Genomic DNA, 41,694 nt, shown 5'->3' with positions numbered 1-41,694 from the left:
ATCCGAACTGATCGAAATCCTTGCGCGCCGCCAGGCGCACCTGAAGGCCGATGATGTCGATCTGGCGGTGAAGTCGTTGCTGGAAATGATGGGCGGATCGCTGTCCGCCGGGGATCGCATCGAAATCCGTGGTTTCGGCAGCTTTTCGCTGCACTATCGTCCGCCGCGCCTGGGTCGCAACCCGAAGACCGGCGAATCGGTTGCCCTGCCGGGCAAGCATGTCCCCCATTTCAAGCCGGGCAAGGAACTGCGCGAGCGGGTCAGCAGTGTGCTGCCGCTGGACGCCGATCCGGCCTGAGCCCCGTCGCGCCACCGCGTGCGAATCCAGCCGCGAGTCGGATAAGCTACGGACTCCTGCCACTGGAGCTGTCGCATGAAGGTTTTTCGTCTGCTGGTCCTGCTGGCGGTCCTGATCCTTGGGCTGATCATTGGTGCGGTCAACATGACCGCAATGTCGATCAACCTGCTGTTTACCCAATTGAACACCTCCGTCGGTGTGGCGCTGATTGCCGCCCTGCTGATCGGTGTCGTGGTCGGTGCCGGTCTGGTGCTGGTGAGCGTGGTCATTCCGCTCTACAGCCAGTTGCGCCGCGCCAACAAGTCCGTGGCGGCCACGCCGGCCGCAGGCGTTTCCCCCCAATCTTTTGATGGACGTTGATCGAAGATGGATTTCGTCACCGAGTGGTTCTGGTTCTTTCTGTTCGTTCCGTTGGCTGCACTGGCCGGGTGGGTGATCGGACGGCGTGGCGGTCAACGTCACGGTGACAACCAGGTGAGCCGACTGTCCAGCACCTACTTCCGCGGTCTGAACTACCTGCTCAACGAACAGCCGGACAAGGCCATCGAGCTGTTCCTGCACATCGCCGAGCTGGACAAGGAAACCTTCGAGACCCAGGTCGCGCTGGGCCACCTGTTCCGCCGTCGCGGTGAGGTGGATCGCGCGATCCGCCTGCACCAGGGCCTGGTCAACCGCCATGACCTGAGCGATGCACAGCGCGTGCAGGCCCTGCTGGCGCTGGGCGAGGACTACATGAAGTCCGGTCTGCTGGACCGCGCCGAGACCGTGTTCACCGAGCTGGCGCAGCTGGACCAGCGTGCACCGCAGGCGCTGAAGCACCTGATCGGCATCTACCAGGCCGAGCGCGACTGGGAAAAGGCGATCGACAATGCCACCCGCTTCGAAGACGTGACCGGCGAGCCGATGGGCAAGCTGATCGGGCAGTTCGAATGCGAGCTGGCCGAGCGTTTCCGCGGCGCCGGCAAGCTGGAAGAGGCGAGGGCGGCGATCGCTCGTGCCTACCAGGCCGATGCCATGTCGGTACGCGCGGGCATCATCGAAGGGCGCCTGGAGACGGATGCGGGCAACGCCGAAGCCGCCGTGCGTGCGTTCGAGCGCGCCGCGCGCAACGACCCCGAGTATCTGCCGGAGTTGCTGCCCGCATTGATGCAGAACTATCGCAAGGTCGGTGATCTCGGTGGCGCGCGTGCCTTCCTTTCGGAGATGACCGAGCACTACCGTGGCATTGCGCCGGTGCTGGCATTGACCCGTCTGATGGAAGAGCAGGAGGGCGTGGCCCCGGCCCGTGCCTACCTCGGTCGCCAGCTGAAAGATCGTCCGTCGGTACGTGGCGAGTCCGCGCTGATCGACCTGACGCTGGCCGAAGGCGCCGATTCCACCGCCACCCTGCACGACCTCAAGCACATCACCGATCAGCTGCTGGTGCGCAACCCTGCTTATCGCTGCACCCGCTGTGGATTCGGTGCACGCACTCACCACTGGCAGTGCCCGAGCTGCAAGGAGTGGGGCACGGTCAAGCCGCTGCTGAATTACGCGGTGCTCTGATCCATGCCGTGGCTCGTGATGGGCGCGCTGCTGGGGCTGGCCCTGCTGAGTGCGGCGCTGACGTGGGCTGCGCGGGGCTATGCCCTGCGCCAGCAGTTGATGGACCAGCCGGGCGAGCGTCGCAGCCATAGCGTGGCGACCCCGCGCGGCGGCGGCATCGCCATCGTCATCAGCCTCCTGGTCACTGCGGGCGTGGCGATGTGGATCTGGCCCGCAGCAATGCCGAGCCTGCTGCTTGTCAGTCTGGGACTGGTGCTGGTGGCGGGTATCGGCTGGTGGGACGACCACAGGCCGCTGCCGGCCATGCGCCGTCTGATGGTGCATTTCATTGCTGCCGCACTGCTGGCCGCACTGGTAAAGGTGCACGGTGGCAGCTGGCTGCTGGCCGTGCTGGTGCTGCTGTTCACTGCCTCGTTGATCAACATCTGGAACTTCATGGATGGCATCAACGGCATTGCCGCCAGCCAGGCTGTCGTGGTCGCGCTGGGCCTGGCACCAGTGCTGCCCTGGCCGTACTCGCTTGCGGCCGTGGCCCTCGGTCTGGCCTGCCTGGGTTTTCTGCCGTTCAACTTCCCACGGGCGCGGATCTTCATGGGTGATGTCGGAAGTGGCGCACTGGGATATGCGGTTGCCGTCGTTCTGGCGATCGCAAGCCTGAAGACCGATATCCACTGGATCCTGTTGCTGGTGCCGGCCTCGACGTTCCTCGTGGACGCAGGCTTCACGCTGCTGGCGCGCATCATTTCAGGGCAACGCTGGATGGAACCCCATACCCAGCACGTCTACCAGCGGGCGGTGCAGGCAGGAGCCAGCCATGCCCAGGTGACAGGGATGTACTTTGCTTTGGGCCTGTTCAGTATTACAGTGCTTAATGTCTGCTCGAATTTGCAGCCGAGGTGGGAGGCTGTCGTGGCGATCGCGTGGTTCATTGCGCTGATCGCCCTCTGGCTCTTCCTGCGCAATGGATTGCGTCACCGACAAGGAACTACCTGACTTATGGCTTCACCCTGGCGGGACAGAATTCTCGGCCTGATGCCGCGTTCGGCCATCGTCTGCCACGACCTGTTCATGGTCTGGGCATGCTGGCAGCTGCTCCACGCGGGGCGGTACTCGATCCTCCCCAACGCGCCGGCGCTGCCCCTCTGGAATGTCGATACCACGCTGGTGCTGCTGCTGCAGGGCCTGGTGTTCTGGCGCGTGGGCCTGTATCGCGGCCTGTGGCGTTTCGCCAGCGTCAGCGACCTGCTGAACATCTTCAAGGCCAGCTTCATCGGCCTGGTCGGCATCGTGCTGGTACTGATGTGGAAGCGCTTCGATGGCGTTCCGATGTCGGTGCTGGTGATCTATCCGTTCGCGCTGTCGGCGCTGCTGGGCGCGCCGCGGCTGCTGTACCGGGCCTGGAAGGACTATCAGGCGCTGCAGTCGGATTCCAGCGCACGCCGGGTATTGATCCTGGGCGCCGGGCAGGCGGCTGAAACCCTGGTCCGTGACCTGCGCCGTTCCGGCAACTTCGAGCCGGTCGGTCTGCTGGATGATGCACCGCACCTGCGTGGCGCCAAGCTGCAGGGGCTGCCCATCCTCGGCAGCCTGGATGATGCCCCGGCAGTGGTCCGCGAGACCGCCGCCAAGCTGCTGGTGATCGCCATGCCCTCGCTGGACGCCGCAGGCATGCAACGGGTGGTTGCCATCTGTGAAAGCACCGGCGTGCCGTTCCGGACCGTGCCCAAGCTCAGCGACATCCTGCAGGGCCAGTCGCTGCCGGGCCAGCTGAAGGAAGTGGCGATCGAGGACCTGCTCGGCCGCAAGCCGATCACCCCGGACTGGAGCCTCATCCGAGGCTGGCTGGGCGGGCGTACCGTGATGGTGACCGGCGCCGGCGGTTCGATTGGTTCGGAGCTGTGCCGCCAGTGTGCGCGCCATGGCGCCGGCCGCATCATCCTGCTGGAGATGAGTGAACTGCTGCTGCTGACCATCGAGGGTGAGCTGCGCCGCAGTTTCCCCGATGTCGAGATCGAAGCGGTACTGGGTGACTGCGGTGACCCGGCGGTGATCCGCCATGCGCTGTCGCTGCATCCGGTCGATACCGCCTTCCATGCCGCGGCCTACAAGCATGTGCCGGTGCTTGAGCGGCAGCTGCGCGAAGCCGTGCGCAACAACATCCTGGCGACCGAGAACGTGGCGCGCGCCTGCCTTGAGGCCCGTGTCGAACATTTCGTGTTCATCTCCACCGACAAGGCGGTCGACCCGGTCAATGCGCTGGGTGCCAGCAAGCGCTACGCCGAGATGATCTGCCAGAGCCTGGACCAGAGGTCCACGCATACCCGTTTCGTCACGGTGCGCTTCGGTAACGTGCTGGCCTCGGCCGGCAGCGTGGTCCCGCTGTTCCGCGAACAGATCCTGCGTGGCGGGCCGGTGACGGTCACCGATCCGGAAGTCAGCCGCTACTTCATGACGATTCCCGAGGCCTGCCAGCTGATCCTGCAGGCGGCCGCCTCGGCGTCGCACGGTGCGATCTACACGCTGGACATGGGCGAGCCGGTGCCGATCCGGCTGCTGGCCGAGCAGATGATCCGCCTGGCAGGCAAGCAGCCGTACAAGGACATCCCGATCATCTATACCGGCCTGCGTCCGGGCGAGAAGCTGCACGAGACGCTGTTCTATTCGGACGAAGATTACCGCGCCACCGCGCACCCGAAGATCCTCGAGGCCGGTGTACGCATGTTCTCGCGCGATCTGGTGCTGGGTAACGTGCCGCGCCTGCGCGAAGCGGTGTGCAGCTACGACACCGACACCATCAAGGAAGTCCTGTTCGCGACGATGCCGGAGTTCTCACCGATCGAACAGGATGCTTACATTTCATCCGCTAAAGTCGTGCCCTTTCCGGCACGTGAGGCCAACAGGCACCAATGAGCAAGCGAATTCGCAAGGCAGTTTTTCCAGTGGCAGGGCTAGGGACGCGCTTTTTACCGGCAACCAAGACGGTGCCGAAGGAAATGCTGCCGATCATTGATCGTCCGCTGATCCAGTACGCTGTGGATGAAGCGATCGAAGCGGGCTGCGACACCCTGGTGTTCATCACCAACCGCTACAAGCATGCAGTTGCCGACTACTTCGACAAGGCCTACGAACTGGAGCAGAAGCTCGAGCGTGCCGGCAAGCAGGAGCAGCTGGAGCTGATCCGTCACGTGCTGCCCAACGGCGTGCGTGCGGTTTTCGTAACCCAGGCCGAGGCGCTGGGCCTGGGCCATGCGGTGCTGTGTGCGAAGGCCGTGATCGGTGACGAGCCGTTCGCGGTACTGCTGCCGGACGACCTGATCTGGAACCGCGGTGCTGGTGCGCTGAAGCAGATGGCCGATCTCAACGAAGCCAGTGGCGCCAGTGTCATTGCCGTTGAAGATGTGCCGCACGACAAGACCGCCAGCTACGGCATCGTCGCGACCGAGGCCTTCGATGGCCGCAAGGGACGCATTTCGCAGATCGTGGAGAAGCCGAAGCCGGAGGACGCCCCGAGCGACCTGGCGGTGGTCGGACGCTACGTGCTGAGCCCGAAGATCTTCGAGCTGCTGGAGCAGACCGGCAGCGGTGCCGGCGGCGAGATCCAGCTGACCGATGCGATCGCGCAGCTGCTGAAGACCGAAGAGGTGGATGCCTATCGTTTCGAGGGCACCCGCTTCGACTGCGGCACGCACCTGGGGCTGGTGGAAGCGACGATCCGCTTCGCGCTGGACAACCCGAAGCTGGCCGGCCCGGCGCGGGAGAAACTGACGGCGATGTTGGCGGAATAAGGTTTATCAAGCGCTCCGTTCGCGGCGCCTTGATTGATACGTGGGGGAGGGGGCGGATGGCCCTCTCCAAAACACGCCAAAGCCCTTCCATGGTGCTCGATGGCGCCATCCATGGCGCCAACGGTTTTGGAGAGGGCCATCCGCCCCCTCTCGACAGTTTCCGTGCGGCGCGGACGGGATGGGCGGAATCAAAGGCAGAAGCACAATCAAAAAAGGCAGCCTCTGGCTGCCTTTTTTGATTGTTGGGGTCAGATCCCTTTGCGCAGCAAAGGGCTCTGACCCCGGCCTTTGACCCTGCCTTTGCTCACCCCTCCGCCGCGCGGAATGTTGGGTGGCGCGGGTGGGTGAGGCTGACCGGGACTGTCAGCGGCATGGATGCCGCTGCCAAGCCCCCAGGGACGGGTTTACGGCGTGTCCCGGGCAGCCTCACCCACCCGGGCCCCACAGCCAACCAACAATCAGCCGGCAACGCTTTGAACCTTACAGCGCCTCGAAAATACCCGCTGCGCCCATGCCGGTGCCGATGCACATCGTCACCATGCCGTACTTCTGCTGGCGACGACGCAGACCGTGCAGAAGGGTCGCGGTACGGATCGCGCCGGTCGCACCCAGCGGGTGGCCCAGGGCGATTGCGCCACCCAGCGGGTTGACCTTGCTCGGGTCCAGGCCGCAATCGCGGATCACCGCCAGCGACTGCGCGGCGAACGCTTCGTTCAGTTCAATCCAGTCCAGCTGGTCCTGGGTCAGGCCGGCCTGCTTCAGGGCCTTGGGAATCGCGGCAATCGGGCCGATGCCCATCACTTCCGGGCGCACGCCGGCCACCGAGAAGCTGACGAAGCGGGCCAGCGGGGTCAGGCCGTAATCCTTGATCGCCTGCTCCGACGCCAGCAGCACGGCGCCGGCGCCATCGCTCATCTGCGACGAGTTGCCGGCGGTGACGGTGCCGCCGAACTGACCGTTGCGGAACACCGGGCGCAGCTTGGCCAGGCCTTCAGCGGACGAATCCGGGCGCGGGCCTTCGTCGGTGTCGGCGATCTTGTTGCGGGTGATGATGCGCTGGCCATCGGCCAGGTCCGGCAGGTGCGAGACGATCTCGTACGGGCTGATCTCGTCCTTGAACTCGCCGTTCTGGATGGCGGCCATGGCCTTCTGGTGCGAGGCCAGGGCGAAGGCGTCCTGGTCTTCGCGCGAGACCTTCCACTCTTCGGCGACCTTCTCGGCGGTGATGCCCATGCCGTAGGCGATGGCCACGTGGTCGTTGTCGAACACGCTCGGCGCCATCGCGATCTTGTTGCCCATCATCGGCACCATCGACATCGACTCGGTGCCGCCGGCCAGCATCAGGTCGGCATTGCCCAGGCGGATCGCGTCGGCGGCCTGCGCCACGGCCTGCAGGCCGGAGGAGCAGAAGCGGTTCACGGTCTGCGCGGCGATGGTGTTCGGCAGGCCGGCCAGCAGCACGCCGATGCGTGCCACGTTCATGCCCTGCTCGGCTTCCGGCATGGCGCAGCCGATGATCGCGTCATCGATGCGGTTGACGTCCACGCCCGGTGCCTGCGCGACGACGCTGCGCAGCACGTGGGCCAGCATGTCATCGGGGCGGGTGTTGCGGAACATGCCCTTGGGCGCCTTGCCAACCGGGGTGCGGGTGGCGGCGACGATGTAGGCGTCCTGGATTTGCTTGGTCATTGCAGTGATCTCTCGAATAGGGTTTGTAGAGTCGAGCCATGCTCGACTGCCACATCAGGGAGTGCCGACCAACGGTCGGCACCCACCAAAAGCAGGGAGGGGCGATCAGTTACGCAGCGGCTTGCCGGTCTTCAGCATGTGCGCGATGCGGGCCTGGGTCTTTTCCTGCTGGGCCAGTTCGACGAAGTGCTTGCGCTCCAGGGTCAGCAGCCACTCTTCGTCCACCAGGGTGCCGCGGTCGACCTTGCCGCCACACAGCACGGTGGCGATGCGCTCGGCAATCTCGTAGTCGTACGGGCTGATGAAGCGGCCTTCCAGCATGTTGACCAGCATCATCTTGAAGGTGGCGATACCCACGTCACCGGCGACCTGGATGCGGCGTGCCGGCAGCGGCGGGCGGTAGCCCGCTTCGGCCAGGGCGCGTGCTTCGGCCTTGGCGATGTGCAGGGCCTCGTAGCTGTTGAACACCACCTTGTCGGTGCTGCGCAGCAGGCCCAGTTCCTTGGCGTTGACCGCCGAGTTGGACACCTTGGCCATCGCCACGGTCTCGAAGGTCTTCTTCAGTTCCGCGAACACGTCACCGCCCGGGCCCGCGGCCTGCGAGGCGCGCACGGCCAGTTCCTTCAGGCCACCACCGGCCGGCAGCAGGCCGACGCCGGCCTCGACCAGGCCGATGTAGCTTTCCAGGAAGGCTACGGTCTTGGCGCTGTGCATCTGGAACTCGCAGCCGCCACCCAGCGCCAGGCCGCGCACGGCGGCCACCACCGGCACCAGCGAGTACTTGATGCGCTGGCTGGTGCGCTGGAAGTTGTGCACCATCTCTTCGAACTGGTCGACCTTGCCGGCCTGCAGCAGGCCGAGCGCGCCGGCCAGGTCGGCACCGGCGGAGAACGGTTCCTTCTGCTGCCAGATCACCAGGCCCTGGAAATCCTTCTCGGCGCGGCTCACGCATTCCTGCAGGCCATCAAGCACCTGGTCGGACACGGTGTTCATCTTGGTCTTGAAGCTGACCACGGCGATGCCATCACCGTCGTGCCACATGCGCAGGCCGTCGTTCTCGAACACGGTCTCGCCCGGCGCGAACTTTTCGCCCAGCAGCGGATCGGGGAAACGCTGGCGCTGGTACACCGGCAGCGACGAGCGCGGCAGCTTGGCGTTGCGCGACGGGCTGTAGCTGCCTTCGGCGGCGTGCACGCCGTCGCGGCCATCGAACACCCAGTCCGGCAGCGGGGCGTTGCTCATGCTCTTGCCGGCCACGATGTCATCGGCGATCCACTGCGCGACCTGCTTCCAGCCGGCGGCCTGCCAGGTTTCGAACGGGCCCAGCGACCAGCCGTAGCCCCAGCGGATGGCCAGGTCGACGTCGCGCGCGGTCTCGGCGATGTCGGCCAGGTGGTAGGCGCTGTAGTGGAACAGATCGCGGAAGGTCGCCCACAGGAACTGCGCCTGCGGGTGCTGGCTCTCGCGTAGCTTGGCGAACTTCTCGGCCGGGTTTTTGATCTTCAGGATCTCGACCACTTCCGGTGCGGCGGTGCGGTCGGCCGGGCGGTAGTCCTGCTTCTCCAGGTCGAGCACGACGATGTCCTTGCCGACCTTGCGGAAGATGCCGGCACCGGTCTTCTGGCCCAGTGCGCCCTTGGAAATCAGCGCGTCCAGCCACTTCGGCGACTTGAAGAACTCATGCCACGGGTCGTTCGGCAGGGTGTCGCCCATGGTCTTGATGACGTGGGCCATGGTGTCCAGGCCGACCACGTCGGAGGTGCGGTAGGTGGCCGACTTCGGGCGGCCGACCAGCGGGCCGGTCAGGCCGTCCACTTCATCGAAGCCCAGGCCGAACTGCTGGGTGTGGTAAATGGTGGACAGGATCGAGAACACGCCGATGCGGTTGCCGATGAAGTTCGGGGTGTCCTTGGCGTACACCACGCCCTTGCCCAGGGTGGTGACCAGGAATGCTTCCAGGCCTTCCAGCACGGCGGCATCGGTGGTGGTGGCCGGGATCAGCTCGGCCAGGTGCATGTAGCGCGGCGGGTTGAAGAAGTGCACGCCGCAGAAGCGGTGACGCAGCTGCTCGGGCAGCACGTCGGCCAGCTTGTTGATGCCCAGGCCCGAGGTGTTGGAGGCCAGCACCGCGTGGTCGGCCACGAACGGCGCGATCTTCTTGTACAGGTCCTGCTTCCAGTCCATGCGCTCGGCAATGGCCTCGATGATCAGGTCGCAGTCCTTCAACTGTTCCAGGCCCGACTCATAGTTGGCCGGGGTGATGGCTTCGGCCAGCGACTTGCTGGCCAGCGGCGCCGGGCTCAGCTTGCCCAGGTTGGCGATCGCCTTCAGCACGATGCCGTCGGCCGGACCTTCCTTGGCAGGCAGGTCGAACAGCACGGTGTCGACGCCAGCGTTGGTGAGGTGGGCGGCGATCTGGGCACCCATGACGCCGGCACCCAGCACGGCGGCGCGGCGGACTAGCAGGGAATTGGACATGGTGTAGGGCCTTTGTTGGTCAGCAGTTACTGGGTGGAATCAAGGGAAGCGGGCAGGGCGCTGGCGCGTGCGGCGGCGCGGAACCCGGCTTCGGCGAAATGGATCAGTTCGTGGGCGGCATGGGCACGATGCGCCGCTTCGGTGACACCGGCGGGACGCTTGATCAGCCCGAAGTCGGCCATGGCATAGGTGAGCGAGCCGGCCAGGAAATCCAGGCGCCAGTACAGCTCCTCCTTGCTCAGGTCGGGCACGCATTCGCCGATGGCCTTGCCGAACGCACGCAGCACGTGGCCGTAGTGGTCGGACAGGAACTTGCGCAGGTTGTCGTTCTTTTCGGCGTATGCGCGGGCGATCACGCGCACGAAGGCGCCGCCGTTCTGGCGGTCCTGGGCCAGCGCCAGCGCCGGCTCGACGAAGGCGGCCAGCACCGGGCGCAGCTGCCCGGGGTGTTCGCTGCGGGCGCGCTCCAGCTGCGCCAGGCGCGCGCCGGTCATCTCGTCCATGCGGCGGCGGAAGACTTCGTTGACCAGGTTTTCCTTGGAGCCGAAGTGGTAGTTGACCGCTGCGATGTTGACGTCGGCCTGGCTGGTCACCTGGCGCAGCGAGGTGCCGGCGAAGCCGTGCTGTGCGAACAGCTCCTCGGCCGCGCCGAGGATGCGGTCCTTGGTCGAGAAGTGGGCGGGTTTGGCCATCGGCGGGCGGACCTTAATCAAACGATTGTTTGATACTAGGACCAGACGGTACCGTATGGCATTTTGCAGTGCAGCAAAACCGGCCGGCCCGGTCAGATTTCACTCAGGTGGGTGAATGGGGTAGTGCCGGCCGCTCCGAGGTTGAATGGCGTCCAAGGCCGGCCAGCGGCCGGCACTACCACGCCAGCGCTTTATCTTTTACAATTCGCCTACGTTTATCAGGCTAAGCCCGCGTCCCGACGCGGGTTTTTTTCATGTTACCCTTCGGGCCATCAGCGGCCCGATTCCATTGGAGACATCCCATGGCGCTGGAGCGCACCCTTTCGATCATCAAGCCGGACGCCGTTGCCAAGAACGTCATCGGCGAAATCTACGCCCGCTTCGAGAAGGCCGGCCTGAAGGTCGTGGCCGCCAAGTACAAGCAGCTGTCGCGCCGTGAAGCCGAAGGCTTCTACGCCGTGCACCGCGAGCGTCCGTTCTTCAACGCGCTGGTCGAGTTCATGATCTCCGGCCCGGTGATGATCCAGGCCCTGGAAGGCGAGAACGCCGTCCTGGCCCACCGCGACCTGCTGGGCGCCACCAACCCGAAGGAAGCCGCTGCGGGCACCATCCGCGCCGACTTCGCCGAATCCATCGATGCCAACGCCGCCCACGGCTCGGACTCGGTCGAGAATGCCGCGATTGAAATCGCCTACTTCTTCGCCGCCACCGAAGTCGTCTCGCGCTGAGAGTAATGCCGTGAACGAGGTCGTACAGTCCCCCGCCATCCAGCCGCTGCCGAAGTCGGCACCCACGGCTGGCAAGCAGAACCTGCTCGACCTCGATCGCGCGGGCCTGGAGAAGTTTTTCGTCGAGATTCTTGGCGAAAAGAAGTTCCGTGCCCATCAGGTGATGAAGTGGATCCACCATCGCTACGTCACCGACTTCGATGAAATGACCGACCTCGGCAAGGTTCTGCGCGCCAAGCTGCAGGCCCATGCCGAGGTGCTGGTTCCCAACATCGTGTTCGACAAGCCCTCCGCCGACGGCACCCACAAGTGGCTGCTGGCGATGGGCGTGGATGGCAAGAACGCCATCGAGACCGTGTACATCCCGGACAAGACCCGCGGCACGCTGTGCGTGTCCTCGCAGGTCGGTTGCGGCCTGAACTGCACGTTCTGCTCCACTGCTACCCAGGGCTTCAACCGCAACCTGACCACTGCCGAGATCATCGGCCAGGTGTGGGTTGCCGCGCGTCATCTGGGCAACGTGCCGCACCAGATGCGCCGCCTCACCAACGTGGTGATGATGGGCATGGGCGAGCCGCTGATGAATTTCGACAACGTCGTGCGCGCCATGAGCGTGATGCGCGACGACCTGGGCTACGGCCTGGCCAACAAGCGCGTGACCCTGTCGACCTCCGGCCTGGTGCCGCAGATCGACCGCCTGTCTGCCGAAAGCGACGTGTCGCTGGCGGTGTCGCTGCATGCGCCGAACGACGCGCTGCGCGAGACCCTGGTGCCGCTCAACAAGAAGTACCCGATCGCCGAGCTGATGGCCTCGTGCGCACGCTACCTGCGCGCCAACAAGCGCCGCGAATCGGTCACCTTCGAATACACCCTGATGAAGGGCATCAACGACAAGCCCGAGCATGCCCGCGAGCTGGCCCGCCTGATGCGCCAGTTCGACAACGCGGTGCAGGCCAAGGATTCGGGCAAGGTCAACCTGATTCCCTTCAACCCGTTCCCGGGTACCCGCTACGAGCGTTCGGAAGAAGCGCATATCCGCGCCTTCCAGAAGATCCTGCTCGACAGCAACGTGCTGACCATGGTCCGCCGCACCCGTGGCGACGACATCGACGCCGCCTGTGGCCAGCTCAAGGGCCAGGTGATGGACCGCACCCGCCGCCAGGCGGAGTTCAACAAGACGCTGCAGGCGGGGAAGGGGAGCGATGCCGCGGCCTGACCGCCTCTGGCTGGTTCTGTTCGCAGGCGTGCTGGCCGTTGCGGTCGGCGGCTGCAAATCCCAACCCAAGGCCAAGCTGGGCCCCAGCGAGGCGCCGGTCTACTCGGTCCGTGATCCGGACAGCGTGCGGCGTCAGGTGCGCCTGCAGGACCTGCTGGCACTGGCCGCCCGCGACATCCAGGTCGGCAACCTCGATGCGGCCGAACGCAAGGCGCGCGAGGCGCTGAAGCTGGCCCCTGAATCTCCCGATGCGCTGGTGCTGCTGGCGGGCATCGACGAGCGCCGTGGCCGTACCCAGCAGGCTGGCGAGAGCTTCCGCAGGGCTGCCGAACAGGCGCCGCAGCGCGGGGACATCCTCAACAACTACGGCGCGTGGCTGTGCCAGCAGGGCCGGCCGGCCGAGTCGCTGGTCTGGTTCGATCGTGCGCTGCAGGCGCCGGGCTACGCCACGCCGGCCGAGTCCCAGGCCAATGCCGGGGGCTGTGCGCTGGATGCCGGCCAGTTCGAACGTGCCGAGCGCGACCTGCGTGCGGCGCTGGCGACGCTGCCCGGAAACCCGGTCGCGCTGGAGGCGATGGCCCAGCTCAGCTTCCGCCAGGGCCGCTTCATGGAGGCCCGGGCCTTCGCCGAACGTAGGATTGCGGCTGCACCCGCAACGCGTTCCGTGTTACAACTTGCGTCTCAAATCGAAGCGCGGCTGGGTGATCGGGCGGCATCTGATCGCTATCTTCAGCGGATTCGAAAGGAATTTCCGCAGGACGCGGGCTCCTAAACTCCAGGGTTGATGCATTGTGATTGATGACCAGACTGTGAGCGCTCTCGAGACTGCGGCCGGCTGCGGCACCCGCCTGCGCCAGGCCCGTGAGGCGGCCGGACTGACCCTCGAAGATGTCGGCTCGCGCCTGCGCATGCCGGTCCAGGTGGTCAGGTCGCTGGAAGAAGAACAATGGCAGAAGCTCGGCGCACCGGTGTTCGTGCGCGGTCAGCTGCGCAGCTATGCGCGCCTGCTCAACGTGGACGTGGGGCAGCTGCTGGAGCAGGCCCAGGTCGGGCCGGTGGTGCCGCCCACCCTGGTCAGCCATACCCATACCCCGCGTGCGCGCCGTATTGCCGAGAACCTTGGCCGGCGCATGCTCTATGTCGGCATCACCGCGGTGCTGGCCGTGCCGGTGTGGTTCGCCACCCGCGGTCACTTCGATGGCAGTGCCACCCCGTCGCCGAACACGGCCTCGCTGGATGCGATCCCGGCCGCCGTGCCGGTGACCCCGTCTGCCGCAGGCGTTGAGCCGACGGCACCGGCTGATGTGGCGGGCGTTCCGGCCAGCAAGCCGGCCGCGACCCCGTACGTGGCCTCGCTGGCCCCGGTGCCGCGTTCGGCCCCGGCGCCGGCCGCGGTCGGCAACACGCTGGAAATGCAGTTCAGCGGTGACAGCTGGGTTGATATCGGCGGTCCGGACGGTGGCACCGTCGAGAAGGCGCTGATCAAGTCCGGCGAAAGCCGCAGCTTCACCCCGGGCCAGGTGACCCGGGTGACCCTGGGCAACGCATCGGCGGTCCAGGTTCAGCAGAACGGCGCTATCGTCGATCTGACCCCCTACCAGCGAGCCAACGTGGCACGCTTTCAGGTATCCTCTGAAGGCTCCGTAGTCCCGGTTTCGCACTGAGGCGCGGTTTCACCACCTTCGATTAATCCCAATGGTCCCTCCCGACGGGCGGGGCGAGAGTACGCATGGCGATCGACGATCTGCTCGACGAGCACGAACAAAGTGAACGCGTCCGCAGCTGGCTGCGGAAGAATGGCGCCAGCATCCTCGGTGGCGTAGCCATCGCGATCGGTGTCATTGCCGGCTGGCAGTGGTACCAGAAGGATCAGGGCGGCAAGCTGGCCTCGGCCAATGTCGAGTACCAGAAGGCGCTGGTCGGCCTGCAGCAGAACAAGCTCGACGACGCTGCCAAGGCAGTGAAGGCGCTCGAAGCCGGCCCGTCCAGCATCTATGGCGACCTCGCGGCGCTGCAGCTGGCTAAGGCCCAGGTCGACGCCGGCAAGAATGAAGAAGCGCTGGCCACCCTGCGCGCCGTGAAGGTTGAAGGTGACCTGCAGCGCGTGGTCGACCAGCGTGTGGCCCGCCTGCTGGTGGCCACCGGCAAGAGCGACGAGGCGATCAAGCTGCTGGGCAGCGCCACCGACAGCAGCAGCCTGGAAATCCATGGCGACGCGCTGCTGGCGCAGGGCAAGCGTGATGATGCCCGTGCACAGTACGAGAAGGCGTTGAAGTCGCTGGACGTGGCAGCGCCGCAGCGGCGCCTGCTGGAAACCAAGGTTATGGATGCCGGCGGCACGGTCGCCGCCCCTGCGGAGTCGGTTTGATGAGTCAGAAGGTCATGATCACCCGCGTCGCCACCGTGCTCCTGATGGGCATGGCCCTGACCGGCTGCAGCACCATGAAGGGCTGGTTCGCCGGCAAGGACGCGGCAGCGAAGAAGGCCCAGGAGCCGGCTGAGCTGGTCAAGTTCGAGCCGAGCGTGAAGGTCAACAAGGCCTGGTCGGTCAACCTCGGTAAGGGCGAGCGCCGCATCGGCGTGCGCCAGGGCCCGGCTGTCGCCAACGGCCATGTGTTCGCTGCGGCGATCACCGGCGGCGTGCACGCCATCGACCTGCAGACCGGCAAGAAGGTCTGGACCTGGGAGCCGACCAAGGAAAAGAAGAAGCCGAAGCTGCGCCTGTCCGGCGGCCCGGGTGTCGGTGAGAACCTGGTCGTGATCGGCACGCTGGATGGCCAGGTCATCGCCCTGGACATCAACGATGGCAGCGAGAAGTGGCGCGCCCGTGTTCCGGGTGAAGTGATTGCGGCGCCGGCCGTGGCCCAGGGCCTGGTGTTCGTGCGCAGCAATGATGGCCGCATCACCGCCTTCGATGCCGGCAACGGCACCCAGAAGTGGTTCAACCCGAGCGAGCTGCCGGCGCTGACGGTGCGCGGCAACGCGCCGGTGGTCACCGGCCCGGGCGTGCTGTTCATCGGCAAGGACGAAGGCGCGGTTGCCGCGCTCGCCATGCAGGATGGCCGTACCCTGTGGGAGCAGAACCTGGGCAACGGCGAAGGCCGTACCGAGCTGGAGCGCATGGCCGACGTCGACGGCGCCCCGGTGCTGGAGGGCAATACCCTCTACGTGAGCAGCTTCAAGAACCAGACCATGGCCATCGAAGGCCCGACCGGTCGCCCGCTGTGGGCGCGCGACCATGGCGGTGCAGGTGGCGTGGCGGTGTCGTCGGGCAATGTGTTCGTCACCGACAACAAGGGTGGCGTGTTCGGCCTGGACAAGGCGACCGGCGCCGCCATGTGGTCGCAGACCGAGCTGGCGCGTCGATCGCTGACCGGTCCGGCGCTGCACGGCGATTACGTGGTCGTCGGCGACTACAAGGGATACGTGCACTGGTTGAAGACCTCCGATGGTGCGATGGCGGCACGGGCAAAAAGTGGCGGCGACGCCCTGCTGGCCCAGCCGGTCGTCGTAGACGGGGTGCTGCTGGTGCAGAACGTTGATGGCAAGCTGACCGCCTTCCGGTTGGCAAATTAAAAATTGGAGTAATCGCGATGCTGCCTTTGGTCGCCCTGGTTGGACGGCCGAATGTCGGCAAGTCGACTATTTTCAATGCGCTTACGCGCACCCGTGACGCGCTGGTCCATGACCAGCCCGGCGTCACCCGCGACCGCAACTACGGCGTCTGTCGTCTGGACGAGGACAATCATTTCCTCGTCGTCGACACTGGCGGTATCGCGGAAGAGGAAGAGGGTCTGGCAGGGGCTACCACCCGCCAGGCCCGCGCTGCTGCGGCGGAAGCCGACCTGATCCTGTTCGTGGTCGATGCCCGTGAGGGTACCTCGGCGATGGATGACGAGATCCTGGCCTGGCTGCGCAAGCTGTCGCGCCCGACGCTGCTGCTGATCAACAAGATCGACGGCACCGACGAGGACACCGTGCGTTCGGAGTTCGCCCGTTACGGCTTCGGCGAGATGCTGACCGTGTCGGCTGCGCATCGCCAGGGTCTGGACGACCTGCTGGACGAAGTGATCCAGCGCCTGCCGGAAGAGGGCAGTGGCGAAGAGCTGGACAACGATCCGAACCGCATCCGCATCGCCTTCGTCGGCCGCCCGAACGTGGGCAAGTCGACCCTGGTCAACCGCATCCTCGGCGAGGAGCGCATGATCGCCTCCGACGTGCCGGGCACCACCCGCGACTCGATCGCAGTGGACCTGGAGCGCGACGGCCGCGAGTACCGCCTGATCGATACCGCCGGCCTGCGCCGTCGTTCGCGCGTGGACGAGGTCGTCGAGAAGTTCTCGGTGGTCAAGACCATGCAGTCGATCGAGCAGTGCCAGGTAGCCGTGTTGATGCTCGACGCCACCGAAGGCGTGACCGACCAGGACGCTACCGTGCTCGGTGCCGTGCTCGACGCCGGTCGCGCGCTGGTGATCGCCATCAACAAGTGGGATGGCCTGACCGAGTACCAGCGCGAGCAGGCCGAAACCATGCTGTCGCTGAAGCTGGGCTTCGTGCCGTGGGCCGAGTCCGTGCGCATCTCGGCCAAGCATGGCTCGGGCCTGCGCGAGCTGTTCCGTGCGGTGCACCGCGCGCACGAATCGGCGAACAAGACCTTCACCACCAGCGAAGTGAACAAGGCGCTGGAAGTGGCCTACGAGACCAATCCGCCGCCGACCATCCGCGGCCACGTCTCCAAGCTGCGTTACGTGCACCCGGCCGGCGCGAACCCGCCGACCTTCATCGTGCACGGCACGCGCCTGAAGGAGCTGCAGGAATCGTACAAGCGCTACCTGGAGAACTTCTTCCGCAAACGCTTCAAGCTGATCGGCACGCCAGTGAGCTTCATCTTCCGCGAGGGTACCAACCCGTACGAGGGCAAGAAGAACGTCCTCACCGAGCGGCAGGTCAAGGCCAAGCGGCGCTTGATGAAGCACGTCAAGGGCAAGTGATGTAGAAATAGGCGGCCTGAGGGCCGCCTTTTTCGTTGTGGTGCATGCGCGGCCGCCTTGCTCAGGCGTGGCCCCACGGCAACAGCACGCCACGGAACCTCATTCTTCCCGACGAAAGCCGATCATAGGCTTCGGTCGCGCGGTCCAGATCAAAGGTCTCGACCATCGGTTTCACCTTGCCGGCAGCGGCAAGCTGCAGCACTTCGCTGAGGTAGTGCTGGCCACCATGGGTGGCGCCGATCACACGCTGGCGCATCATGTGGAACGGCACGCCCTCGGACGAGATCGAGAACGGCTGGCTGAAGTCCAGGCCGCACAGCACAACGCGCCCGTCGACACGCAGGCCGGTCATCGCTTCTTCGGCCGAGCTGAATTCATTGGTGGTCACCAGCAGCACATCAGCGCCGCCGATGGCTCTCAATTCCTTGCCATTGGCCACGACCTGGTCGGCGCCTAGCTGCAGGGCAAGCGCATGCTTGTCTGCGGAATGGGTGATGGCGATGGTCTCGAAGCCACAGGCCTTGGACAGCTGCAGGGCGACATGGCCCAGTCCACCGATACCCAGTACCGCGATCTTCTCCCGTGGCTGGGGCGCCGCATCACGCAGTCCGCTCCAGGTGGTGTAGCCGGCACACATCATCGGCGCCGCGTCCACGTAGGAAAGGCCGTCAGGCAGCAGTACCGTGCCTTCGGCGGAGATGGCGATGTACTGCGCATGGCCACCTTGGGCGGCGAAGCCGGTGGTGCGAGGTGCATCGCAGTTCATCGCGGTCTGTCCGGACAAGGGGCGATTCTCGCGGCAGTAGGGGCATCGGCCGCACGCGGACTGGACCCATGAGGTGCCCACGCGATCACCCACCCGCCGCGTGTGCACGCCCGCGCCTACTTCCACGACCTCGCCGACCACTTCATGCCCCGGGGTCTGCGGGTAGATGTCGCCGCCATAGCCCTGGGTTGCCCAGACGTCCGTGTAGCACATGCCCGATGCGTGGACCTTGACCAGTACCTGGCCCGGTTCGATCACGGGCATCGGCACGGCCTGTACCTGCCACGGCGCATTCGGCCCGGTCATCACAACCGCTTTCATCGTTTTCATCGTCTTGATCCTGTCCCGGTGGGTGAGCGCCGAGGGCCTGTGCCCACGGGCAACCAGAAGCGTAGAATCGGTTGACTATCAAGACAATCGCTTCAATATTTCATAATATGGTGAAGGGAATTCAGCAGTCCAGCGGTGGTGATCTGACCCCCTTCACCGCGTTCCTGGCGGTGGCGGCGCATCGCAGCTTCCGCAGCGCGGCGGCAGAATTGAACATCACCCCGTCGGCAATCAGCCATGCGATCAAGGCGCTCGAGCAGCGGCTGGGCGCGCGCCTGTTCAACCGCACCACGCGCAGCGTCTCGCTGACCGACGCCGGGGAGCGCCTGGCGGAAAAGCTGCGGCCGGCCATGGCCTCGATCGAGGAGGCCCTGCAGTCCGTGGATTCCCAAGCGGGCACGCCGCGTGGCACGGTCCGCATCAACGCCAGTGAGGGCGCCATACGGCTCGTACTGAAGCCGGTGCTTGCGCGGTTCCTGCGCCAGTATCCGCAGGTCCACCTGGACATCGTCAGTGACGGCAGGCTGGGCGATATTGTTTCGGACGGTTTCGATGCGGGTATCCGCCTGACCGAAGCGGTGCCGCGGGACATGGTCGCGATAGCGGTGACCGCGCCCATGCGGTTCGCGGCAGTTGCCTCGCCGGCGTACCTGCAGGCGCGTGGCCGGCCACTGCGGCCGCTGGATCTGCATCAGCACGACTGCATTCGTTTCCGCTTCGAAAGTGGGGCGATCTACCGGTGGGAGTTCGAGCGTCAAGGCGCCGCCGAGCGGGTGAACGTCTCCGGGCCGATCACGCTGACGGACCAGCCGTTGATGGTCGACGCGGCCATTGAAGGTATCGGCATTGCCTTCGTTCCCGAGCATCTGGCACTGGAGCCGTTGGCCGACGGCCGCCTGCTGCGCCTGCTTGAGGACGGGTGTCCTGAATTTCCTGGCCTCTCGCTGTACTACCCGGGCCATCGGCATGTGCCGCCCGGGCTGAAAGCGCTGATCGGTCTTCTTCAGGAACAGCACGGCGGGCGCGGACAGCGCGCATAGCGCCGGGCATTGGTCAAGGCAAGGCAGAACGGCCTGCGCGATAATGCGGACATGAGCATCCAAGAGCTTTCCCCCGCGCAGGCACGTGAGCGCCTGGCCCATGGCGCCGTGCTGATTGATGTGCGCGAAGCGCACGAACGGGCGGGCGGCATGGCCGAAGGCGCGCGCGGCGTGGCCAAGGGCCAGCTGCAGGCCGACCCGGCCGCGCATCTGCCGCGGCACGACCAGGAGATCCTGCTGATCTGCCAGAGCGGCAAGCGCTCGGCCGATGCCGCGCAGTTCCTACTGGAGGCCGGGTACACCCGCGTCGCTTCCGTGACGGGCGGTACCGTGGCCTGGCGCGAGCAGTCGCTGCCGCTGGTGCAGCCGGTGGCCAGCGCCGCCGACCGCGACTTCTACGACCGCTACTCGCGCCACCTGCTGCTGCCGCAGGTGGGCGAGGCCGGCCAGCGCCGACTGCAGCAATCACGCGTGCTGGTGCTGGGCGCGGGTGGGCTGGGCGCGCCGGCCGGCTTCTACCTTGCTGCGGCTGGGGTGGGGCACCTGCGCTTCGCCGACCATGACCGCGTGGAGCGCAGCAACCTGCACCGGCAGATCGTGCATACCGAAGCCAGCGTGGGCCAGCTCAAGGTCGATTCCGCACGCGAGCGTCTGCTGGCGCTGAACCCGTCGATCGAGGTCGAGGCCGTGCCCGAGCGGGTCACCTCCGAGAACGTGGATGCGCTGCTGGACGGCGTGGACGTGGTGCTGGACGGCTCGGACAACTTCCCGCTGCGCTACCTGCTCAACGACGCCTGCATCAAGCACGCCACGCCGCTGGTGTACGCCGCCATCGAGCGCTTCGACGGCCAGGTAAGCGTGTTTGACGCCGGTCGCCAGCGCGGCGTGGCGCCGTGCTACCGCTGCCTGTTCCCCGAGCCGCCGCCGCCGGAGTTTGCGCCGAACTGTTCCGAGGCCGGCGTGCTGGGGGTGCTGCCCGGGCTGGCCGGCGTGCTGCAGGCGACCGAGGTGCTGAAGCTGCTGCTGGACATCGGCGAACCATTGGTCGGCCGCCTGCTGCGCTTCGATGCACTGGGCATGCGCTTCCGCGAGACCGGCATCCGGCCGGACCCGCATTGCCCGGTGTGCGCGCCGGGCGCGCCGTTCCCGGGGTATATCGATTACGCCGCGTTCTGCCGGGGTGGGTGAGGCTGGCCGGGGCGTCATCCGCGCATGGCGTGGATCTACTGTAGAGCCGAGCCCGTGCTCGGCTGCTTTTCGCACATAGCAGAAGCAGCCGAGCGTGGGCTCGGCTCTACAGTCACGTGCATGGTTTCGGGATGATGCGCGGGGTTTCTCCTGGCATCGTTCTACTTCCAAGACAATCCGGCGCAACATGCGTGCTATTGCCGTCATCGGCATTGCTCTATTGTTGAACCCGATTCTGGATCTTGGGGAACACACCGCATGGCGGTAGAAGCAGCGACCAGCGAGCTGGTCAAGGTCGTGGCCCTGCTGGGCGCGGCGGTGGTGATGGTGCCCTTGTTCCGCCGGGCCGGCCTGGGCTCGGTGCTGGGCTACTTCGCCGCTGGCCTGGCGATCGGACCGTTCGGGCTGGGCTGGTTCTCCGACCCGCAGGCCATCCTGCATACCGCCGAGCTCGGCGTGGTGATGTTCCTGTTCGTGATCGGCCTGGAAATGCGGCCCTCGCACCTGTGGAGCCTGCGCAAGGAAATCTTCGGGCTGGGCACGCTGCAGATCGTCACCTGTGCGCTGGTACTGACCAGCATCGCCAAGCTGTTCGGCCTGCCGTGGCAGGTGGCCTTCATCGGTGCCACCGGCTTCGTGCTCACCTCCACCGCGGTGGTGATGCAGCTGCTGGCCGAGCGCGGCGACATCGCGCTGCCGTCGGGGCAGAAGATCGTTTCGATCCTGCTGTTCGAAGACCTGCTGATCGTGCCGTTGCTGGCGCTGGTGGCCTGGATGGGCCCGAGCGCGGGCAGCGCCGATGGCGAGGGCTCGCGCTGGCTGTCGGTGGCGATCGGCGTGGGCGCCATCGTTGGCCTGGTGCTGGTCGGCCGCTTCCTGCTCAATCCGTTGTTCCGCGTGCTGGCCGAATCAAAGGCGCGCGAGGTGATGACCGCCGCCGCGCTGCTGGTGGTGCTGGGTGCCGCACTGCTGATGCAGCTGTCCGGCCTGTCGATGGCGATGGGCGCGTTCCTGGCCGGCGTGCTGCTGAGCGAATCGACCTTCCGCCACCAGATCGAAGCAGACATCGAACCGTTCCGCGGCATCCTGCTTGGCCTGTTCTTCCTCAGCGTAGGCATGGCGCTGGACCTGGGCGTGGTGGCTGGCAACTGGCAGCTGATCCTGGGCCTGGTGCTGGCGTTGATGGCGGCCAAGGCGCTGTGCATCTACGTGGTGGCGCGCATCATGGGCAGCGACCACGCACAGGCGCTGGACCGCGGCGTGCTGATGGCGCAGGGCGGCGAGTTCGCCTTCGTGCTGTTCTCGGCTGCCGCCTCGGCCGGCGTGATCAACCTGGAGATCAATGCCAACTTCACCGCCGTGGTGGTGCTGTCGATGGCGCTGACCCCGCTGGTGGTGCTGGTCTACAAGCGCATCGCACCGAAGCCGACGGTGAACATGGACGGCGTGGACGAGGCCGAGGGCCTGTCCGGCAGCGTGCTGCTGATCGGCTTCGGCCGCTTCGGTCAGGTCGCCAGCCAGTCGCTGCTGGCGCGCGACGTGGACGTGACCATCATCGACAACGATGTGGAGATGATCCAGAGCGCGGCGCGCTTCGGCTTCAAGATTTACTACGGCGATGGCACGCGGTTGGATGTATTGCATGCTTCGGGTGCGGCCACCGCACGTGCGATTGCGGTGTGCGTGGACAAGGCCGAGGCCGCCGACCGCATCGTCGAGCTGGTGGCGCACGAGTTCCCGCAGGCCAAGCTGATGGTGCGCTCGTTCGACCGCGAACATTCGCTGCGGCTGATCCATGCCGGTGTCGATTTCCAGATCCGCGAGACGTTCGAGTCGGCGGTGCTGTTCGGCCAGGCCGCGCTGGTGGAGCTGGGTGCGGACGAAGACGATGCGGTGGAGATTGCCGAGCAGATCCGTCGCCGCGATGCCGAGCGCTTCGAGCTGGAAATTGCCGGTGGTGGTCTGAATGCCGGCGCGCGGATGATCTACGGCAACAGCCCGCAGGGCGTACCGACGCCGACGCCGTTCACCGCGCCGAAGCGGGCAAGCAAGACGTTGAACCCGCAGGACGTGCCGGAAGAGGAAGAGTAGAGCCGAGCCCATGCTCGGCTTGCTCTTCGGTCAGGTTGCGATAAAGCCGCGCTACGCGCGTGAGCCGAGCGTAGGCTCGGCTCTACAAGGACGGGTCGGTCGGCTGTAGAGCCGAGCTCATGCTCGGCTTGCTCTTCGGTCAGGTTGCGAAAAAGCCGCGCTGCGCGCGTGAGCCGAGCGTAGGCTCGGCTCTACAAGGGCGGGCCGGTCGGCTGTAGAGCCGAGCCCATGCTCGGCTTGCGCTTCGGTGAGGTTGCGATAAAGCCGCGCTGCGCGCGTGAGCCGAGCGTAGCCTCGGCTCTACAGGGGCGGGTCGGTCGGTGCCGTGGCGGTGGGCGAGGGGGCCTGAATCGGGGACAATAGCGTCCCCGCCGCCGCCGTCCCCCGCTCCCGATGACCGATTCCGTCCCCCAGCATCCTGCCCGCATCCTCGATGGCCGCCGTATCGCCGAGGACCTGCTCGACAGCCTGAAGGTGCGCGTCGACGCCCGCGTGGCCGCCGGCGGCAGCCGCCCGGGCCTGGCCGTGGTGCTGGTCGGTGGCGACCCGGCCTCGACCGTGTACGTGCGCAACAAGCGCCGTGCCGCCGAGAAGGTCGGCATCGAAGCACATGACTACGACCTGCCGGCCGGTACCACCGAAGCCGAACTGCTCGACCTGATCGACCAGCTCAACGCCGATCCGAAGATCAACGGCATCCTGATCCAGCTGCCGCTGCCGGGCATCCCCGATGCGCGCCGGCTGATCCAGCGCATCGACCCGCGCAAGGACGTGGACGGCTTCCACCCGGAAAACGTCGGCCACCTGGCCCTGCGCGAGTTCGGCCTGCGCCCGTGCACCCCGCGCGGCATCACCACGCTGCTGGGCCACACCGACCAGCCGGTGCGCGGCCGCAACGCCACCATCGTGGGCGTGAGCAACCACGTCGGCCGCCCGATGGGCCTGGAGCTGCTGATTGCCGGCTGCACCGTGACCAGCTGCCACAAGTTCACCCCCAAGGACGTGCTGGAGCAGGCCGTGCGCAACGCCGACATCCTGGTGGTGGCGGTGGGCCGCCCCGGCATCGTGCCGGGTGAGTGGGTGAAGCCGGGCGCGGTGGTGATCGACGTCGGTATCAACCGCCTGGACGACGGCCGCCTGGTGGGCGACGTGGGGTTTGAAGCGGCCGCCCAGCGGGCGAGCTGGATCACCCCGGTGCCGGGCGGCGTGGGCCCGATGACCGTGGCCACGCTGATGCAGAACACCCTGGAAGCGGCAGAAGCGCTGAGCTGACCTTTGGGGCGGGTGCCGACCGTTGGCCTGCTCCTGGTAGGTGCCAACCGTGGTTGGCACACATCCATCAGGGCCATCGGCCCATCTGGAGTGCCGGTGCCGGACGGATCGTGCCAACCACGGTTGGCACCTACCAAAGGCAGTTCCAGGACTGGCCCGAGTGATCCTCTTAAGGTGGGTGCCGACCGTTGGTCGGCAAAATGCCGGGGCAGGCCAATGACCCGCTCCTGGTAGGTGCCAACCTGGGTTGGCACATCCATCGGGGTCATCGGCCCATCTGGGGTCCAGGTGCCGGACGGGCCGTGCCAACCAAGGTTGGCACCTACCAAGGGCGGTATGCCGTCGGCTCCGACGCCGCCCTGAACCAATCACCGCCCGCGCGACACTGCGTCGCATCTACCCCCTGCCACAGGGCGCAAAAACAGGGTAAAATGTCGCGCTTCCCCACATCTCGGGTATGCCGATGCTGCGCATCCAGGCTGAAGCACTCACTTACGACGACGTCTCGCTCGTCCCCGCCCATTCGACCATCCTGCCCAAGGACGTCAACCTCGAAACGCGGTTGACGCGCGACCTGAAGCTGAAGCTTCCGATCCTGTCCGCAGCCATGGATACCGTCACCGAAGCCCGCCTGGCCATCGCCATGGCCCAGCTCGGCGGCATGGGCATCATCCACAAGAATCTCAGCCTGGAACAGCAGGCCGCGGAAGTGGCCAAGGTCAAGAAGTTCGAGGCCGGTGTCATCCGCGACCCAATCACCGTCGGCCCGGAAACCACCATCCGCGACGTGCTGGCCCTGACCCAGGCGCACAATATCTCCGGCGTGCCGGTGGTGGGCAGCGACGGCCAGCTGGCCGGCATCGTGACCCATCGCGACATGCGCTTCGAGACCGAGCTGGACGATCCGGTCCGCCACATCATGACCAAGAAGGATCGCCTGATCACGGTCAAGGAAGGCGCCGCGTCCGACGAAGTGCTGCAGCTGCTGCACCGCAACCGCATCGAAAAGGTGCTGGTGGTCAATGATTCGTTCGAACTGCGTGGCCTGATCACCGTCAAGGACATCCAGAAGAACACCGACTTCCCCAACGCGGCCAAGGATCTGTCGACCCGCCTGCTGGTCGGCGCTGCCGTCGGCGTGGGTGGCGATACCGATCGCCGCGTGGAAGCACTGGTCGCCGCCGGCGTGGACGTGATCGTGGTTGATACCGCGCACGGCCACTCGCAGGGCGTGTTGGACCGCGTCAGCTGGGTCAAGAAGAACTTCCCGAACGTGCAGGTCATCGGTGGCAACATCTGCACCGGCGAAGCCGCACTGGCGCTGCTGGACAGCGGCGCGGATGCCGTGAAGGTCGGCATCGGCCCGGGCTCGATCTGCACCACCCGCGTCGTCGCCGGCGTCGGCGTGCCGCAGGTCACCGCCATTGATCTGGTGGCCGAAGCCCTGCAGGACCGCATCCCGCTGATCGCCGACGGTGGCATCCGCTACTCGGGCGACATCGGCAAGGCGCTGGCCGCCGGTGCCTCGACCATCATGGTCGGTGGCCTGCTGGCCGGTACCGAGGAATCGCCGGGCGAGACCGAGCTGTACCAGGGCCGTTCGTACAAGAGCTACCGCGGCATGGGTTCGCTGGCTGCCATGGAGAAGGGGTCGAAGGACCGCTACTTCCAGGACGCCGCCACCGCCGACAAGCTGGTGCCGGAAGGCATCGAAGGTCGCGTGCCGTACCGCGGCCCGGTGGGCGGCATCATCCACCAGCTGATGGGCGGCCTGCGCGCCACCATGGGCTACGTGGGCTGCGCCACCATCGAAGACATGCGCAGCAAGCCCAAGTTCGTGAAGATCAGCGGCGCCGGCCAGCGTGAGAGCCACGTCCACGACGTGACCATCACCAAAGAGCCGCCGAACTACCGCGCCTGATGCGCTTGCGAACTGCTCTTGCGATTACGGGCAGCCTGCTGATGGCAGGCTGTTCGTTGTCCGAACCGCCGCCGCGCTCCGGGTCTCCGGGCGCGGCGGTTTCGCAATTGCAGGACGTGCAGGCGTGCCAGAACGCGTTCTCGCTGCCGAAGGGCTGGCAGGTCCAGGGCGCCGGCGAACAGCGCTGGCTGCTGAAGGGCACCGGCGAGCGCCCGCTGCAGGTCACGCTGCAGTGCATTACCGAGCTGCTACACGGGCCGGATGATCCGGTGCTGACGCCAGTACTGGGCGCGCTGGAGCCCGCACGGATGAGCGTACGCTGGGCGTCCTGGGGCGCTGCGGATTCGGGCGCTTCGATGGCGGCGCTGCAACGGCGCATCGTGCCCGGCACCGAAGTGCAGGAAATCGCCGAGCTGCCGCGCGCCGATCGCGCCAACCCCAACGCACCGCATGGCCTGCTGATGCTGCGCTGGGACGAGGAAGACACCTCACATATTCAACAACGCGAGGCGTTCATCGCCACGCTGACGCAGAGCCTTGAAGCGCCGGGCGCTGCGAAAAACACCACTGGAACGGCACCATGACCAACATCCATAACGACAAGATCCTCATCCTCGATTTCGGCGCGCAGTACACGCAGCTGATCGCCCGCCGCATCCGCGAGCTGGGCGTCTACTGCGAAATCTGGGCGTGGGACCACAATCCGGCCGAGATCGCCGCGTTTGGCGCCAAGGGCATCATCCTGTCCGGTGGCCCGGAATCGACCACGCTGCCGGGCGCCCCGGCCGCGCCGCAGGAAGTGTTCGACAGCGGCCTGCCGATCTTCGGCATCTGCTACGGCATGCAGACCCTGGCCGCGCAGCTGGGCGGTGCTACCGAAGCGGCGGATCAGCGCGAGTTCGGCCACGCCGAAGTGAACGTCATCAACCCCGATGCACTGTTCAAGGGCCTTAGCGACCACGGCGGCGAGCCGAAGCTGAATGTCTGGATGAGCCACGGCGACCACGTCTCCGTTGCGCCGCCGGGCTTCACCATCACCGCCACCACCGACCGCATTCCGGTGGCTGCCATGGCCAACGAAGAAAAGCGCTGGTACGGCGTGCAGTTCCACCCGGAAGTGACCCACACCCTGCAGGGGCAGGCGCTGTTGCGCCGCTTCGTGGTGGACGTGTGCGGCTGCCAGACCCTGTGGACCGCCGCCAACATCATCGACGACCAGATCGCCCGCGTGCGCGAACAGGTGGGCGATGACGAAGTGATCCTGGGCCTGTCCGGCGGCGTCGATTCGTCCGTCGTGGCCGCGCTGCTGCACAAGGCCATCGGCGAAAAGCTGACCTGCGTGTTCGTGGATACCGGCCTGCTGCGTTGGCAGGAAGGCGACCAGGTGATGGCGATGTTTGCCGAGCACATGGGCGTAAAGGTGGTGCGCGTGAATGCCGCCGACCGCTACTTCGCCGCGCTGGAAGGCGTGAGCGACCCGGAAGCCAAGCGCAAGATCATCGGCAACCTGTTCGTTGAGATCTTCGACGAAGAGTCGAACAAGCTGAAGAACGCCAAGTGGCTGGCGCAGGGCACCATCTACCCGGACGTGATCGAGTCGGCCGGCAGCAAGACCGGCAAGGCGCATGTGATCAAGAGCCACCACAACGTGGGCGGCCTGCCGGAGCACATGAAGCTGGGCCTGGTGGAGCCGCTGCGCGAGCTGTTCAAGGACGAAGTGCGTCGCCTGGGTGTTGAGCTGGGCCTGCCGCGCACCATGGTCTACCGCCATCCGTTCCCGGGCCCGGGCCTGGGCGTGCGTATCCTGGGCGAAGTGAAGCGCGAATACGCCGAGCTGCTGGCCAAGGCCGATGCCATCTTCATCGATGAGCTGCGCAAGGCGGATCTGTACGACAAGACCAGCCAGGCGTTTGCCGTGTTCCTGCCGGTGAAGTCGGTGGGCGTGGTGGGCGATGCGCGCGCTTATGAGTGGGTGATTGCGCTGCGTGCGGTGGAGACGATTGACTTCATGACCGCGCATTGGGCGCATCTGCCGTATGAGTTCCTGGGGACGGTGAGCAACCGGATCATCAATGAGTTGCGGGGGGTGTCGCGGGTTGTTTATGACATCTCGGGGAAGCCGCCGGCTACTATTGAGTGGGAGTGATTGGGCGTCTGGCATCGACTGGCACCAAGTAGCACCAGAACACACCTAAACCCGCGTAAATGCGGGTTTTTTTGTGATTTCGTCCGGCACCGACTGGCAATATTTGGCATCGCCAAGCACTACTTTTTCATGGCATGATGGATGGCATTGAGTGCTTCGATGCCATGAGGTTCCATCAATACCATGCAGCCGTCTTTCTGGTTGTCATGGTATTGATCTGACGTAATTCAATGATTTAATTGAGTTTTTACGACAGGATGGACTAACTCTAGATCATGGTATTTGAGCCGAACCAGGGCGAGAACCATGCTGACCGATACCAAGCTGCGTAACCTCAAGCCGAGGGACAAGCTCTACAAGGAAAACGACCGCGACGGCCTCTATGTGGCCGTCACGCCTGCCGGGGCGATCTCGTTCCGCTACAACTACTCGATCCACGGCCGACAGGAGACCATCACCTTCGGCCGCTACGGTGTCGGCGGCATCACCCTTGCGGAAGCCCGTGAGCGGCTGGGCGAGGCCAAGAAGATGATCGCGGCCGGAAAGTCGCCGGCCAAGGAAAAGGCGCGTGACAAGGCCCGCGTCAAGGACGCGGAGACGTTCGGGGCCTGGGCGGAAAAGTGGCTGCGTGGCTACCAGATGGCCGATTCCACCCGTGACATGCGCCGCTCCGTTTACGAGCGCGAGCTGAAGCCGAAATTCGGCAATCAGAAGCTGGCGGAGATCACCCACGAGGACTTGCGCGCGCTGACCGATGCCATCGTGGAGCGCGGCGCACCGGCAACCGCAGTGCATGTCCGCGAGGTGGTGTTACAGGTTTTTCGCTGGGCCATCGAGCGCGGCCAGAAGGTCGAGAACCCGGCAGAGCTGGTGCGCCCGACGAGCATCGCCAAGTTCGAGCCGCGCGACCGTGCGCTGACGCCCGACGAGATCGGCCTGATGTATCAGTACATGGAGCGCATCGGCACGACGCCATCTATCCGGGCGGCGGCCAAGCTGTTGCTGCTGACGATGGTGCGTAAGAGCGAGCTGACCAACGCGACCTGGAGCGAGATCAATTTCAGCGACGCGCTTTGGACGATCCCGAAGGAGCGGATGAAGCGGCGCAATCCCCACCTGGTGTTTCTGTCCCGCCAGGCGTTGGACATCTTCATTGCCTTGAAAACCTTTGCCGGTGGATCGGACTATGTGTTGCCGTCACGGTATGACTCGGACTTGCCCATGAGCAGCGCCACACTCAACCAGGTGCTGACGCTGACGTATCGGTTAGCGCAGAAGGAAGGGAAGTCGCTCGCCAAGTTTGGGCCACATGACTTGCGGCGAACGGCCAGCACGTTGCTGCACGAAGCTGGCTACAACACCGATTGGATCGAGAAGTGCCTTGCCCACGAACAGAAGGGCGTCAGAGCCGTCTACAACAAGGCCGAGTACCGCGAGCAGCGGACGGCGATGTTGCAGGACTGGGCGGACATGATCGACGAATGGACACAGAAGCGGGCGAAGGCGTAAGCCAGAGGATGGCAGTTCGCTAGCGTTGCCCGAGCATCGAGGCGTCGCCTCGTGCTTCATTGACACTTGAGGGGCGCAGCGTTTTAGCCGCTAAAAAGCGGCGACAGAACCGCCTACCACTGGAGATGGAGTGAATCCGGGGCGCATGGCCTGAGTACCCGACGCCTTGCGCGCCTCAATCCACTCCTCGACTTCGGCCAAGTCCCAGGCGACGTTTCGGCTGGTGAGTGCGATCCGGCGCGGAAACTCCCCGCGCTGCTCCATGTTGAAAATCGTGCGCTCAGACAGCGGGATCATCGCCAGCAGTTTCTTGCGATTGATGAGCGTCTTACTTGTCGTTGCCTGCATCCCCTGGCCTCTTTCAGTCACTTGCGAACATGTGCCTGATGATGCTCGGTAACGCTGGTCAGATCGACCGAATGATTGTTCACTTTGGTTGACAGCGCCGGAGGTCAAGCAATGGGCGCTTCTATCGCCTCTTTAGGTGAAGCGTTGAAGGGATCGACGCCAGCGCCTTAAGAGCCTTAGAGATTGCTTGGCGCGTCAGCGGCCGTTGATCTCTACTTGAAAGGTGCTCTGCAATCTCTGACTGATTGAGCCCGGAAAAATGGAGCATCAAAATTCTTTTCTTGGCGTCCGACAGCTTCGAGTCCACCATCAACCGTGCCAGGTTGCGTAGCTCAGCCATGTCAGCAGGCTGCAAGGTCTGACCTAGCATGTAGTGAAAGAAGTAGTTATCAACCAGTTTGTCGCCAGACGCCGCCGCATGGGGTTTGGATCGCTTCGCGCATTGCTGGCTAAGTCTGGCCAATTCGAGATCGAACTGCGCGATGGATCGTTTTGCTTGCCGATAGGCAGGGTTCCCTGCACCATTCGGCAACTTGGGCTGATGAGCCACGCAGTACTGGTCGCTCAATCGAAGTGTGTCATCGGCCCCGCGCAACTGAGCCCCATCGCCTGCAAACGAAGTAAGCGCGGTAAGCGCTCCGCAGAACCGACAGAACCCTTGTCGGCGTTTTCCATTTAAGCCGCGTGCTTTGCGATCCGAGCCGCGCAATGGCGACTCCATCGGTTGCTTACAGGCGCAGGCCCATATCAGTTCAAACAGCGATTCGAGCGTTGCTGTAAATCGTTTGTCCCTTGCGCTGGTGCGGTCCTCTTGGCGGATGAACCTCCGCAGCAACTCCCGTTGCAGTGGCACCATCGCATCAAATCCGATCAATCGAATGATCCCGCTCAGGCCCACCCCTGTCCCAGCTCCGGGGATGTGGCCCAAGTAGCGTAGAGGGAGCTTCGCCGAAAACGTGGCCACAGCGGGGTCGATCAGCTCTTCTATCAACCGAACGATCGGGTGCTGCCGCGATGATGCGGAGTAAGGCTGCCACCGATCATGGAACTGCTTGATGGCTTCCGCGACGGTGGGATCGCAGCCCTCGGAAATGATGGTGGTTGGCGCTTTTTTCATGTCAACCATTTTGGACAACTAACCGGGCGTTGGCAACTCCAATAAAGCCTAACCTTCGTTGCAATTCAGTTGATAACGGAGGTTTACGCAATGACGATAGAAGACACGCTGCTGCAACGCTTCGGCCCGCTGCTGAGCATCGCACAGCTCGCCACTGTCCTGGATCGATCACCGGATGGACTGCGGATCAGCCTGCGCGCGACGAACGCTTGGACGCAGCGGATCAACAAGGCCCGCTTGAAGATCGGCCGGCGGGTCTACTTCCGAACCTCGCAGATCGCCGAGGTGTTGAGTGACGAGTCCCTGTACGGAACGGGGAACTGAGGAATGGCGATTGATGTATTGGCGGCGTTCGAGCACGAACCGCCGGTGCTGGACTTCATATGGCCCGGCTTCCTTGCGGGCACTGTCGGCGCGCTCGTCGCTCCAGGAGCCACGGGTAAGAGCTTCTGGGCGCTGGAAGCAGCCATGAGCATCGCATGTAGCGTCGCGGGTGGCGACCTCGTTGGCCTTGCTCCCGCGCACACCGGGCGTGTGGTCTATCTGGCCGGGGAAGACCCTCCGCCGGCGCTGGTGCGGCGTATTCACGCCATCGGTCAGCACCTCGGGCACGCCGTCCGCCAGGCCATCGCAGAGAACCTCGCGCTTGAGCCGATCATGGGCAGACGCCTGAACGTCATGGACGATGCCCACTTGCGCCGCGTCATCGAGTACAGCGCCGGGGCGCGGCTGATCGTGCTGGACACCCTGAGCCGCATTCATGCCCTCGATGAGAACAGTAACGGCAACATGGCCCACCTCGTGGCCGTGCTGGAGCACGTTGCGGCCACCACGGGCGCATCCGTGCTCTACCTGCACCACGTCAGCAAGGGAAGCGCCCGCGAAGGGCAGACCGACCAGCAGCAGGCCGCACGTGGCGCGTCCGCGCTGATCGACAACGCCAGGTGGTGCGGTTACGTCGCCCGCATGACCGAGGACGAAGCAAAGCGCTTCAGCGACCGCGCCCATGACCGGCAGCCCATTGGCAATGAGCGCCGCAGCTACTTCGTGCGTTTCGGCGTCAGCAAGCAGAACTACGACGCCACGCCGCTTGATCGCTGGTACATGCGACATGCGGGCGGCGTTCTGGTGCCGGTGGAGTTGCACGAGGTCAGCAGGAATGAGGAGAAGGGACGCGACGGCCGGAGGCGAGGCGATGGCTTTTAACCTTACCCATGCCAGGCACGATCCGATGCACTGCTTGGTTCCCGGCTTGTTCCGCAGCCTCAAGCGGGGTGAACGGAAGAAGCTCAAGCTCGATGTGACGTATCACTACGCCGAGAATGAGCAAGCGCGGTTCGTCGGCTTCGAGCCTCTTGGCGCTGATGACATGCGGCTTCTGCAAGGTCTTGTGGCTCTTGGCGGGCCGAAGGGCATCATCCTGACGCCAGAGCCATCAGCGGATTTGCCGAAGCAGCTCCGTCTATTTCTTGAACCAAAGTTCGATGCGGCAGGGCAGGATGCGCTTGTCGTGCGCGAGAGCATGACCAGTCTGCTAGGCGAAATCGGCTTGACCGATGGCGGCGACAACATCAGGGCGATCAAGGCGTGTTTGCTGCGCATGACAAACGTGACAGTGATGGTCACCAAGGGGATCAAGCACAGATCTTTTCACCTGATGAGCCATGCCTTCGATGAGGGGGATGGACGGCTATTCGTCGCGCTAAATCCTCAGATTACGGAGGCGATTCTTGGGAGGCGACCGTATACCCGCATCGACATGGCCGAGGTACGGGCGTTACAAACCGACCCGGCCCGCTTGATTCACCAGCGTCTATGCGGCTGGATCGACCCGGGCAAGGCCGGTCGTGTGGAACTGGATACCCTTTCTGGTTACGTCTGGCCGGACGAGGCGAACGCCGAGGCCATGAAGAAGCGCCGCCAGAAGGCCCGCAAGGCTCTGGCCGAGCTTGCCGCCGTGGGTTGGAAGGTGAGCGAGTATGCGGAAGGGAAGTGGGAAATTGGTAGGCCAAAGCCCGTAGTAACGTTCCCCAATCTCCGTAGCAACGTTCCCCTTCACCCGTAGCAACGTTCCCCGCCAAAAACTGGAAAACACAGCAACGGCGCGGGCTTGCGGCTGGTTCGAAAATTCCATCCATGATCTTCCAAGATCATCCACTAGGCGCGGCACTTGCCGCCGCCCTGTAGGCGACGCCAAGCCCTTGCCGATGGGGCAAGCCTTCGGCCTTTAAGTTTTACGCCAGAAGGTGGTCAGCTCCGACCACTCTTTTTAGCGGCTAAAGCGCTGCGCCCCTCAAGTGTCAATGACTGGCGTTGTATGTTGTATGTTGTAGCGCGCTACAACATACAACAGTGCCATTCGTTGCCCGGCCGCGACATGAGGCTGGCCCATTTCTCGTGCGCCGGCCGAGCTGCAGCATCGTCATTTTTGGCGAGGCTGGCCACCATCACCGTTTCCGACGCCGATCCTCATTTCTGACGATTGCGGCCGAGCTGTCTGTTGACACTTGAGGGGCCACGATGGGAGGCCCCCTGAGCCTACTCCCTCTTGGCGTTTAACTGCTCCGGTATTGCTGAATGGCCTGCCATCGCTGTTTCGGTCGGTCATGCCTTTGCCATCGATCATGCGTCAACCATTTTGGACAATTATTCGGCTTTTGTGCGGGTCGGAACTCCGTAACCTTCGGAGTAGTTCAGTTGATAACGGAGGTTTACGGACATGGCGACGACAGAAAGCAGCTATCCCGATGAGTTGGCCGCACGGCTCGCTCTTCAACAGCAGACCTCGCAAATAAAGCGCAGGGACTACCTGGCCGCTTTCATGGCGGCACGCGCGGACGTGAAGGAAGCGATGGAGGCCGGCTACGCGCTCAAGATCATCTGGGAGTACATGCGCGAAACCGGCCGTATCCCTTTTCGATATGAGACGTTCCTGAAATACGTTCGCCAGCACATCACCAATGCGCCGCCTGGCTCCTTTAGCCAGACCAGAGCGAAGTGAGGAAAGCCACGTGCTCAATCGCTGCAAGTGCGCGGCTGAAACACTGCTATTGGTTGTTGGATCGCTGTAACCGCACGGACATGGGCAATTTCCGTTGGTTTTCGCGCTGCTGGCGCGCTGTTGCGAATCAATGGTGCGGTTACAGCGCGAAATTCGATGAGTCATTCGATGCAAAAACAACGCCGTAAGGCGGGCAGGATAGGTGAAGTAGGCCCACCCGCAAGCGGGTTGTCCTTCTTCACTTCCCCTTATTCGCGCCGGGGGCGCTCAACGGGGCATCCTGCTCTGCGAGGCTGCCGGCTACCGCCGGTTGGAGAACGAATGGACGACGAGAAGAGGGTCACGCGGAAGAACAGTCCGCCCATCAAGGTGTACTGCCTTCCCGAAGAGCGCGAGCTGATCGAGGAGAACGCCAAGAGGGCGGGGATTAGCGTGGCGCGCTACCTGCGCGACGTAGGGCAGGGCTACCAGGTCAAGGGAGTCATGGACTACCACTACGTGCGCGAGCTGGTGCGCGTGAATGGTGATCTTGGCCGCCTGGGCGGATTGCTCAAGCTCTGGCTGACCGACGATCCACGCACTGCCCGTTTCGGCGATGCAACGATCCTCGCCCTGTTGGCTCGGATCGAAGCTACCCAGGACGAAATGAGCCGGCTTATGAGGTCGGTGGTGCAGCCGAAGGCAAAGCCTTGAGCGTTTTAGCGGCTAAAAAAAATCTGATGCGCAGTGTCATGATCGAACGATAGGGGGTATAGACGCATCGATACGCAATGACACCGTGACATAAACCAAAAAGGCCGGGCTTCGGTGTCGCCCTGGTCAAGTACCGATTAGCTACGTGGCGCAGCTACTCGATGACCCTGAATGCCACTTTCAGAAAGGGTTATCGACATGAAGAAGCATCGTTTTTTAGCGGCTAAAACCGCGCTCGCTGCCGTCCTGACCGGCAGCATCATCATCACCCCGGCGCAGGCAGGCATCCCCGTCATCGACGGCGGCAACCTGGTGCAAAACGTCATGACGGCCATCGAGTCGGTGGCGCAGACGCTCAAGCAGATTGAGCAGTACCAGACCCAGTTGCAGCAGTATGAAAACATGCTGCAAAACACGGTGGCCCCGGCCGCTTATATCTGGGATCAGGCGCAGTCCACCATCAACGGGCTGATGAACGCCGTCAACACACTGGACTACTACAGGAATCAGCTGGGCAGCGTCGATGCGTACCTGGGCAAGTTCCAGGACGTGGCCTATTACCGTGGTTCGCCGTGCTTCTCGGCCGCCGGGTGCTCGGATGCCGAGCGCGCCGCGATGGAGAAAAACCGCAGCCTGGCGAGCGAGAGTCAGAAGAAGGCGAACGACGCGCTTTTCAAGGGCCTGGAGCAACAGCAGCGCAACCTTACCGCTGACGCTCGCCAGCTCGAACGGCTCCAGTCGGCAGCGCAGGGTGCAACCGGCCAAATGCAGGCCATCGGCTTCGCCAATCAGCTCGCCGCCAACCAGGCAAACCAGCTCCTGCAAATCCGTGGCCTGCTGATCGCGCAGCAGAACGCCGCGACGGCCAGGATGCAGGCGCAGGCCGACCTAGAGGCGCAACAGCAGGCCGCCGGCGCGACTTCCCGAGAGTCCAGGATCGAGCGCACGGCCAGCCCGAAGAACTGGCTCGAACTGACCCGCTGACGGAGGCCCTGCACCATGAAGAAAACGATGATGCTTGCCGGCCTCGTGGTGGTGGTGGCTGGCTGCGACAACAAGCCGGCCATCCCGCCCATGCCCGAGGTCAATGACATCAATTGCCAGATCGAGGCGATCAAGAAGATCGAGGACAGGGCCACGCGCGAAAAATTCGCCGGGCTGTGCTCGCGCCGGTCGCCGGCCAGCGGCGGCATCGCTCCGACCGAGAAGCCCATGAACTGGCTCGAACTGGCCGACCCGAAAGACCAGAAGGGGGCGAAGTCATGAAAGCACTGCACAAGGCGGCGCTGATCGGCGTCATTCTCGCGCTTTACTCCACCGCTGCATCGGCCCAGCTCACCAACCAGGGGATGCTTGACCAGGTGGTGACGGAGTTCGCCACGCGGGCCACGTCCTGGCAGACGGTGGTGATGAATGCCGCGATGTTCCTGTTCTGGACGTTGGGCACGATCTCGCTGGTTTTCACCTTCGGCTTCATGGCGCTGCGTAAGGCCGACATTGGCGAGTTCTTCGCCGAGTTCATCCGCTTCATTCTGTTCTTCGGCTTTTTCCTCTGGCTGCTGCGCAATGGCCCCGCCTTCGCCAACTCGATCATCCAGTCACTGGCCCGGATCGGTGAGCAGGCATCCGGGGTGGCATCGGTGACACCCTCGGGCATCGTGGATATCGGCTTCATGATCTTGAAGCAGGCATTCACAAACTCGTCGATCTGGTCGCCCGTGGATAGCTTCATCGGCGTGGCCTTGAGCGTCGGCATCCTGATCCTGCTGGCAGTTGTCGCCGTGAATATGCTGCTGCTGCTCGTCTCGGGCTGGCTGTTGATGTACGCCGGCATCTTCTTCCTCGGCTTCGGCGGCTCGCGTTGGACGTCCGACATGGCGATCAACTACTACAAGACCGTGCTGGGCGTGGCCGTGCAGATCATGACGATGGTGCTCCTGGTCGGCATCGGGAACGACCTGCTTTCCAGTTTCTACGCCAGGATGAACACCGGTACGCTGAACTTTGAGGAGCTGGGCGTGATGCTGGTTTTCTGCGTGGCGCTGCTCATGCTGGTCAATCGTGTTCCCCCTCTGGTCGCCGGCATCATTACCGGCTCGGGTATTGGTGGCGCGGGTGGCATCGGCAACTTCGGCGCAGGCGCTGCCATCGGTGCAGCTATGGGTGCGGCGAGCATGGCTGCCGGTGCGGCAAGCGTGGCCGGTGCGGCCGTGATGGGGGGTGCAGCTTCGGCCGCTGGCGGCATGTCGGCGGTCAAGGCAGCGTTCGAGAAAGCGGGGTCGAGCGCCGGCGGCGAGTCAGGCGGAATGCCCATGCTCGGCGGCGGCTCCGACTCCGGCAGTGATGCCGGCTCGTTTGCGCAGGCTGCTGGCTTTGGTGGCGGTTCAAGCTCAGGTGCGGGCACCACTACACCACTTGCACAGGCCGCCGGTTTCGGCAGCAGCGCGGGCAGCGGTGCCAGCGGCTCGGGTGGTCGCAATGGGCAGCAGTCCGGTAAATCGGATGGAGGTTCCAGCTCGAAGGGTGGTAACGAGGCCGGCAACACGAAAGCCCAGCAAGGCGGCCAGCAGGCCGCACCAAGCAGCACCGGCCCCGGCTTGTTGGCATCGGCCGCTGCGGCGCTCGGTACGGCTGGCCGGGTCACGGCCGACGCTGGCGCGAACCTGGTGCAAGGCGTTGGCGAGGTTGCCAAGGCCAAGGCCGCCAGCATCCGCGATGCCGCTGTCGAACGCATCGCAGACACCACCGGCGGGAAGATCGCGGCGGCTATCAGGGCGAGCGCGGAGAGCGACCAGGCCGCCGCTGTCGAGTCGGTGCCGACATTCGGCGGAAACAACCTTGCAGGGGCCGATTCGGCCGCTGCCGATCCTGATGATGAAGTGACCGCGTTCGCCAACCGCGATCACGGTAAATCGGAGGCGTGACTATGAAACGTAGTGGCTTTTTCGACTGCCTGACGCTCGACCAGGCGCAGCAGCCCGCGGTGGAATTTGAACAGCCTGGCGATCAATCAACCGAGCTTGATGCAGCGGCGGAAGTGACGGCCTTCGTTGATCGTCCTGCCCCGTCTGCCTTCGAGATCACCAGGCCGGCCGCCAGGCCATCGAGCAACAGCTACAGCGGCAGCAACAGGAACACGCCGCTGGCCGAGGCCGCCGGCATCTACAGCAGCGGACAGCGATAAAGCGCGCCGGCCGGCGTGGGGCCGGCCGACACTTCCACAACCCACCTACCACAGAGGTGAATCATGGCAACCTTGAATCCTACCCATGCAACGCAGGCAGTGCAGCACGCAGCTATGCAGCTCGCGTCCCTTGACTGGCTCGACCAGGACGCGGCGCGGCAGCTCTCACCGATGGCTGAGGCCGTCGCCAATATGTTCATGGTGCTGTACTACCAGGCCGAGACGGGCCAGGCGACGCGGGACGATTTCCGCGAGGCCCTGGATGCCGTGCGGCAGTCTCTCGCCGCATAGACGCGCACCAAGAACAGCAAGGGCGGCCACTGGCCGCCCTTGTCGTTTCCGGGCCTGCATCGTCAGAAGCGACGATGCGCGACTGCGTGCTCGAGCATCGCCAGATCGGGCGATGACGGCCGCCCTGTACTTCTTCCTTGGCGTGGATCTCGCATCGTCATTTCCGGCGATGAGATCCACCTGCAGCACCGCCAGAAATGGCGATGCTGGCCAGCTTCGCTATTTGATGCCGTGCATGGCCCGCGCACGTGCCGCAATTTCGCGGGCGTGCTCGATGTAGGCCGGGTCGGCAGTAGCTTCGGCGTCGGCCAGGAACGCGGCCACGGCTTCGGCCGTGGTCAGCGCCTCGGCGGGGCCGTAGGGCGTCAGCAGCTCGCGGCCCACAGCCGGCGCATCCAGCCATTCCCGTTCCTGTGCGGCTAGCTCGGCCGAAGAGTCGCATTGGGCCGGCAGCTCATCGAGCGTGTGGCGCACCAGGTCAGCCGAGACGGCGCGGGCCGGGTCGGCCTTCAATGCGTCATGGGTCGGGCCGGCTTTCTCGTGCAACCAGTTTTCCAGGTTCTCCGGCGTGTCGTCGGCTTTCAGATCAGCCAGCAGCTCATCGACCGAGCCGAACCGCCCGGCAACGCGGCCGGCGCGGCTGTCTGCAATCGCTTCCTCAGTTTCTTTCTTGCCCATGTTCAACCTCGTTCGTATCAGCGAAGCAACAGGGTTGGGATGCGCGAGGAACGCAGCAGATCGGTGGTCTTGCTGCCGAACAACAGGCTGCGCAGCGGAGAGTGGCCGAATGCGCCCATGATGAGCATGTCGATGGACTGTTCTTTCACCGTCTTGGCAATGATGCTTTCTGCGTCACCGGGAATCAGCGATGCAGTCACATCGAAGCCAGCCGTTTCCAAAGTGGTCTTGGCCCAGTCAAGCTGCTTGGGGGCATCTTGGCTTTCCTTGCCAGACATCAGCAGGGTGATCGGCAGACCCCGGAACAAGGGACTGCCAGCCACCATTTCCACGCCTCTGCGGGTCACGTTGCCGCCATCGAAGGCGATCATCACGCGCTGCGGCTCTTTGAAGCCTTCGGTCACGGTCAGGATGGGCTTGTGCAGGGCGCGCACTACACGCTCAACATTGCGGCCCAGGTCACGCTGCGTCGTTTCGGCAGCTTCGCCATGGCGACCCAAGACCAAGAGGCGCACGCCTTCTTCCTGCTCTGCCAAGGTCTCTTCCAGTTCGCCGTGGCGTTGCCGCACATCGACCTGTTCGGCCTCGGCAGCAATGGCCCGCTCCCGCAGGTGGTTCAGGAAGAGGCGACCTTGCTCCCGTGCGTTCTTGGTGCGGATCTCGTCTTCAGCGGAGAGCTTGGACAATAAATTCTCTTGGGCGTCGATGCCGATAGCGCCGCTATGGTCTTCGCCCGATGCCTGTTCGGGATGACGGTCGATGACGTGCAGGAACTCCAGCGGCGCATCCATGCGGCGGGCAGCCCATGCGGCGTAGTCGGCCACGTATTCGGCGAAGTGGGATTGATCCACGCAGGCCAGTACTTTGTTTTCGTTCTTCATGATTCTGTCTCCTTTCAGTGGCCCATCAACATGTCTTCGGCACCGTCTTTGTCATGCACGGCGAATTTGTCCACCATCGTGGAGCTGGCCTCGTTCAAACCGATAACTTCCACCTCGGTGGCCTCGCGGCGGAACTTGATAACCACTTTGTCCAAGGCGCTGACAGCGGTGATGTCCCAGAAGTGAGCGCGGCTCACGTCGATACGTACCTTCTCGATGACTTCCCTGTAATCGAAGGCGTTGATGAAGCGATCCGCCGAAGCAAAGAACACTTGGCCGGTGATGGTGTAGGTGCGCACACGACCTTCGTTCTCGGTGCGTGAGGTCACGCGCAGAATCTGCCCCACCTTGTGGGCAAAGAAGAAGCCGGAGAGCAGGACGCCGATCAGCACGCCTTTGGCCAGGTCATGCGTGCCGACCGTCACCACGACGGTGGCCAGCATTACCACGCTGGAGCTTTTGGGGTGTTCGCGCAGGTTGCGAATCGAGCCCCAGTTGAAGGTGCCGATGGACACCATGATCATCACCGCGACCAGCGCGGCCATTGGAATACGGGCCACCCAGTCACCGATGAAGACGACCATCAGCAGCAGGAACACGCCAGCAGCCAGTGTTGAAAGGCGGCCACGGCCTCCGGATTTCACGTTGATGACCGACTGACCGATCATGGCGCAGCCCGCCATGCCACCGAGGAAACCAGAGGCGATGTTGGCAACACCTTGGCCCACGCATTCTCGGTTCTTGTTGCTGTTGGAGTCGGTCAGGTCATCAACGATGGAGGCCGTCATCATGGATTCCAGCAGGCCCACCACGGCCAGCGTGGCCGACACCGGGAAGATGATCGTCAGCGTTTCCAGATTCAGTGGCACATCAGGCAGCAAGAATAGCGGCAGGCTGTCGGGCAGTTGGCCCATGTCGCCTACGGTGCGGATGTCGAGACCAAGGAAGATCGCCACGGCAGTCAGCACGACAATGGCGACCAGCGGCGATGGCACGGCTTTGGTGATGTAGGGGAAGCCGTAGATGATGCCCAGCCCGGCCGCCGTCATGGCGTAGACGTGCCATGTCACGTTGGTGAGTTCCGGCAACTGGGCCATGAAGATCAGGATGGCCAGCGCATTGACGAAGCCGGTGATGACGGAGCGCGAGACGAAGCGCATCAGCGCGCCGAGCTTGAGCCAGCCTGCGAGGATTTGCAGCACCCCAGTCAAAACGGTGGCGGCCAGCAGGTATTGCAGGCCATGATCTTTGACCAGTGTGACCATGAGCAGCGCCATTGCGCCTGTGGCAGCAGACACCATGCCGGGGCGACCGCCCGTAAAGGCAATGACAGTGGCGATACAGAACGAGGCGTAAAGCCCGACCTTCGGATCGACGCCCGCGATTATCGAAAACGCGATGGCTTCGGGGATCAGTGCCAGTGCGACGACGATGCCCGCTAGTAGGTCGTTTCGGACATTGGATAGCCAGTCCTGGCGTAAGGATTTCATCATTTTTCTATTCCGTTGTGGGTGCCAGCCAGTGGTGGCAGTCGGGCGAACGCAAATGCGTCTTCCCGGCCAGCGGAATAGAGAACGAACCCCGAATGATCCGGGGCCAGCAAGACGCAGTGAATCGGACGTGCAGCCTCGTGCGAGCGTGGTGAGTGATTGAAGCTGGCTCGCAGCGAGAAAGAGGCTTACACGGGTCTGAACTCCGATAGTTGCTTGCTGGTTCTTTGGGGAGATGCGATTTTATCGCGGTTGCGGCGGTGCAGCAAGAAAAAATGTCAGCTTGACCTACCCTAATCTGGCGTCAGGCAAGCCAATGGGGTCGC

General features: G+C 64.4%; 40 protein-coding genes. 31 read left to right on the top strand and 9 right to left on the bottom strand.

Annotated features, from left to right (window positions below):
• The 6 genes from N5J73_RS16825 to galU form a co-directional block, all read left to right on the top strand.
• The coding region (locus N5J73_RS16825) for an integration host factor subunit beta (protein ID WP_279937493.1) at positions 1 to 298 on the top strand (298 nt) is incomplete at its 5' end.
• A 75-nt stretch (positions 299 to 373) separates the two neighbouring features.
• Complete coding sequence (locus N5J73_RS16820) at positions 374 to 658, top strand: lipopolysaccharide assembly protein LapA domain-containing protein (protein WP_049447858.1); 285 nt, start codon at positions 374 to 376, stop codon at positions 656 to 658.
• Between the two features lie 6 nt (positions 659 to 664).
• Complete coding sequence (lapB, locus tag N5J73_RS16815) at positions 665 to 1,843, top strand: lipopolysaccharide assembly protein LapB (RefSeq protein WP_049447859.1); 1,179 nt, start codon at positions 665 to 667, stop codon at positions 1,841 to 1,843.
• Positions 1,844 to 1,846: 3 nt separating this feature from the next.
• Positions 1,847 to 2,836, top strand: coding sequence for a glycosyltransferase family 4 protein (locus N5J73_RS16810; RefSeq protein ID WP_049447860.1), 990 nt, complete (start codon positions 1,847 to 1,849; stop codon positions 2,834 to 2,836).
• A 3-nt stretch (positions 2,837 to 2,839) separates the two neighbouring features.
• Positions 2,840 to 4,753, top strand: coding sequence for a nucleoside-diphosphate sugar epimerase/dehydratase (locus tag N5J73_RS16805; RefSeq protein WP_049447861.1), 1,914 nt, complete (start codon positions 2,840 to 2,842; stop codon positions 4,751 to 4,753).
• Entirely contained in the window at positions 4,750 to 5,628 is an 879-nt protein-coding gene (gene galU, locus N5J73_RS16800; protein ID WP_049447862.1) for a UTP--glucose-1-phosphate uridylyltransferase GalU, read from the top strand. The genes N5J73_RS16805 and galU overlap by 4 nt, the downstream gene beginning before the upstream one ends.
• 480 nt (positions 5,629 to 6,108) lie before the next feature.
• On the opposite strand, the gene N5J73_RS16795 is transcribed toward galU, so the two are convergent.
• From N5J73_RS16795 to N5J73_RS16785, 3 genes are all read right to left on the bottom strand, one after another.
• Entirely contained in the window at positions 6,109 to 7,317 is a 1,209-nt protein-coding gene (locus N5J73_RS16795; protein ID WP_005409292.1) for an acetyl-CoA C-acyltransferase, read from the bottom strand.
• A gap of 105 nt (positions 7,318 to 7,422) precedes the next feature.
• On the bottom strand, positions 7,423 to 9,795 hold the full coding sequence (locus N5J73_RS16790; RefSeq protein WP_049447863.1) for a 3-hydroxyacyl-CoA dehydrogenase/enoyl-CoA hydratase family protein: 2,373 nt from the start codon (positions 9,793 to 9,795) through the stop codon (positions 7,423 to 7,425).
• 26 nt (positions 9,796 to 9,821) lie between these two features.
• The gene (locus N5J73_RS16785; protein WP_049447865.1) at positions 9,822 to 10,487 is read right to left on the bottom strand and encodes a TetR family transcriptional regulator; all 666 of its coding nucleotides are present in this window, start codon (positions 10,485 to 10,487) and stop codon (positions 9,822 to 9,824) included.
• Positions 10,488 to 10,789: 302 nt separating this feature from the next.
• Here N5J73_RS16785 and ndk point away from each other — a divergent pair, with 302 nt between their 5' ends.
• The 7 genes from ndk (at position 10,790) to der (ending at position 17,422) form a co-directional block, all read left to right on the top strand.
• Positions 10,790 to 11,215 (top strand): nucleoside-diphosphate kinase, encoded by a 426-nt coding sequence (gene ndk, locus N5J73_RS16780; protein WP_008265389.1) that lies wholly within the window; start codon positions 10,790 to 10,792, stop codon positions 11,213 to 11,215.
• Between the two features lie 10 nt (positions 11,216 to 11,225).
• Complete coding sequence (rlmN, locus tag N5J73_RS16775; protein ID WP_049447866.1) at positions 11,226 to 12,431, top strand: 23S rRNA (adenine(2503)-C(2))-methyltransferase RlmN; 1,206 nt, start codon at positions 11,226 to 11,228, stop codon at positions 12,429 to 12,431.
• Positions 12,418 to 13,203, top strand: a complete 786-nt coding sequence (gene pilW, locus N5J73_RS16770; protein ID WP_049447867.1) for a type IV pilus biogenesis/stability protein PilW — start codon at positions 12,418 to 12,420, stop codon at positions 13,201 to 13,203. The genes rlmN and pilW overlap by 14 nt, the downstream gene beginning before the upstream one ends.
• A 19-nt stretch (positions 13,204 to 13,222) precedes the next feature.
• Entirely contained in the window at positions 13,223 to 14,095 is an 873-nt protein-coding gene (locus N5J73_RS16765) for a RodZ domain-containing protein (protein WP_164078526.1), read from the top strand.
• Between the two features lie 65 nt (positions 14,096 to 14,160).
• The gene (locus N5J73_RS16760; RefSeq protein WP_049447869.1) at positions 14,161 to 14,799 is read left to right on the top strand and encodes a tetratricopeptide repeat protein; all 639 of its coding nucleotides are present in this window, start codon (positions 14,161 to 14,163) and stop codon (positions 14,797 to 14,799) included.
• Positions 14,799 to 16,007: an outer membrane protein assembly factor BamB gene (bamB, locus tag N5J73_RS16755; protein WP_049447870.1), complete on the top strand. Its 1,209-nt coding sequence runs from the start codon at positions 14,799 to 14,801 to the stop codon at positions 16,005 to 16,007. The genes N5J73_RS16760 and bamB overlap by 1 nt, the downstream gene beginning before the upstream one ends.
• Before the next feature lie 17 nt (positions 16,008 to 16,024).
• Positions 16,025 to 17,422, top strand: a complete 1,398-nt coding sequence (gene der / locus N5J73_RS16750; protein WP_014036905.1) for a ribosome biogenesis GTPase Der — start codon at positions 16,025 to 16,027, stop codon at positions 17,420 to 17,422.
• A gap of 61 nt (positions 17,423 to 17,483) precedes the next feature.
• Here der and N5J73_RS16745 read toward each other — a convergent pair whose 3' ends face one another.
• Complete coding sequence (locus N5J73_RS16745; RefSeq protein WP_080354901.1) at positions 17,484 to 18,518, bottom strand: alcohol dehydrogenase catalytic domain-containing protein; 1,035 nt, start codon at positions 18,516 to 18,518, stop codon at positions 17,484 to 17,486.
• A 107-nt stretch (positions 18,519 to 18,625) separates the two neighbouring features.
• Here N5J73_RS16745 and N5J73_RS16740 point away from each other — a divergent pair, with 107 nt between their 5' ends.
• The 8 genes from N5J73_RS16740 (at position 18,626) to N5J73_RS16705 (ending at position 29,685) form a co-directional block, all read left to right on the top strand.
• A complete protein-coding gene (locus tag N5J73_RS16740; RefSeq protein ID WP_164078534.1) occupies positions 18,626 to 19,558 on the top strand; it encodes a LysR family transcriptional regulator in 933 nt (310 codons plus the stop codon).
• A 51-nt stretch (positions 19,559 to 19,609) separates the two neighbouring features.
• The gene (moeB, locus tag N5J73_RS16735; RefSeq protein ID WP_049447873.1) at positions 19,610 to 20,746 is read left to right on the top strand and encodes a molybdopterin-synthase adenylyltransferase MoeB; all 1,137 of its coding nucleotides are present in this window, start codon (positions 19,610 to 19,612) and stop codon (positions 20,744 to 20,746) included.
• Between the two features lie 258 nt (positions 20,747 to 21,004).
• Positions 21,005 to 22,837, top strand: a complete 1,833-nt coding sequence (locus N5J73_RS16730; protein ID WP_049447874.1) for a monovalent cation:proton antiporter-2 (CPA2) family protein — start codon at positions 21,005 to 21,007, stop codon at positions 22,835 to 22,837.
• A gap of 393 nt (positions 22,838 to 23,230) precedes the next feature.
• Positions 23,231 to 24,109, top strand: a complete 879-nt coding sequence (folD, locus tag N5J73_RS16725; RefSeq protein WP_049447875.1) for a bifunctional methylenetetrahydrofolate dehydrogenase/methenyltetrahydrofolate cyclohydrolase FolD — start codon at positions 23,231 to 23,233, stop codon at positions 24,107 to 24,109.
• Between the two features lie 463 nt (positions 24,110 to 24,572).
• The gene (gene guaB / locus N5J73_RS16720) at positions 24,573 to 26,030 is read left to right on the top strand and encodes an IMP dehydrogenase (protein WP_005416248.1); all 1,458 of its coding nucleotides are present in this window, start codon (positions 24,573 to 24,575) and stop codon (positions 26,028 to 26,030) included.
• A gap of 107 nt (positions 26,031 to 26,137) precedes the next feature.
• Positions 26,138 to 26,614 (top strand): hypothetical protein, encoded by a 477-nt coding sequence (locus N5J73_RS16715; protein ID WP_049447876.1) that lies wholly within the window; start codon positions 26,138 to 26,140, stop codon positions 26,612 to 26,614.
• Positions 26,611 to 28,176 (top strand): glutamine-hydrolyzing GMP synthase, encoded by a 1,566-nt coding sequence (gene guaA / locus N5J73_RS16710; protein ID WP_005413109.1) that lies wholly within the window; start codon positions 26,611 to 26,613, stop codon positions 28,174 to 28,176. Before N5J73_RS16715 ends, guaA begins: the two co-directional genes overlap by 4 nt.
• A gap of 306 nt (positions 28,177 to 28,482) precedes the next feature.
• Entirely contained in the window at positions 28,483 to 29,685 is a 1,203-nt protein-coding gene (locus tag N5J73_RS16705; protein WP_180738479.1) for a site-specific integrase, read from the top strand.
• Positions 29,686 to 29,775: 90 nt separating this feature from the next.
• Here N5J73_RS16705 and N5J73_RS16700 read toward each other — a convergent pair whose 3' ends face one another.
• Both N5J73_RS16700 and N5J73_RS16695 read right to left on the bottom strand, forming a co-directional pair.
• Positions 29,776 to 30,033, bottom strand: coding sequence for an AlpA family phage regulatory protein (locus N5J73_RS16700; protein ID WP_180738478.1), 258 nt, complete (start codon positions 30,031 to 30,033; stop codon positions 29,776 to 29,778).
• A gap of 121 nt (positions 30,034 to 30,154) precedes the next feature.
• Positions 30,155 to 31,159 (bottom strand): LuxR family transcriptional regulator, encoded by a 1,005-nt coding sequence (locus tag N5J73_RS16695; RefSeq protein ID WP_180738477.1) that lies wholly within the window; start codon positions 31,157 to 31,159, stop codon positions 30,155 to 30,157.
• An 81-nt stretch (positions 31,160 to 31,240) separates the two neighbouring features.
• Here N5J73_RS16695 and N5J73_RS16690 point away from each other — a divergent pair, with 81 nt between their 5' ends.
• The 10 genes from N5J73_RS16690 to N5J73_RS16645 all read left to right on the top strand — a co-directional run bounded on the left by N5J73_RS16690 (position 31,241) and on the right by N5J73_RS16645 (position 38,319).
• Entirely contained in the window at positions 31,241 to 31,474 is a 234-nt protein-coding gene (locus tag N5J73_RS16690; RefSeq protein WP_180738476.1) for a DNA-binding protein, read from the top strand.
• A 3-nt stretch (positions 31,475 to 31,477) separates the two neighbouring features.
• Entirely contained in the window at positions 31,478 to 32,356 is an 879-nt protein-coding gene (locus N5J73_RS16685; protein ID WP_279941211.1) for a helicase RepA family protein, read from the top strand.
• A complete protein-coding gene (repC, locus tag N5J73_RS16680; RefSeq protein ID WP_180738474.1) occupies positions 32,346 to 33,215 on the top strand; it encodes a replication protein C, IncQ-type in 870 nt (289 codons plus the stop codon). The genes N5J73_RS16685 and repC overlap by 11 nt, the downstream gene beginning before the upstream one ends.
• Before the next feature lie 654 nt (positions 33,216 to 33,869).
• Positions 33,870 to 34,151: a TraK family protein gene (locus N5J73_RS16675; RefSeq protein WP_180738473.1), complete on the top strand. Its 282-nt coding sequence runs from the start codon at positions 33,870 to 33,872 to the stop codon at positions 34,149 to 34,151.
• Positions 34,152 to 34,472: 321 nt separating this feature from the next.
• Complete coding sequence (gene traJ, locus N5J73_RS16670) at positions 34,473 to 34,844, top strand: conjugal transfer transcriptional regulator TraJ (protein WP_180738472.1); 372 nt, start codon at positions 34,473 to 34,475, stop codon at positions 34,842 to 34,844.
• Positions 34,845 to 35,042: 198 nt separating this feature from the next.
• On the top strand, positions 35,043 to 35,828 hold the full coding sequence (gene trbJ, locus N5J73_RS16665; protein WP_180738471.1) for a P-type conjugative transfer protein TrbJ: 786 nt from the start codon (positions 35,043 to 35,045) through the stop codon (positions 35,826 to 35,828).
• A gap of 15 nt (positions 35,829 to 35,843) precedes the next feature.
• Entirely contained in the window at positions 35,844 to 36,110 is a 267-nt protein-coding gene (gene trbK, locus N5J73_RS16660) for an entry exclusion lipoprotein TrbK (RefSeq protein ID WP_279941210.1), read from the top strand.
• Positions 36,107 to 37,768, top strand: coding sequence for a P-type conjugative transfer protein TrbL (gene trbL, locus N5J73_RS16655; protein ID WP_180738469.1), 1,662 nt, complete (start codon positions 36,107 to 36,109; stop codon positions 37,766 to 37,768). Before trbK ends, trbL begins: the two co-directional genes overlap by 4 nt.
• 2 nt (positions 37,769 to 37,770) lie before the next feature.
• A complete protein-coding gene (locus tag N5J73_RS16650; RefSeq protein ID WP_023596211.1) occupies positions 37,771 to 38,028 on the top strand; it encodes a hypothetical protein in 258 nt (85 codons plus the stop codon).
• Positions 38,029 to 38,091: 63 nt separating this feature from the next.
• Positions 38,092 to 38,319 (top strand): type I toxin-antitoxin system ptaRNA1 family toxin, encoded by a 228-nt coding sequence (locus tag N5J73_RS16645; protein WP_180738468.1) that lies wholly within the window; start codon positions 38,092 to 38,094, stop codon positions 38,317 to 38,319.
• 219 nt (positions 38,320 to 38,538) lie between these two features.
• On the opposite strand, the gene N5J73_RS16640 is transcribed toward N5J73_RS16645, so the two are convergent.
• The 3 genes from N5J73_RS16640 to N5J73_RS16630 form a co-directional block, all read right to left on the bottom strand.
• Complete coding sequence (locus N5J73_RS16640; RefSeq protein ID WP_180738481.1) at positions 38,539 to 38,904, bottom strand: transcriptional regulator; 366 nt, start codon at positions 38,902 to 38,904, stop codon at positions 38,539 to 38,541.
• 110 nt (positions 38,905 to 39,014) lie between these two features.
• Positions 39,015 to 39,878, bottom strand: a complete 864-nt coding sequence (locus N5J73_RS16635) for a universal stress protein (RefSeq protein WP_279941208.1) — start codon at positions 39,876 to 39,878, stop codon at positions 39,015 to 39,017.
• A 14-nt stretch (positions 39,879 to 39,892) separates the two neighbouring features.
• Complete coding sequence (locus tag N5J73_RS16630) at positions 39,893 to 41,371, bottom strand: SulP family inorganic anion transporter (RefSeq protein ID WP_279941207.1); 1,479 nt, start codon at positions 41,369 to 41,371, stop codon at positions 39,893 to 39,895.
• Positions 41,372 to 41,694 lie beyond the last annotated feature (323 nt).

It is taken from the genome of Stenotrophomonas sp. GD03654, from assembly GCF_029845105.1.
GTDB lineage: Bacteria > Pseudomonadota > Gammaproteobacteria > Xanthomonadales > Xanthomonadaceae > Stenotrophomonas > Stenotrophomonas africana.
The sequence above is the reverse complement of the archived record's forward strand: the minus strand, read 5'-3'. Positions and strand labels throughout refer to the sequence as shown.

Coding starts and splice junctions, on each gene's coding strand:
- N5J73_RS16820 (WP_049447858.1), top strand. CDS start 374: ATGAAGGTTTTTCGTCTGCTGGTCCTGCTGGCGGTCCTGATCCTTGGG.
- lapB (WP_049447859.1), top strand. CDS start 665: ATGGATTTCGTCACCGAGTGGTTCTGGTTCTTTCTGTTCGTTCCGTTG.
- N5J73_RS16810 (WP_049447860.1), top strand. CDS start 1,847: ATGCCGTGGCTCGTGATGGGCGCGCTGCTGGGGCTGGCCCTGCTGAGT.
- N5J73_RS16805 (WP_049447861.1), top strand. CDS start 2,840: ATGGCTTCACCCTGGCGGGACAGAATTCTCGGCCTGATGCCGCGTTCG.
- galU (WP_049447862.1), top strand. CDS start 4,750: ATGAGCAAGCGAATTCGCAAGGCAGTTTTTCCAGTGGCAGGGCTAGGG.
- N5J73_RS16795 (WP_005409292.1), bottom strand. CDS start 7,317: ATGACCAAGCAAATCCAGGACGCCTACATCGTCGCCGCCACCCGCACC.
- N5J73_RS16790 (WP_049447863.1), bottom strand. CDS start 9,795: ATGTCCAATTCCCTGCTAGTCCGCCGCGCCGCCGTGCTGGGTGCCGGC.
- N5J73_RS16785 (WP_049447865.1), bottom strand. CDS start 10,487: ATGGCCAAACCCGCCCACTTCTCGACCAAGGACCGCATCCTCGGCGCG.
- ndk (WP_008265389.1), top strand. CDS start 10,790: ATGGCGCTGGAGCGCACCCTTTCGATCATCAAGCCGGACGCCGTTGCC.
- pilW (WP_049447867.1), top strand. CDS start 12,418: ATGCCGCGGCCTGACCGCCTCTGGCTGGTTCTGTTCGCAGGCGTGCTG.
- N5J73_RS16760 (WP_049447869.1), top strand. CDS start 14,161: ATGGCGATCGACGATCTGCTCGACGAGCACGAACAAAGTGAACGCGTC.
- bamB (WP_049447870.1), top strand. CDS start 14,799: ATGAGTCAGAAGGTCATGATCACCCGCGTCGCCACCGTGCTCCTGATG.
- der (WP_014036905.1), top strand. CDS start 16,025: ATGCTGCCTTTGGTCGCCCTGGTTGGACGGCCGAATGTCGGCAAGTCG.
- N5J73_RS16745 (WP_080354901.1), bottom strand. CDS start 18,518: ATGAAAACGATGAAAGCGGTTGTGATGACCGGGCCGAATGCGCCGTGG.
- N5J73_RS16740 (WP_164078534.1), top strand. CDS start 18,626: ATGGTGAAGGGAATTCAGCAGTCCAGCGGTGGTGATCTGACCCCCTTC.
- moeB (WP_049447873.1), top strand. CDS start 19,610: ATGAGCATCCAAGAGCTTTCCCCCGCGCAGGCACGTGAGCGCCTGGCC.
- N5J73_RS16730 (WP_049447874.1), top strand. CDS start 21,005: ATGGCGGTAGAAGCAGCGACCAGCGAGCTGGTCAAGGTCGTGGCCCTG.
- folD (WP_049447875.1), top strand. CDS start 23,231: ATGACCGATTCCGTCCCCCAGCATCCTGCCCGCATCCTCGATGGCCGC.
- guaB (WP_005416248.1), top strand. CDS start 24,573: ATGCTGCGCATCCAGGCTGAAGCACTCACTTACGACGACGTCTCGCTC.
- guaA (WP_005413109.1), top strand. CDS start 26,611: ATGACCAACATCCATAACGACAAGATCCTCATCCTCGATTTCGGCGCG.
- N5J73_RS16705 (WP_180738479.1), top strand. CDS start 28,483: ATGCTGACCGATACCAAGCTGCGTAACCTCAAGCCGAGGGACAAGCTC.
- N5J73_RS16700 (WP_180738478.1), bottom strand. CDS start 30,033: ATGCAGGCAACGACAAGTAAGACGCTCATCAATCGCAAGAAACTGCTG.
- N5J73_RS16695 (WP_180738477.1), bottom strand. CDS start 31,159: ATGGTTGACATGAAAAAAGCGCCAACCACCATCATTTCCGAGGGCTGC.
- N5J73_RS16690 (WP_180738476.1), top strand. CDS start 31,241: ATGACGATAGAAGACACGCTGCTGCAACGCTTCGGCCCGCTGCTGAGC.
- N5J73_RS16685 (WP_279941211.1), top strand. CDS start 31,478: ATGGCGATTGATGTATTGGCGGCGTTCGAGCACGAACCGCCGGTGCTG.
- repC (WP_180738474.1), top strand. CDS start 32,346: ATGGCTTTTAACCTTACCCATGCCAGGCACGATCCGATGCACTGCTTG.
- N5J73_RS16675 (WP_180738473.1), top strand. CDS start 33,870: ATGGCGACGACAGAAAGCAGCTATCCCGATGAGTTGGCCGCACGGCTC.
- traJ (WP_180738472.1), top strand. CDS start 34,473: ATGGACGACGAGAAGAGGGTCACGCGGAAGAACAGTCCGCCCATCAAG.
- trbJ (WP_180738471.1), top strand. CDS start 35,043: ATGAAGAAGCATCGTTTTTTAGCGGCTAAAACCGCGCTCGCTGCCGTC.
- trbK (WP_279941210.1), top strand. CDS start 35,844: ATGAAGAAAACGATGATGCTTGCCGGCCTCGTGGTGGTGGTGGCTGGC.
- trbL (WP_180738469.1), top strand. CDS start 36,107: ATGAAAGCACTGCACAAGGCGGCGCTGATCGGCGTCATTCTCGCGCTT.
- N5J73_RS16650 (WP_023596211.1), top strand. CDS start 37,771: ATGAAACGTAGTGGCTTTTTCGACTGCCTGACGCTCGACCAGGCGCAG.
- N5J73_RS16645 (WP_180738468.1), top strand. CDS start 38,092: ATGGCAACCTTGAATCCTACCCATGCAACGCAGGCAGTGCAGCACGCA.
- N5J73_RS16635 (WP_279941208.1), bottom strand. CDS start 39,878: ATGAAGAACGAAAACAAAGTACTGGCCTGCGTGGATCAATCCCACTTC.
- N5J73_RS16630 (WP_279941207.1), bottom strand. CDS start 41,371: ATGATGAAATCCTTACGCCAGGACTGGCTATCCAATGTCCGAAACGAC.